At 70.9% G+C, this 53,919-nt stretch carries 69 protein-coding genes (1 of these 69 cut by a window edge); 11 read left to right on the plus strand and 58 right to left on the minus strand.

The annotated features are described in order from the left end of the window. From RWE79_RS00280 to RWE79_RS00460, 37 genes are all read right to left on the minus strand, one after another. Window positions 1-650, minus strand: partial view of a type IV secretory system conjugative DNA transfer family protein gene (locus RWE79_RS00280; protein ID WP_475937962.1) — the beginning only. It extends 1,537 nt beyond the left edge of the window; the window shows 650 of its 2,187 coding nt (coding positions 1-650); the start codon lies at window positions 648-650; its stop codon lies beyond the left edge, outside the window. Beyond that, window positions 647-1,111, minus strand: a complete 465-nt coding sequence (locus tag RWE79_RS00285) for a hypothetical protein (protein WP_475937963.1) — start codon at window positions 1,109-1,111, stop codon at window positions 647-649. The genes RWE79_RS00280 and RWE79_RS00285 overlap by 4 nt, the downstream gene beginning before the upstream one ends. A 190-nt stretch (window positions 1,112-1,301) precedes the next feature. Continuing rightward, window positions 1,302-2,411, minus strand: a complete 1,110-nt coding sequence (locus RWE79_RS00290; RefSeq protein ID WP_475938047.1) for a C40 family peptidase — start codon at window positions 2,409-2,411, stop codon at window positions 1,302-1,304. Between the two features lie 47 nt (window positions 2,412-2,458). After that, window positions 2,459-4,600, minus strand: coding sequence for a hypothetical protein (locus tag RWE79_RS00295; RefSeq protein WP_475937964.1), 2,142 nt, complete (start codon window positions 4,598-4,600; stop codon window positions 2,459-2,461). Continuing rightward, entirely contained in the window at window positions 4,597-7,140 is a 2,544-nt protein-coding gene (locus RWE79_RS00300) for an ATP-binding protein (RefSeq protein WP_475937965.1), read from the minus strand. Before RWE79_RS00300 ends, RWE79_RS00295 begins: the two co-directional genes overlap by 4 nt. Then, a complete protein-coding gene (locus RWE79_RS00305; protein WP_475937966.1) occupies window positions 7,140-7,805 on the minus strand; it encodes a hypothetical protein in 666 nt (221 codons plus the stop codon). Before RWE79_RS00305 ends, RWE79_RS00300 begins: the two co-directional genes overlap by 1 nt. Next, window positions 7,802-8,089: a hypothetical protein gene (locus RWE79_RS00310; RefSeq protein ID WP_475937967.1), complete on the minus strand. Its 288-nt coding sequence runs from the start codon at window positions 8,087-8,089 to the stop codon at window positions 7,802-7,804. The genes RWE79_RS00305 and RWE79_RS00310 overlap by 4 nt, the downstream gene beginning before the upstream one ends. Before the next feature lie 22 nt (window positions 8,090-8,111). Next, a complete protein-coding gene (locus RWE79_RS00315) occupies window positions 8,112-9,218 on the minus strand; it encodes a conjugal transfer protein (protein WP_475937968.1) in 1,107 nt (368 codons plus the stop codon). After that, window positions 9,215-9,478, minus strand: a complete 264-nt coding sequence (locus RWE79_RS00320) for a hypothetical protein (RefSeq protein ID WP_475937969.1) — start codon at window positions 9,476-9,478, stop codon at window positions 9,215-9,217. The genes RWE79_RS00315 and RWE79_RS00320 overlap by 4 nt, the downstream gene beginning before the upstream one ends. 56 nt (window positions 9,479-9,534) lie before the next feature. Further along, a complete protein-coding gene (locus RWE79_RS00325) occupies window positions 9,535-10,428 on the minus strand; it encodes a hypothetical protein (RefSeq protein ID WP_475937970.1) in 894 nt (297 codons plus the stop codon). A gap of 455 nt (window positions 10,429-10,883) precedes the next feature. Next, on the minus strand, window positions 10,884-12,473 hold the full coding sequence (locus RWE79_RS00330) for a DUF2637 domain-containing protein (RefSeq protein ID WP_475938048.1): 1,590 nt from the start codon (window positions 12,471-12,473) through the stop codon (window positions 10,884-10,886). A gap of 233 nt (window positions 12,474-12,706) precedes the next feature. After that, window positions 12,707-13,675 carry a hypothetical protein gene (locus tag RWE79_RS00335; protein WP_475937971.1) on the minus strand — a complete coding sequence of 323 codons (969 nt, stop codon included), beginning with the start codon at window positions 13,673-13,675 and terminating at the stop codon, window positions 12,707-12,709. Continuing rightward, window positions 13,672-14,310, minus strand: a complete 639-nt coding sequence (locus RWE79_RS00340) for a nucleotide-binding protein (RefSeq protein WP_475937972.1) — start codon at window positions 14,308-14,310, stop codon at window positions 13,672-13,674. The genes RWE79_RS00335 and RWE79_RS00340 overlap by 4 nt, the downstream gene beginning before the upstream one ends. Before the next feature lie 144 nt (window positions 14,311-14,454). Continuing rightward, window positions 14,455-14,985: a hypothetical protein gene (locus RWE79_RS00345; RefSeq protein ID WP_475937973.1), complete on the minus strand. Its 531-nt coding sequence runs from the start codon at window positions 14,983-14,985 to the stop codon at window positions 14,455-14,457. Further along, window positions 14,982-15,662, minus strand: coding sequence for a hypothetical protein (locus RWE79_RS00350; protein ID WP_475937974.1), 681 nt, complete (start codon window positions 15,660-15,662; stop codon window positions 14,982-14,984). The genes RWE79_RS00345 and RWE79_RS00350 overlap by 4 nt, the downstream gene beginning before the upstream one ends. Beyond that, on the minus strand, window positions 15,659-15,916 hold the full coding sequence (locus tag RWE79_RS00355; RefSeq protein ID WP_475937975.1) for a hypothetical protein: 258 nt from the start codon (window positions 15,914-15,916) through the stop codon (window positions 15,659-15,661). The genes RWE79_RS00350 and RWE79_RS00355 overlap by 4 nt, the downstream gene beginning before the upstream one ends. Continuing rightward, window positions 15,913-16,263 carry a hypothetical protein gene (locus tag RWE79_RS00360; protein ID WP_475937976.1) on the minus strand — a complete coding sequence of 117 codons (351 nt, stop codon included), beginning with the start codon at window positions 16,261-16,263 and terminating at the stop codon, window positions 15,913-15,915. Before RWE79_RS00360 ends, RWE79_RS00355 begins: the two co-directional genes overlap by 4 nt. 160 nt (window positions 16,264-16,423) lie before the next feature. Next, window positions 16,424-16,705, minus strand: coding sequence for a RapZ C-terminal domain-containing protein (locus tag RWE79_RS00365; RefSeq protein ID WP_475937977.1), 282 nt, complete (start codon window positions 16,703-16,705; stop codon window positions 16,424-16,426). 100 nt (window positions 16,706-16,805) lie between these two features. Beyond that, window positions 16,806-17,282 (minus strand): hypothetical protein, encoded by a 477-nt coding sequence (locus RWE79_RS00370; RefSeq protein ID WP_475937978.1) that lies wholly within the window; start codon window positions 17,280-17,282, stop codon window positions 16,806-16,808. After that, window positions 17,282-18,160: an Lsr2 family DNA-binding protein gene (locus RWE79_RS00375; RefSeq protein WP_475937979.1), complete on the minus strand. Its 879-nt coding sequence runs from the start codon at window positions 18,158-18,160 to the stop codon at window positions 17,282-17,284. Before RWE79_RS00375 ends, RWE79_RS00370 begins: the two co-directional genes overlap by 1 nt. Before the next feature lie 8 nt (window positions 18,161-18,168). Then, window positions 18,169-18,504, minus strand: a complete 336-nt coding sequence (locus RWE79_RS00380; RefSeq protein ID WP_475937980.1) for a hypothetical protein — start codon at window positions 18,502-18,504, stop codon at window positions 18,169-18,171. 77 nt (window positions 18,505-18,581) lie between these two features. Then, window positions 18,582-18,803 (minus strand): hypothetical protein, encoded by a 222-nt coding sequence (locus tag RWE79_RS00385; RefSeq protein WP_475937981.1) that lies wholly within the window; start codon window positions 18,801-18,803, stop codon window positions 18,582-18,584. A 5-nt stretch (window positions 18,804-18,808) separates the two neighbouring features. Then, complete coding sequence (locus RWE79_RS00390; protein ID WP_475937982.1) at window positions 18,809-19,534, minus strand: GGDEF domain-containing protein; 726 nt, start codon at window positions 19,532-19,534, stop codon at window positions 18,809-18,811. A gap of 179 nt (window positions 19,535-19,713) precedes the next feature. Continuing rightward, window positions 19,714-20,337 carry a DUF6919 domain-containing protein gene (locus RWE79_RS00395; RefSeq protein ID WP_475937983.1) on the minus strand — a complete coding sequence of 208 codons (624 nt, stop codon included), beginning with the start codon at window positions 20,335-20,337 and terminating at the stop codon, window positions 19,714-19,716. Next, window positions 20,300-20,650: a hypothetical protein gene (locus RWE79_RS00400; protein ID WP_475937984.1), complete on the minus strand. Its 351-nt coding sequence runs from the start codon at window positions 20,648-20,650 to the stop codon at window positions 20,300-20,302. The genes RWE79_RS00395 and RWE79_RS00400 overlap by 38 nt, the downstream gene beginning before the upstream one ends. Further along, the gene (locus RWE79_RS00405) at window positions 20,647-21,627 is read right to left on the minus strand and encodes an AAA family ATPase (RefSeq protein ID WP_475937985.1); all 981 of its coding nucleotides are present in this window, start codon (window positions 21,625-21,627) and stop codon (window positions 20,647-20,649) included. The genes RWE79_RS00400 and RWE79_RS00405 overlap by 4 nt, the downstream gene beginning before the upstream one ends. Before the next feature lie 94 nt (window positions 21,628-21,721). Next, the gene (locus tag RWE79_RS00410) at window positions 21,722-21,889 is read right to left on the minus strand and encodes a pRL2-8 (RefSeq protein WP_475937986.1); all 168 of its coding nucleotides are present in this window, start codon (window positions 21,887-21,889) and stop codon (window positions 21,722-21,724) included. 57 nt (window positions 21,890-21,946) lie between these two features. After that, a complete protein-coding gene (locus tag RWE79_RS00415) occupies window positions 21,947-22,414 on the minus strand; it encodes a hypothetical protein (RefSeq protein WP_475937987.1) in 468 nt (155 codons plus the stop codon). Window positions 22,415-22,416: 2 nt separating this feature from the next. Further along, window positions 22,417-22,884, minus strand: coding sequence for a hypothetical protein (locus tag RWE79_RS00420; protein ID WP_475937988.1), 468 nt, complete (start codon window positions 22,882-22,884; stop codon window positions 22,417-22,419). 36 nt (window positions 22,885-22,920) lie between these two features. After that, window positions 22,921-23,397 carry a hypothetical protein gene (locus tag RWE79_RS00425; protein WP_475937989.1) on the minus strand — a complete coding sequence of 159 codons (477 nt, stop codon included), beginning with the start codon at window positions 23,395-23,397 and terminating at the stop codon, window positions 22,921-22,923. Beyond that, on the minus strand, window positions 23,394-23,528 hold the full coding sequence (locus tag RWE79_RS00430) for a hypothetical protein (RefSeq protein WP_475937990.1): 135 nt from the start codon (window positions 23,526-23,528) through the stop codon (window positions 23,394-23,396). Before RWE79_RS00430 ends, RWE79_RS00425 begins: the two co-directional genes overlap by 4 nt. A gap of 276 nt (window positions 23,529-23,804) precedes the next feature. Then, window positions 23,805-24,134 carry a hypothetical protein gene (locus RWE79_RS00435; RefSeq protein ID WP_475937991.1) on the minus strand — a complete coding sequence of 110 codons (330 nt, stop codon included), beginning with the start codon at window positions 24,132-24,134 and terminating at the stop codon, window positions 23,805-23,807. Between the two features lie 127 nt (window positions 24,135-24,261). Further along, window positions 24,262-24,750, minus strand: a complete 489-nt coding sequence (locus tag RWE79_RS00440; protein ID WP_475937992.1) for a hypothetical protein — start codon at window positions 24,748-24,750, stop codon at window positions 24,262-24,264. Window positions 24,751-24,845: 95 nt separating this feature from the next. Continuing rightward, window positions 24,846-25,133, minus strand: coding sequence for a hypothetical protein (locus RWE79_RS00445; protein ID WP_475937993.1), 288 nt, complete (start codon window positions 25,131-25,133; stop codon window positions 24,846-24,848). 4 nt (window positions 25,134-25,137) lie between these two features. Beyond that, window positions 25,138-25,686 (minus strand): hypothetical protein, encoded by a 549-nt coding sequence (locus RWE79_RS00450; protein WP_475937994.1) that lies wholly within the window; start codon window positions 25,684-25,686, stop codon window positions 25,138-25,140. Between the two features lie 30 nt (window positions 25,687-25,716). Beyond that, window positions 25,717-26,178: an RRQRL motif-containing zinc-binding protein gene (locus tag RWE79_RS00455; protein ID WP_475937995.1), complete on the minus strand. Its 462-nt coding sequence runs from the start codon at window positions 26,176-26,178 to the stop codon at window positions 25,717-25,719. A 254-nt stretch (window positions 26,179-26,432) separates the two neighbouring features. Beyond that, a complete protein-coding gene (locus tag RWE79_RS00460) occupies window positions 26,433-27,221 on the minus strand; it encodes a hypothetical protein (RefSeq protein ID WP_475937996.1) in 789 nt (262 codons plus the stop codon). An 11-nt stretch (window positions 27,222-27,232) separates the two neighbouring features. On the opposite strand from RWE79_RS00460, the gene RWE79_RS00465 reads away from it, so the two are divergent. Then, window positions 27,233-27,532 carry a hypothetical protein gene (locus tag RWE79_RS00465; protein WP_475937997.1) on the plus strand — a complete coding sequence of 100 codons (300 nt, stop codon included), beginning with the start codon at window positions 27,233-27,235 and terminating at the stop codon, window positions 27,530-27,532. 79 nt (window positions 27,533-27,611) lie between these two features. On the opposite strand, the gene RWE79_RS00470 is transcribed toward RWE79_RS00465, so the two are convergent. The 16 genes from RWE79_RS00470 to RWE79_RS00545 form a co-directional block, all read right to left on the minus strand. Beyond that, the gene (locus tag RWE79_RS00470; RefSeq protein ID WP_475937998.1) at window positions 27,612-28,115 is read right to left on the minus strand and encodes a hypothetical protein; all 504 of its coding nucleotides are present in this window, start codon (window positions 28,113-28,115) and stop codon (window positions 27,612-27,614) included. A gap of 74 nt (window positions 28,116-28,189) precedes the next feature. Then, on the minus strand, window positions 28,190-28,393 hold the full coding sequence (locus tag RWE79_RS00475; RefSeq protein ID WP_475937999.1) for a hypothetical protein: 204 nt from the start codon (window positions 28,391-28,393) through the stop codon (window positions 28,190-28,192). Window positions 28,394-28,432: 39 nt separating this feature from the next. Then, window positions 28,433-28,621, minus strand: coding sequence for a hypothetical protein (locus tag RWE79_RS00480; RefSeq protein WP_475938000.1), 189 nt, complete (start codon window positions 28,619-28,621; stop codon window positions 28,433-28,435). Window positions 28,622-28,668: 47 nt separating this feature from the next. Further along, entirely contained in the window at window positions 28,669-30,978 is a 2,310-nt protein-coding gene (locus RWE79_RS00485) for a hypothetical protein (RefSeq protein ID WP_475938001.1), read from the minus strand. 88 nt (window positions 30,979-31,066) lie between these two features. Next, window positions 31,067-31,495 (minus strand): conjugal transfer protein TraB, encoded by a 429-nt coding sequence (locus RWE79_RS00490; protein ID WP_475938002.1) that lies wholly within the window; start codon window positions 31,493-31,495, stop codon window positions 31,067-31,069. Window positions 31,496-31,506: 11 nt separating this feature from the next. Further along, the gene (locus tag RWE79_RS00495; RefSeq protein ID WP_475938003.1) at window positions 31,507-33,855 is read right to left on the minus strand and encodes a hypothetical protein; all 2,349 of its coding nucleotides are present in this window, start codon (window positions 33,853-33,855) and stop codon (window positions 31,507-31,509) included. A 330-nt stretch (window positions 33,856-34,185) separates the two neighbouring features. After that, window positions 34,186-34,389, minus strand: a complete 204-nt coding sequence (locus RWE79_RS00500; protein WP_475938004.1) for a hypothetical protein — start codon at window positions 34,387-34,389, stop codon at window positions 34,186-34,188. Continuing rightward, window positions 34,386-34,937: a hypothetical protein gene (locus tag RWE79_RS00505; RefSeq protein ID WP_475938005.1), complete on the minus strand. Its 552-nt coding sequence runs from the start codon at window positions 34,935-34,937 to the stop codon at window positions 34,386-34,388. Before RWE79_RS00505 ends, RWE79_RS00500 begins: the two co-directional genes overlap by 4 nt. Before the next feature lie 138 nt (window positions 34,938-35,075). After that, entirely contained in the window at window positions 35,076-35,234 is a 159-nt protein-coding gene (locus RWE79_RS00510; protein WP_475938006.1) for a hypothetical protein, read from the minus strand. Between the two features lie 33 nt (window positions 35,235-35,267). Then, complete coding sequence (locus RWE79_RS00515) at window positions 35,268-36,953, minus strand: DUF2637 domain-containing protein (protein ID WP_475938007.1); 1,686 nt, start codon at window positions 36,951-36,953, stop codon at window positions 35,268-35,270. A gap of 327 nt (window positions 36,954-37,280) precedes the next feature. Further along, the gene (locus tag RWE79_RS00520) at window positions 37,281-37,511 is read right to left on the minus strand and encodes a hypothetical protein (RefSeq protein WP_475938008.1); all 231 of its coding nucleotides are present in this window, start codon (window positions 37,509-37,511) and stop codon (window positions 37,281-37,283) included. After that, complete coding sequence (locus tag RWE79_RS00525) at window positions 37,508-38,053, minus strand: hypothetical protein (RefSeq protein ID WP_475938009.1); 546 nt, start codon at window positions 38,051-38,053, stop codon at window positions 37,508-37,510. The genes RWE79_RS00520 and RWE79_RS00525 overlap by 4 nt, the downstream gene beginning before the upstream one ends. Next, window positions 38,050-38,292: a hypothetical protein gene (locus RWE79_RS00530; protein ID WP_475938010.1), complete on the minus strand. Its 243-nt coding sequence runs from the start codon at window positions 38,290-38,292 to the stop codon at window positions 38,050-38,052. Before RWE79_RS00530 ends, RWE79_RS00525 begins: the two co-directional genes overlap by 4 nt. Window positions 38,293-38,404: 112 nt before the next feature. Next, the gene (locus RWE79_RS00535; RefSeq protein ID WP_475938011.1) at window positions 38,405-38,797 is read right to left on the minus strand and encodes a hypothetical protein; all 393 of its coding nucleotides are present in this window, start codon (window positions 38,795-38,797) and stop codon (window positions 38,405-38,407) included. Window positions 38,798-38,945: 148 nt separating this feature from the next. Beyond that, window positions 38,946-39,752 (minus strand): hypothetical protein, encoded by an 807-nt coding sequence (locus RWE79_RS00540; RefSeq protein ID WP_475938012.1) that lies wholly within the window; start codon window positions 39,750-39,752, stop codon window positions 38,946-38,948. A gap of 208 nt (window positions 39,753-39,960) precedes the next feature. Then, window positions 39,961-40,212 carry a helix-turn-helix domain-containing protein gene (locus RWE79_RS00545; protein WP_475938013.1) on the minus strand — a complete coding sequence of 84 codons (252 nt, stop codon included), beginning with the start codon at window positions 40,210-40,212 and terminating at the stop codon, window positions 39,961-39,963. Between the two features lie 117 nt (window positions 40,213-40,329). Here RWE79_RS00545 and RWE79_RS00550 point away from each other — a divergent pair, with 117 nt between their 5' ends. From RWE79_RS00550 to RWE79_RS00570, 5 genes are all read left to right on the plus strand, one after another. After that, the gene (locus tag RWE79_RS00550) at window positions 40,330-40,875 is read left to right on the plus strand and encodes a UTRA domain-containing protein (RefSeq protein WP_475938014.1); all 546 of its coding nucleotides are present in this window, start codon (window positions 40,330-40,332) and stop codon (window positions 40,873-40,875) included. A gap of 3 nt (window positions 40,876-40,878) precedes the next feature. Continuing rightward, window positions 40,879-41,643 (plus strand): GntR family transcriptional regulator, encoded by a 765-nt coding sequence (locus RWE79_RS00555; protein ID WP_475938015.1) that lies wholly within the window; start codon window positions 40,879-40,881, stop codon window positions 41,641-41,643. A 156-nt stretch (window positions 41,644-41,799) separates the two neighbouring features. Then, window positions 41,800-42,330: a GIY-YIG nuclease family protein gene (locus tag RWE79_RS00560; protein ID WP_475938016.1), complete on the plus strand. Its 531-nt coding sequence runs from the start codon at window positions 41,800-41,802 to the stop codon at window positions 42,328-42,330. A gap of 329 nt (window positions 42,331-42,659) precedes the next feature. Beyond that, entirely contained in the window at window positions 42,660-43,694 is a 1,035-nt protein-coding gene (locus RWE79_RS00565; protein WP_475938017.1) for an AAA family ATPase, read from the plus strand. Further along, complete coding sequence (locus RWE79_RS00570) at window positions 43,691-44,260, plus strand: phosphotransferase-like protein (RefSeq protein WP_475938018.1); 570 nt, start codon at window positions 43,691-43,693, stop codon at window positions 44,258-44,260. The genes RWE79_RS00565 and RWE79_RS00570 overlap by 4 nt, the downstream gene beginning before the upstream one ends. Window positions 44,261-44,267: 7 nt before the next feature. Here RWE79_RS00570 and RWE79_RS00575 read toward each other — a convergent pair whose 3' ends face one another. Both RWE79_RS00575 and RWE79_RS00580 read right to left on the minus strand, forming a co-directional pair. Further along, the gene (locus RWE79_RS00575; protein WP_475938019.1) at window positions 44,268-45,110 is read right to left on the minus strand and encodes an NAD(P)-dependent oxidoreductase; all 843 of its coding nucleotides are present in this window, start codon (window positions 45,108-45,110) and stop codon (window positions 44,268-44,270) included. Between the two features lie 4 nt (window positions 45,111-45,114). Next, entirely contained in the window at window positions 45,115-45,759 is a 645-nt protein-coding gene (locus RWE79_RS00580; protein WP_475938020.1) for an HAD family hydrolase, read from the minus strand. A gap of 93 nt (window positions 45,760-45,852) precedes the next feature. Here RWE79_RS00580 and RWE79_RS00585 point away from each other — a divergent pair, with 93 nt between their 5' ends. From RWE79_RS00585 to RWE79_RS00600, 4 genes are all read left to right on the plus strand, one after another. After that, window positions 45,853-46,152 (plus strand): helix-turn-helix transcriptional regulator, encoded by a 300-nt coding sequence (locus RWE79_RS00585; protein WP_475938021.1) that lies wholly within the window; start codon window positions 45,853-45,855, stop codon window positions 46,150-46,152. Between the two features lie 856 nt (window positions 46,153-47,008). After that, window positions 47,009-49,108: a hypothetical protein gene (locus RWE79_RS00590; protein WP_475938022.1), complete on the plus strand. Its 2,100-nt coding sequence runs from the start codon at window positions 47,009-47,011 to the stop codon at window positions 49,106-49,108. Continuing rightward, window positions 49,105-49,914 carry a DciA family protein gene (locus RWE79_RS00595; RefSeq protein WP_475938023.1) on the plus strand — a complete coding sequence of 270 codons (810 nt, stop codon included), beginning with the start codon at window positions 49,105-49,107 and terminating at the stop codon, window positions 49,912-49,914. Before RWE79_RS00590 ends, RWE79_RS00595 begins: the two co-directional genes overlap by 4 nt. A gap of 393 nt (window positions 49,915-50,307) precedes the next feature. Continuing rightward, a complete protein-coding gene (locus RWE79_RS00600) occupies window positions 50,308-51,063 on the plus strand; it encodes a DUF5131 family protein (RefSeq protein WP_475938024.1) in 756 nt (251 codons plus the stop codon). On the opposite strand, the gene RWE79_RS00605 is transcribed toward RWE79_RS00600, so the two are convergent. The 3 genes from RWE79_RS00605 to RWE79_RS00615 all read right to left on the minus strand — a co-directional run bounded on the left by RWE79_RS00605 (window position 51,050) and on the right by RWE79_RS00615 (window position 53,384). After that, on the minus strand, window positions 51,050-52,153 hold the full coding sequence (locus tag RWE79_RS00605; RefSeq protein WP_475938025.1) for a three-Cys-motif partner protein TcmP: 1,104 nt from the start codon (window positions 52,151-52,153) through the stop codon (window positions 51,050-51,052). The two genes, RWE79_RS00600 and RWE79_RS00605, sit on opposite strands and share 14 nt — an antisense overlap. Before the next feature lie 154 nt (window positions 52,154-52,307). Beyond that, entirely contained in the window at window positions 52,308-53,213 is a 906-nt protein-coding gene (locus RWE79_RS00610) for an SLATT domain-containing protein (RefSeq protein ID WP_475938026.1), read from the minus strand. 33 nt (window positions 53,214-53,246) lie between these two features. Beyond that, window positions 53,247-53,384, minus strand: a complete 138-nt coding sequence (locus RWE79_RS00615) for a hypothetical protein (protein WP_475938027.1) — start codon at window positions 53,382-53,384, stop codon at window positions 53,247-53,249. A 196-nt stretch (window positions 53,385-53,580) separates the two neighbouring features. On the opposite strand from RWE79_RS00615, the gene RWE79_RS00620 reads away from it, so the two are divergent. Then, the gene (locus RWE79_RS00620; RefSeq protein WP_475938028.1) at window positions 53,581-53,766 is read left to right on the plus strand and encodes a hypothetical protein; all 186 of its coding nucleotides are present in this window, start codon (window positions 53,581-53,583) and stop codon (window positions 53,764-53,766) included. Window positions 53,767-53,919 lie beyond the last annotated feature (153 nt).

Genomic DNA, 53,919 nt, shown 5'->3' on the forward strand with positions numbered 1-53,919 from the left:
GCGAACTCGCCGGTGGTGAAGCGCCGGTCGAAGGCAGCGACGGCGTGCCGGGTGCGCGGCCGGCGGGGCTTGAGGTAGTTCTCGCCGGAGGTGACCGCGAAAACCGCGAGCAGCTGGTGCATGCGGGCGAGCGCTGCCTGCGGGTGGGCGGCGGCGGTACGCAGCAGGAGCTGCACCGCGAAGACGGCACCGCCGCCGGGCTCGAACTTGCCGACCGCGTCGCGGAGGTCGGTCATCCGCGGCAGCCTCTGCTGTGCGCGCGAGCTGGGGGTCTTGGCGCCGCCGGTCCAGGCCGCGGTGACGGAATCCGCCAGCCCGCCCCAGCCCAGGCCGGTGAGCTTCTCCCCGTACGCGGACGGGCCGCGCCGGCGGGAGGCGGCCAGCAGTCGGCGCCGGCGCCGGGTGAGCTGGCGTTCGCTGACCGGGACCAGGTCCAGGACGACGTCGGCCCGCTCCCCCGCCTCGGTGCGCACGGTGGACAGTGCGGCCGCCAGCTGCTGCAGCGGGTCCGGGTTCAGGCCCAGCGAGGCCAGCGGCTTGTGGTCGGGCATCGCGAGGACGAGTTCGGCGCGCTGCACGTACCGGGGGCTGGAGGTAGAGGGCCGGGGGTGGTCTCCGGCGGGCTTGGCGAGGTCGACGGGCGCGGTCACTGCTTCCCCTCGCGCGGCGTGGGGAAGCGGACGGGCCGGATGGTCTGCTCGGCGCGGGCGGCGCGGACTTCGACCTCGGCGAAGCCGGGCATGGCCAGCACGGCGGAGGCCGTGGCCGGCCCTTCGAGGTAGCAGTGCATCGTGCCGTCTTCGACGCTGTAGCGCAGTCGGGCGGCGGCCCCACGACGGGGCGTTGCGGCGGCGGCGTAGCGGACCCGGCTCAGCTGGTGGGCCCAGCGGCCGATCTCGCCCTCGCCCGGATCGAAGGTGGATGTCGGCACGACCTCCACGGTCACCCGGCCGGCCAGTGCTTCGTTCACCCGACGGGCTCGCCGCACCGCGACCCCGGCGTAGACGATGCCGCCGGCCAGGACCAGCAGGGCGAGGTACGGGGCGGACCAGGCGATCCAGTGCGCGACGTCGAAGAACCGCTGCACGTTGCCCGGGAGTTCGGTCCTCATGCGGGTGTCCGGGCGGTCGTGGCGGGCGAGGGGGTGCGGTTCACGGTGGCCTCCTGGTCGGTGGGGATTGCTCCCTTCACCCGGACCAAGTCGAGCCGTTGGCCTGGTTCAGACACCGACCGCGAGACTTTGCCTTTCCTTTACGAAGTGAGGTCTGCGGATGCCGCGGCTGTACCGCCTGGCGGCGTGCTCAGTTCGCCACGCGCCGGGCCACCACGATGGTGCCGTTCGTGGCGATCTTGGCCACTTCCACCGTCCGGCCTGGGCGGGGAGCCTGCACGATCAGGCCGTCGCCGATGACCATGGCCACGTGTGTGGGCCGGGCTGCGGTGCCGCCGGTGAACACCAGGTCGCCGGGCTGCAGTGCGTTGACGGGCACGGAGCGGCCGTCATGGATCTGGGTGTAGGTGGTGCGGGAGATCTGAATGCCGGCGACGCCGTACGCGCGCTGCACCAGTGACGAGCAGTCGCAGCGGTCGCGGGCGAGAGTCCCGTGGGGGTTGGTGCAGCTGCCGCCCCACTGGTACGGGGTGCCGAGCTGGCCGAGCGCCCACCGGATGGCGTTGCGGACGGTCAGCGGCGCGCTGATGGGGATCTGGTAGCCGTCCGGCAGCGCGCCCGCCGGGATGCTGTCGTCGTCGCTGCTGCTCTGGCTGGTGCAGGCGGTGGACCCGTACGTGCCGGTGAGCCCTGCCGGGTCGTAGGCCGTGGCGCCCAGCGTCGGCGCGATGGCCTGCTGCAGGGCGGTGGCGAGCGGTTCGTGCTGGGCGTACGCGCCGGGGCGTCCCGATTTCTGCACCTTCTGGGCGGCCACGGTGACGTCCATCTGCTCCCAGCCGTCCACGGACTTGAGCGCCTTGTAGAACTTGGTGCTCGCGTAGACCGGATCAAGGATCTGCGCGCGGCTGCCCCAGCCCTGGGAGGGCCGCTGCTGGAACAGGCCGATCGAGTCACGGTCGCCGTACGTGAGATTGCGCAGCCCGGATTCCTGCAGAGCCGTGGCGAGGGCGATGACCTGTCCGCGGGCCGGGATCTTCATCTCCACGCCGGTCGCCACGATCACCTTCGCGTTGGGGATCTGCTCATCGGGCTGGGACAGGCCGGACACCGTGATGTCCGTCGTGCTGCCGGCGAGGACGGCCCGGACCTGCTGGGCCACCTGCGTGGTGTCCGTCTGTGTGCCGGACCCGCCGGTCGTGCAGCGCGACGCCCGGGTCCGGGCGGCGGCTTCGGCCTGGTCCTGGGCGATGGCCGTGACATGGGCGGCGACCGCCGACAGCAGCACGATGGCCAGCACCAGCACACCGCAACTGCCCAGCAGCCACCTCTTGGTCTGGCTCTGCTCGGTCATGACCTGCTCCGGGGCGGGGTACGGCGGGTACCGCGGTCCAGGCGCTGGCGCAGCCGCTGCTGCTGCGCCGACGCCGGGGGTTGCGTGGGCACCGGGTGACGCGGGGTGTGCCGCCGGGCGGCCGGGGGACGGGTGTTGGCGGGAGGCTGCGTGGGTGGCTGGGTTGGCCGCGGTGGGTTGGCCGGCCGGGGCGGCGGTGCGGGTTGCTGGCCCTGCGGCCGTGGCCTGGGCCTGGGCCCGGGGCGTCCGGCGGGCCGGGCGGGCGGGCGTCGGCGGCCGCGGCCGCCGGAGTTGATGCGGGACATCAGCGCGGTGGCGCCGATGGTCTGGGGCATGGCGTAGCCGATGGCTGCGAGCGGGTTTCCTTGGGCGAGCGAGGTGGTGACCATCGCTGCCCGGACCAGGCCGCGGGCGGTGGCGCGCGCGATCCGCGGCCTGGGGGTGACCGTGTTGGAGGCGGGCGGGCTGAAGATGCTGCCGTTCGTGCCGCCGATCCGGCCGCCGGACATCTTGGCCCGGAAGTTGCTGGCGATCTGCTTGGACCGCGAGCTGATCTTCTTGCGTTTCTTCAGGGCCGCGATGCAGACGATGTCCACGACCATGAACCGCAGGGTCAGTTCGCGCCCCCAGTCCTGCTGTACGGGATCCAGGACGGCCTGGACCACGACGATGAAGATGGCCAGCGCGATGACGGACCAGAGCATCTCGCCGACCGAGCGCAGCACGGAGGCGGACCAGTCCCACAGGAAGGCGCGGCCGAAGCCCGGGATGGTGCCGGCGATGAGGGCGGGCTCGCCGCGGATGGAGTCCCAGGCGATGCGGCATTGCGCGACCAGGAAGGACCCGGCGAGGCGGGAGATGAGGACCGTGACGATGACCGCGGCGATGAGCAGGAAGAGGCCGCCGCCGACCTTGTCCAGCGAGGCCTTCTTCGCGGCGTCGATGTCGCCGCGTACACACTTGTCTTCGAAGGCGTCCATGGGCAGGTTGCCGAAGTGGTCGACGGCCCAGGTCCCGGCCATGTCGATCTGCAGGTCATACCAGGAGGACAGGGTGTCGTCGGGGGTGACGTAGTCGACCAGGCCGACGACCTTCTTGAGCTTGGCCAGGCGGGCGGAGATCTGCCGGTCGTAGGCGAGCTGGCGGAGCTTGGTGTCGGAGTAGGAGGTCGCGCATCGGCCTTCGAAGACGCGGCCGTACTGCAGGAGCATCGCGGGCTTGACGATGAAGGCGTCGGTGAGCGCGTCGGTCAGTGGCCGCGACAGGGTGGTCGAGGTGGCGGGGGTGGTCACGCCGTTGTTGGCGCCGGGGGTGGCGGGGTTGGCGTCCAGGATGACGTCGGCGACTTCCAGGGACAGGCCGCGGGCCATGGCGATCGCGCCGTCCTGCTCCCCCATCAGCGTCTGGGGGGTGGAGGCGAGCAGCGTGGTGGTGAGGGCGGCCAGGACGAGGGAGAGCGCCAGGTCTCCCCAGCCTTTGGCCTTGTCGCCGAAGAAGATCCGGCTGACGCAGATGATCACGCAGACGGACAGGAACAGGCTGGGCAGGCCCATCTCCACGATGACGCGGGTGTGCAGGGAGTCGGCGACCGACAGCACCGGGGCGAGCATCAGCTTGGCCAGGCCGAAGCTCAGCGCCCAGGCGATGAGCCAGCAGCAGAACGCGATCAGCCACTTGGTGACCATGAAGCAGAGTTCGGTGAGGAAGTTCTGGATGCCCAGGTCCCAGTCGAGCAGGTTGCCGGTGTCGGACTTCACGGTGTAGGCGGAGATCGGCATGCCGTTGGCGTCGGTGACGTTGAAGACGCCCAGCACGCCGCCTTCGTCCGGCAGGAGCCTGCGCAGCCGCTTGGTCTCCTGGTCGATCATCTTGGCCTGGGCGGCCTTGGAGAGCTGCTCGCTCTGTTCTTTGAGGACCTGCTCGATGGCTGCGAGTTCGTCCGGTGTCGGGGTGCGCTGCTGGCTGGTCACCGCCGGGGTCGGTGACGCGGTCGGGGTGGGTGTGGGGGCGGCGTGCGCGGGCAGCGAGGTCAGCAGGGTGAGGGTGGTGGCCGCGACGACGGCGCCCAGCAGTGCCAGGCGCAGCCGGGCGCCGCCCAGCAGCCGCAGTCTCATCCACCAGCGCTGTGCCGCGTTCATGCTGCGGTCCGGTAGTCGCTGGGGGTGGTGTGGATGGAGCGCATGACGACGGGGTCGGAGGGGATGAGGACCTTCATCAGCCCGATGCGGCCGGCCAGGTCTCGGTAGAGGCACTCGCCGGCGCGGGCGAGTTTTTCCTCGTCGGCCAGGTCGATCGGGGACAGGCCGGCGGTGACCAGGTCCAGCAGGTCGGCGTCGGTGGCGTCGACGCCGACGAACTCCAGGCCGCGTGCGGCCAGCGTCCGGGTGGTCTGGCGGAACAGCAGCCGGTGCGGGATCAGGCCGCGGATGATGGCGCCCTTCTCGGAGTCTGCCGGCCCGATGTCGTCCGGGTCGTGGCTGCCGACGTAGGCGGCTGCGTTGTGCTTGCGGCCGTCGCGCATCAGCTCCAGGAGCAGCTCCAGGCCTTCTTCGGAGCTGGTGAGGTACCAGCATTCGTCGAAGACGGCGACGCCGAACTCTTCCTTGGACTTCATGACGGTCTCGCGTGCGACGGCGGCGATCAGGTACATCAGCGCCCGCCCGAGGACCTTCTCGAACTCCAGGCGCTCGATGCGGTGCTCGGAGTTGAGTTCGCTCTTCTTGGGCAGTTGCAGGCTGTTGACGGAGAAGACGACGGAGTCCGCGCGAGCGGTGTCGACGACCGGCAGCGTCTCGTCGAAGACCACGCGGGAGAGGTCTTTTCGGGCGACGGCCTTGAGTTTGCGGGCCAGGGTGCGGGCCGCGGTGTCGTCGGCGCCGCGGGCGGTGAGCTCGTCGACCAGGGCGCGCATCGAGGGCTGCGGGTGCTCCAGGACGGCCTCGACCGCCTCGGACAGCGCGACGCCCTCGAGGTCCATCGGCTTCACACCGAGCAGCAGCGTCAGGAACGACTCGCAGAAGCGGGCCGCCACCTTGGGGCTGTCCTGGACGAACAGTCGCAGCGGGTCCAGGGAGACTTCGGCGTCCTGGCCGATGGTGATGATCTGCGTGGTGCCGGGGCAGGACTTCGCGAAGCGCACCCACTCCCTCTCCTTGGTGCGGTCCACGATGACGGCGCGGCCGCGGGACGCCGGGCGGCCGGGCTGGTGGCCGCGGGCCAGCACGTTGTAGACCGCGGACTTCATCCCCACCGACTTGCCCGCGCCCAGCTCGCCGATGAACGCCATGGAGGCGCTGGAGTTCTCGCGCGGGCCGCGGGCGGGGTCGACCAGCACGGGCCGGGCCCCGCCGGAGGCCAGCTGCAGGCCGAACAGGCCGCCTCGCTCGTCCCCGAGCTGGGAGCCGCACCAGGGCATCGCCATCGCGAAGTCGTGGGCGAGCAGGTACTGGGCATAGCCGGCCATCACCCGGGGGGTGCGGCAGCCGGGCAGCATCGCGTGCCACAGCGCGGTCTGCTCCCCCACCGGCCGGGCGAAGGTGTAGTCGGTGGAGCCGAAGTCACTGGCGAGGGCGGCGGCGCGGTCCTGGGCTTCGTCGGGGGTGGCGCCCCAGACTGCGAGGGTGACCATGGCGCGGATTTCCACCTCGCGGGCGGAGGAGGTGAGCCGGTCGCGGTATTCGTCGTTGTCGGCCTCGTTCTTGGCGATCGAGGCGGGCGGGCCGGCCGGGTCGCCCTCGTACTCGGCGGCCTGGGCCTTCAAGTGCCTCGCCCGCTTGCGGGTCTTGGCCTCGGCCTTGGTGCCCGGCGTGATGACCAGGCGGGCCGCCCAGTCGACCGGATAGGCAAGGTCATCGAGCTGCTGCAGGTACGCGGCCCCCGGTAGGGCGAAGGCCTCGGGCATCTCGGACAGGGCGAGCATCGCCTGGTAGGAGTTGCCCCATTCGCTGGTGATCTGCAGATAGCGGCGCTCGAAGGGGTTGCCCGGCACGGTGCGGCGGGTGTCGAAGTCGGTGCCGCCTTCGGCGAGCAGCGCCTCCCCCAGCGCGGCCACCGTGCGGCCGCGGCCGCGTACTCCCGGCTCGCTGCCGTCGGGAAGGAAGGGTTCGGCGAGGCCGCGCCGGGCGCTGTGCCCGTAGATCCACAGGATTTCCGCCTCGGTGGCGGGCCGCATCGACACCCCGGACGGCCACTGCGCGTGCATGCGCACCGCCTGCTCGGTGCGGCGGGCGACGTCGCCGGCGGTGATCGGGGCGGGCATCAGGCCGAGCTGCAGTGCGAGGTCCGCCTTGGCGGCGGACAGCGATGACAGCAGGGCGTCCTTGTGGGAGAGCGCCGGCAGCGGGACCGCGAGCCAGTCGGTGCGGCCGGTCAGCTCCATTTCCTCGAGCTGGTCCAGGACGGCGTGGCCGAGCTGCTCGTAGCGCGGGCTCCGCTTGAGGTCGACGTCGGCGACCATCTGCCGGACCACGGCGATCGGGTCGACCTGCGGGCACAGGCTGAGGAGCATCGGCTCCCCGGTGAGCGACTTGAACAGCGCTTCGAGGGCCTTGAGCCGGCGCTTCTTCGCGGTGGCCGGCGCGTGGCTGTAGTTGGCGGCAGCTACCCGCCACACCGCCCAGCAGGTGCCGTGCGTGGTGAAGATGATGTTGTTGGCGACGTGCCGGACCGGCAGGCGCATCAGTCCTCCAAAGCGGTACGGGCCGCAGCGCGGCGGGCGAGCAGGGCTTGCACCCCGGAGGCCACCGGCACCTCGGCAGTGGCAGCCGGGGGCGTGGCGGCCGGGCCTGGGGCGGCGGGGTCGGGGCGGGGCGCCTGGGCTGCGGGGGTCGCTGTACGGGCAGGCCGGGCTGCCCGGATCAGCCGGGGAGTTCCAGCGGCCTCGATGGCCGGTGCCGGCGGTGGGGTGTCGTGGTGCGGCGGGCCGCTGGACTCGACGGTGGCCACGGTGTCGTGGTGGCGGGCGCGGGCCTGCCGGTAGGGCCGGCCGTGCAGACGCCCGTAGCGCGGGCCGGCCAGCATCACCGCGACGCTGGCGGCCGCGGCGGCCGGGTTCCGGCCGTCGATGTGCAGATGCCGCAGCAGGAACGCGGCGCCGAAGGGTGCACCGACCAGCACCAGGACGTCGCCCAGGCCGTGCCCGCCCCAGACGGGTCGGGTCACGATGAGCAGCACGACGGTGGCGACGATCACCGCGAGTTGGGTGATCGTGTAGGGGCCGAGCGGCAGGCGCAGGCTGCGGCCGTTGCCGCCCGGCACGGCGCCGACGACCAGCGGGGTGCGGCGGGCCTTGGTGTAGCAGCGGCCGATCAGCTCGCCGTCCGGCTCGTCCACGGCGGCGCTCACTGGTCGCCCTGGTTGACGGTGCCGTTGTCGTAGTGGGTGATGTCCACGGGGGCCTTGTCCTTGAGGGTGTCCATGTCCGCGGACAGGCCCCACACGCACGCGGCGAAGATGACCGCCATGAGCGTCGGTCCGGGTGCCTTGGTCTTCCAGCCGACGACCAGGACGAACAGGCCGCACAGCAACGGGATGCCGACGTTGAAGATCAGGTCTTTGAGGTCGTTGCCGATGCCGGTGCCGGTGGTGATCCATCCGGTGACGGCGAGGGTGACGGCGGGGTCGGGCATGGTGGCGCTCCTTGAGGACGGGTCAGGGGGTGGGGCTGGCGGAGGATGTCGGGGTGGCCGACCGCACGGAGGCCGGGGTGGGGGCGCCGTCCAGGGCGGCGATCTCCCAGCGCCCGGCGCGGGCCGACAGGGTCAGGGCGTAGGTGAGCGGGACGCGCACCTGGTCGGTGCCGGTGGCGCGCAGCGCGACCAGCAGCCGCAGCTTCGTGCCGTCACCGGGGACAGCGGTGACCGCTTCGGAGGCTTGCTCGCCCTCGATGGCCAGCTGGTCGACGGCGATGCCGGTGTAGGGGGGCGGGGTGACGGCGGTGAGGGTCGTGCCGGGGGCGAGGTAGCGGTCGAGGTCGCCGGCCCCGGTGAGGTAGGCGGTGAGGAACTCGGTGACGGCCTGGGTGCGCGGATCGCTCGGCAGTGCGGCCCGCATCGGCCCGTAGATCAGCTCCGGGGTCTGGATGCGTTCGGGGGCGGCGACTTCGGCCGGCATCGCGAGCGCCACGTAGCCGGTCGCGCCGCCGGTGACGGAGCCGGTGGCGACGGGGACCTGGAAATACCGGACCGCGTCAGCCGCTTCATCCTTCTCGCTGTCGGCCTGGCCGCCGGTACGGCCGCCGGTCGGGGATGCCGTCGCGCCGGTGGTGGCTTCGGTGATGCGGGTGGCCACCGTCACCGACCACACGCTCTGGTCGGTCTGGCGCAGCCGCACCACCGTCAGCTGCTCCGGGCTGCGCCGTCCCGACGCGCCTTCCAGCCGCAGGCCGCTCGCGGCCGGGTAGTACGCGGCGAGCTTGTCCTGGTCGCCCTCCCCCGCCCCGATGTAGGCGGCGACGAAGAGCTGGGCGAAGCCGGCCGCGCCCTGGCTGCCGGTGGCGGCCGGCGCGGTGCTCGCCGCCTTCGGCGCGGTGCCAGCCGAGGCCGGGAGGGAGACGAACGCGGCCAGGCCCAGCAGCGGCCCGGCGATCAGCAGGCCCCAGGCGGCGTAGCGCAGGAGCGCCGTGGTGTTGGCGCGCGCACCGGTCGACCAGCCGCCGACAGCGGCCGGCCCTTCGTCCTCGCTCCACTCCCCCGGCTCGGTCGGCTCGGCCTCGTGTCCGGTGTCCTGGGGCGGGCGGCGGGTGAGCGGCGGCTTCATGCGACACCGCCGAGCGGGACGAGGTGGTGGCCGGCCAGTTCGTCGATGCGGGCGCGCAGCTCCGCCTCGGGGCGCTGCTGCAGCGCCTGCAGGGAGGCCAGGACGGCGTCGACGTCGTCGGTGAGGAAGGAGCGCAGCTTGTCGTGGGTCGCGGTGTCGAAGGGGCGGTGCACCAGGGCGGCACCGAGCCCGATCAGGAGACGCTGCGCTTGGGTGACACGCTCTTCGTCGGCGTCGATGCGGGCCTTCGTGGTGGGCATCAATCTCTCTCCGTTCAGTTCCGGGCGGTGAGGGAGGGGTGGAAAGCGCGGGGTGGTCAGGCCACGGACCGGGCTGCGGACTTCAGGCGGTCCACGGCGCGGCTGCGCCGTCGCTGCCACGCGGCCGCGGTGGTGCCGGCGACGACTGCGGCCTGGGCGTCCGGGACGGGGGTGGTGCGGTAGTGCCAGGCGATGGCGCGGCCGTCCGCGGTGCTCAGCGAGCCGTTCTCCATCGCGTCCAGGACCAGCTCGAGAAGCTCCAGGCGGGCCGTGCTCGCCTCCGCCTCGTGCGGGGCTGCGGCCGGCTCGAGTCCGGCGGCGGCAGCGGCGGCACGGACCGCCCGGGCGTGGGCGTGGCGGGCGGGTCCGGGCGCGGTGTCGGCGAGGTACTCGGCGACGGCCAGGTCCTCGCCGTGCTCTTCGCGTTCGGCGGCGAGCTCACGGCAGACGCGGCCCAGCGCGTCCAGCGCGAGGTTCGCGGCGGGCCGGCCGGGACGGTGGTGGATGCGGCCGGAGCGGGCGGTCTCGAAGAGCGCGGCGATGACCATGTGGCCGATGTCGTCGAAGGACCGGCCACCGAAGGGCCGGACCTGGCCGCGGGTCATGCGCACCGCAGCCGGGATCATCGCCTGCACCACGATGCGCGCGGCCAGCGTGGCCGATCGGTCACGGCCGGCCGCGCGCTGCAACAGGGCGCGCAGCACGGCATCGGCCAGGGCATCGGACAGGGCGCCGTTGCGCAGGCGCAGGGTGGCGAGCAGCTGCTCGGGGCCGAGCGTGCGGACCCAGGAATCGGTCACGGCCGCGATGTCATCGGCCAGGCAATCGGCCATCAGCCAATCGGCCACCGCGGCCCGTACGGAGGAGTCCGCGCACAGCACCGCCCACTCGGCGTCCAGGCGGCCAAAGATCCCACCGGCGTGGGCGGGGCACGTCACAGAGTTGAGCACGGCACAGCTCCTTTCGGATCTCGTGCCGTGAACTCTCCTCAGCGGGGCGTGCCCAAAGGCTTGCCCAATCCCCGAAAAGACCAGGTGAGGGGCTTGCCCATGTCAGAAGTGGGCGGGCATGCGCGGTGCGGGCAAGCCTTTGGATATGCCGGGCAAGCCCTGGGGATCAGGGCGCAGCAGCCGGGCAAGCCCCCTCGGATTCCGTGGGCAAGCCGGGCCGCGGACGGGGTCAGATGGCCGGCCGGGGCGTCTGATCGGCCACGGCCGAGCTGTGGCCGATGGGAGCGGATCGGTCATGGCCGGTGGCCGATCGCACCGGATCGGCCACCGGCCACACCCACCGGATCGGCCAGATCGGCCACCGGCCACGCGCCCGGGAATCGGCCATGACCGGTCCGTGCAACTAGCAGTGGCCGACGACCGGATCGGTCATCGGCCACCAGAAGCGAGATGGGTCAGGAGCGGTTGCTGACCGACCGCAGGTGTCCACGGCCCTGCTGCTTGAGCTGGTCGTCCCGGTAGTCCTTCGCCCGGTTCAAGGTGCGCTGGCCGGTGCGCGGGGACACGGCCAGGCGGCGGGCGACCTCCGCGCCGGACAGCTTCTTACCGGCATCCTCGGCCTCGGCCAGCCACCCGGCGACCGTCCGGATCAACTGCTCCTCTGTGTCGGTCTCGGCCTCCTGGGACTGTGGCTCCGGTACGCGCGCGGTGGCCGCGCCGGTGTCGGTCACCGTCGCCTCCCCGCGCCGCTCCCCCGCCATGACGCCGGCCGACACGGCCGTACGTGTGGCCGTTCCGCCGGACACCGTGTCCCCTGCCGGACTCGGTGCGGCCGTACCGCCTGCCGCACGGTCATCGCCCAGCACGGCCTGCGCCAGCGCCGGCTCAGGGGCGCGCGGCTGCGGCGCGGGCCGCGGTTCGACGATCGCGGCCCGGTGTTGCGTGTTGCGGAGATCGAGGCGCTGCTGCTGAAACGACTGCTGCGGCAACGCGGCCGCCGGCTGCCCCGCCGGCTCCGGGCGGGCTTGAGCGGGAGCCTCGCCCAGCATGTGCAACCGGAGCTCGAACACGGCGAGGTCGACCGGCGCGGCTTCGTCCGGCACCTCGATTCCGTACCAATCGGAGATCGCGGCCACCAGCGGAATCCACGACGGGACGTGTCCGTACTCGGCGACATACCGGCGGAAGGCCTCGAAGTACTGCTCCTGCGTCATCAGCTCCGGCTCAGACGGGGGCGCCTGTTCCAGGGCGTGCTGTTCGGGTGCGGGCTCGACCTGGGCGACATCTTCGGTGGGCGTCTCGGGTGAAGGCGCCGGCACCCGCTCCGCCTGAAACAGCGGCGGCACGTCGCGGCCGATCGACTCCAGCGCCGTCGGCACGGTCTCCCTCAGCAGCTTCCCGAACTTGGCCAGCCGCAGCGGCATCAGAGCCTCGACCGGCGCCTGCTTCTTCCAGCCCTTGCCGAATTCCGCTTCGAGCCATGTGCGGTAGACGAGCCGGTCCTGCTCCAGGCCGATGGCAATCTCGTAGCTGCGGATCTCCCACAGCTTCATCCTGCGCCACAGCCGGAACGTCGGCCAGGGCGCCAGGAGCCAGCGTGCGATGCGTACCGACTCCATGTGCCGGTCGGCGGTGATGTCCGCGACCCGCCCGACCGCGTGCCGCGCCGCCTCGACGCTGACCACGAACAGGATCGGGATGATCGCGTGCATGCCGACCCCGAGGGGGTCCGGCCAGGCGGCGGCGCCGTTGAAGGCGATGGTCGCGGCGGTCAGCAGCCAGGCCGTCTGGCGCAGCAGCGGGAACGGGATCCGCAGCCAGGTCAGCAGCAGGTCGAGCGCCAGCAACACCACGATGCCCGCGTCGACGCCGATCGGGAACACGTTCGCGAACCAGCCGAAGCCCTTGGCCAACGCGAGTTCGCGCACGGCGGCGTACGAGCCCGCGAAGCCGATCGCGGCGATCACCACCGCCCCGGTCACGACCACACCGACCAAGATCCGGTGCGTCCGGCTGAGCGTCACCGGCGTCCTCTCTTGCCCCACCGTCACGTGCCGCCCCTCCTCATCAACGCCGATCGGCATTCACACTCTCACGGCGTGTTACGCACGGGGTTGGTTCAGGCGTCCTCTGCGCGGGATCGTCCCGAAAAGTGATCAGGAGGAGGCAGGCGCGCACTCGGCCCGGGCTGAGCTGAAGCGCTGTGCCAGCCCGTGAACACGACATGGCGGAGGGCCGGTGCCCCACGTTGGGGCGCCGACCCTCTGTCTGCGCTTGCTCAGTTCCCGGTTGGTCGGGGGAGGAAGGAGTCGGCCCTGGCAGCGGACTTCTCCGCAGTGGTCTTGGCTGAGGCCAGGATCTTGGCGGTTTCGTCCGGGTCCTCTTCGAGGGCTCTCTTGACGCTGGCCGGGGCCAGAGCGCGGTGCGCGGCTTCCAGCTGCGTCACAGCGTTGCGAAGGACGTCCAGCGCGGGAGTTTGGATACCCTCGCGTGCTTGCTCTGGTTGCCCTTCGTGGCCGGTCCAGGGCGCTGCGGCCGCGAGCTCGCGGGCTAGGGCCGTCAGCTCGTCCTGCGTCAGCTCCTTCTCCTCCTTGCGGGGGAGCTGCTGCACGATGGCGTTTATCGCCTTGACGGTCACCGTCTTGCCGGTGGCGTCCTTGATCGTCTCGTGGACAGCAATCGACGTCTCGGCACCGTAGTCCTTGGTGATCGGGTTGAAGGCGCCTGCGGCCTTCTTGCCGATGCTTGGGATGTCTGCACGTGCAGACACTCCGTTCGAATTCTCTTCGAACGCTTTGTCTGCACGTGCAGACAGAAGCTCCCCGATCGCGTACGACGTGATCTCTTCGTACGCGAGAGGGCGGGACTTGTTGAAGACGTCCCTGGCGAAGTCGGCGAAGGTCGCGTGTGTCTTGCGGTACAGGCGACGGTTGTTGACGTTGGCCATGGCTTTGCCCATGACCCACCAGGCGTCCTCGAACTGCTTGATGCCTCGCATGCAGAGCGCGAGGATCTGCTCCTCTTCATCGCTGAGGTCGCCCGTCGCATCCGGTGTCTCTACCGGATCCGGGAGGTCGGCGAACGTCAGCATCTTCTCCGGCCGACCCTGCGCGAAGGGGACGGCGGCCTGTACGGGGCCGCCTGCGTCAGTGGGCACGGCAGTAAGGGTTCCCTGCTGGCCGGGGACCGCCACTGTGCCAGCAGCCTTGCGTGCCTGTCGGTCCTTGAAAGGGTTGGGTTTGCTCACGGCAGCAGTCCCCGCTGTTCCATCTCGGTGACCAGTTCGTCGTACACGGACCCCTTGGCCTGGATCTCGCTGCCCTCATGGGTGCGCATGTACTTCACGATGGCCGGCACCACCGTGGTGAACACGTTGTAGCCCTCGTCTTCCAGGTACTCCCGGACCTGCTTGATCTCGCTCACCCCGGTCGGTGCCTTGCACAGCAGGATCCAGGCGGCCGGAGGCTTGCTGTCCGCCCGCAGGGGCGCAAGCCCCTCAATGAACTCCTTCGTGGGGAGTTCCTCCATGCGCTCGACATCGTTCATCGACGGCGGGAGGTTGATGATGGCCAGATCAGCGAGGCGCAGGACGGACGCCCCCACGGCTCTGTGGTCTTCGAGGTGGCCGACATCCACGACTCCGATGCCGTTCTCGAACCCGGCCGGGATCATCTGCGGGGTGTTGACGTGGAAGGCGGGGGTTGCCGCCTGCTGGACGACGAACGGGTAGGAGCCAGCCGCCTGCCAGCGGCTGAACTGCCGGGAGTCGTCCGCGTCGAAGCCGATCACCTTACGTCCGCGCTCATGTAGTGCGTGGCACATCCACGCGGAATTCGTGGTCTTGCCCGTACTGCGAGGGCTGACATTGGCGATGTAGAACATGGCGTGAGCGTACCGACCCGACCGCCCACTCAAGCACCCCACACCGGTACGGATTACGCCGGAGAACGCCTGAAAACACAAAAGGCCCGTACCCCCTGCCTGTTGGCGGGGAGTACGGGCCTTTTCCGTGTTCGGTCGTGCCTGTCAGCGCGCCCAGATGGCGGGCGCGCCGTGGTCGGGGTTGGGGATGCCGGCTGCGGTAGCCGTGGCGGCGGGGTGCCGCATGGCGGTGATCGGGATCGCACCGGGCTCGGTGGCCGGCACCCAGACCATGCGCCAGGTGTCGTCCCACTCGCACCCACAGCCGTGGTCCGGGTGCGGGTGACGTAAGAAGACGCCGTACGTGAGGACGGCGCGCGGTATGCGGGGGATGAGCTCCGATGGGTCGTCGCCCGGGTAGTGGTGAAGGTTGCGCCAGCCGTGGACGCGGTCCATGTACGCGGCGGCACCCTCGATGATGTCGGACCAGCGCTGGTGTCCGAGGACGACGAACCCGGCCGGGTAGAGACAGTCGTCGTTGGGGTCGCCGATGCCAGAGACAAGCAGCGTGCCGTAGACGACGAATCCGTTGTCCGCCGCGTCCTCAGCGCCGGGAGTCCAGATCTGTTCGGCGGGGTGGGTGGTGCCGTCGTCAGACTCTCTGGTCTCGATCTCGTACAGGGTCGTGGCGGTCACGCGGCACTCACTCCTTCGATGGCGGCCGCCAGGAGCACGGCGGCGTCGGCCTCGTACGGGTCGCTGTAGGCGGCGTGGTCGCTGACGTCGAACGGTGCGCCCTTCGCGGTGAGCGTGAACCCAGGCACGACGGTGTCCGCCGTCGTCGCCAACTGGGCGTTGAGGCGGTCGGCGTCGTGGTCGGCGTGGCGGCCCTGGTTGTACGGACCGAGGCGGAGCAGGGTGTAGCCGGTGCTGTCGGGCTTGCGGGCTTCGACGTGGACGCCGTAGTGCGCCGGGGCCATGCCGACGTCGGCGGGGAGGTCCAGGCCCGCCGCGGCGTGGGTGAGCATCCGGTAGGCCGGGGTCCAGGTACCGAGGATGGTCGCGGTCTCGCAGCGCAGCCAGCCTTTGCTGGTGTAGCGGTTGGTGTAGGCCGTGGCGTGCGGGGTGTCGGGGTGGACCAGGGCAACGGCGATGAGGTCGGGCCCGTGGTCGTCGCCGGGCCGGGGGTGGGCGCGCTCGATGAACGGGCCGACCCTGAGCGCGATGTCATGGCCGCTGCCCGGAGTCCAGGGCTGCGGGTTCTTGCGGGCGGCGAGCATCGAGCGGAACGCGTCGACGACGGCCTGGTCCTCGGAGCTGAGGATGCCGGGGCCGTGGTTGCAGCGCTTCCAACGCGGGATGCGGGGCTTCATGGTGTGGTTCCTCCTACGGGCTGGGCAGTGCGTGCCGGATTTGGTGCCGGGATGCCTAACTGCTGGGCGAGGGCCCGGCGGGCGGTCAGATCGTGGGTGGAGTGGTGGATGAAGTCGGTGACCTGGCGCAGCTGGCGGCGCAGGGTCTGCAGCTCGTTCTCCGCGCTGCGAAGGTCGCGGGACAGCTGGTGCAGGCCCCGCCGGTGGTCCTCGGTGGCCGTGGCGGCGGTGACTGTGTCCGGGGGCCGGGTCATGGCGTAGTGGCCTGTTCGATCGCGGCGGCCTCTCGTGCGGCAACCTGGTGGGCGGTCGCCAGCGCCTCATCGAGGGTGTACCGGTGGGCGGCGGCGAGTCCGACGTCGGAGGCCAGCTGCCAGCCGTCGTCGACCCAGACCTTCCGGTCGTGGTTCGCGCCGTCGGTGATCTCCCACTGGTCGTGGGCGAGGGTGAAGCGCCGGACGACGACCTCCGCGTATCCGACGGTGATCGGCAGGGGCACCCGGAACTCGTAGGCCAGGGTGCGCAGCAGCTTGCTCTCCTGCTGGATCCGCGCGGCCTCTACATCACGCAGGGAGTCGTCTATGTCGCCGGCCGCACGCATGCGGGCTTCCAAAACTCGCGGGCTTTCATGAGTCTCCGTTCCGGGCGGGGTGGATCAGCGGGTGTGCGATCGCGCTCGGTGTGGGGCTGGAGGGCGGGGGCGCCGGGGCGGCCGGACGTCGGGGTCGACGGCCGCCCCGGGCCGATCAGAGGTGGTGCGGTCAGCGCTGGACGACGTCCTGTCCGATGTCGCGGTGGGTCGTGCGGGCGGTGATGCCCTGGGCTGCCAGGCGGGACTGGAGGGTCATGGCGACGGTGGCGGCTCGGTGCCGGCCGCCTGCGCATCCGACGGCCACGGTGACTGGCCTCGCGCTGGGGCCGGAGCGGTAGGCAGTCACCGCGGCGGCGGTCGCGTCGATGAGGTTGCGAATGCCGTCGGTGTCGAGGACGGCACGACGGACCGGTTCGTCGTAGGCGGTCAGCTCGCGCAGGGCGGGGTCCACGTGCGGATCCCGGAATGCGATCGAAGATCAAGGGTGAGGTGCGCGGTTGGGGGCGGGCCGTGCAAGTAGCCGAAGGAGACGATCTCCACAGCGAGGTCCATCACTGCGCGCCTCCCGTCTCGCCGGCGGCCGCGTCGCGCTCGAAGGCATCGATCACGTCACTGATGAGGTCGGGGTCCTTGGCCGCGCCGACCCAGATGCCGGTCGCGGTGAACACCGGCACCGTCTCGGTGTCGAACACCACGACATACGGGCCGTAGCGGTCAAGGACCATGTCGCCCCGCATCGGCGAGCCGGAGAGGACTTCCAGAGCGTCGACGTGCAGTCGGATGATGCCGTCGCTGCTGCCCGGAACACTCAGGGTTCCGGAGACGCGCAGCAGGTCGCCGGGCTGGATCTCCGTGAGCAGCGCGTGGGCGATACGGGAGTCGCCGGTGGTGCAGGGCAGGATCGCCTCGTCAGAGACGTCCTCGGTGGGGGAGACCGTCAGCCGGAACCCGGCGGTGGTGCCCTCGGTGGTGCCGGGCACGGCGACGGTGTCGAGGTAGCCATCGAGGACCAGAGGTATGGCGTCCATCAGCTTGCCTCCGCCAGGTTGGTGGTGCGGTGGGCAGCGTCGTAGGCGTCCAGCACGGCCTGGGCGGGCAGTCCGCGGTCGGCGACCTGGTGACCGTTGTTGCGGGCCCACGTCCGGATCGCGGCGAGTTCCTCACTGGTCCGCCGCCTGGCGATCGGGGCCGGCGCGGCCGGAGCCGGGACGGCGGCCTTGCCGTTCCTCGCGTGCCGCAGTGCCTCCCGGGCGCGGGCGAGCTCGCTCTCCAGCTTGTCGACCCTGGCTTCGGCGTCGGCGACAGCGTGTTCGGTGTCGCGGCGCTGGGCGAGTTCGACCAGCACCGCGCGGCCCCGGGCGGCGAGCACCTGATTGCCCTTGGTGTCGTGCTGCTCCCCCCAGGTGAGCAGCGCCTCGATGGCGGAGTCGGCCACGGGGACGTTGACTTCGGCGGGGACGGTCTGGCTGGCGGGCTCGGGGCCGCCCGCCTGCGAGGCGTCCGTGTCGGCGCTGTCTGTGTCGGCGGCCGGGGCGGCAACGGGCAGGTCGACGTGCTGAAGGGCGTCGGCGAGTTCGTCCTCGGAGAGTCCGAGCGTGGTGCGGACGTGCTCGGGGCTGTCGCCGTCCTTGAGCATCGAGGCGGCAACGGCGGTGAAGGCGTTGGGGGCGGGGGCCTGGGTGGTCATCGTGTCTCCGGTCGTGGCGGTGTCGGGCAGGAGGGGGAGCAGGGCGGTGAAGGTGTCTTCGTCGGTGGGCACCCCGAGGGCGCCCAGGAGCTCGGTGAGGTCGTCCTTGTCGCGGGCGTGACGCGCGGCAGTGCGCGCGGCGGCGGCGAGTTCCTCTTCCGGGCTGGGGTCGAGCGGGAGCGATTCGGCTTCGAGGGCCTGGTGCCAGTCGTTGAACACGGCACCCCCTACGCCGTGCCGACGGCGGGGCGCCGGTGGCGGAGGGTGTGGGCGGGTACGGCCTTGCGCTGTGCGGCCAGCGCGCGGGCCCGGGCGCGGCCGTCGGCGGTCGTGCAGCCCGGGCAGGGGTCCTCGAGGCGGGCCTGGTGGCAGCCAGCCCCTTCGACGGTGCCGCACGGGGCGGTGACGTCGTGCAGGGCGGCGAGGTCGTACAGCTCGCGCGGGGTGATGTCGGTGCGCTCGTGGATGCTGCCGGCGGTGTGGCCGTGGCTCAGCAGGGCCAGGGCGACGGCCTGGCTGGCGGTGAGGGCCGGCGGCTGGCCGGAGTTGGCGGGGGTCGCCATGGGCTGGTGGTCCTTCCGGGAAACAGCGAACGGCAGGGCCCGTCCGGGGCCCTGCCGGGAAGCGTTTGGGGTGGTGGTCAGGCGTGGACGTTCTTGGTCCGGCGCGGCTGGGCGTCGGAGACGAAGCGGCCCTTGCCGAGTTCGCGGGGGTTGGCTTGGTTCCACGCCTCCGCACAGACCTTGTGCACCGGCTCCTTCTTGTGGGAGCGCAGCGGGGCCGGACGGCCGCACAGCACGCACGGCAGGTCGCCCCAGTGGTCGAAGTGGCAGCTGTCGCGCCAGACGAGAAGAGCCGTCACCACGGTCACGCGGCGGCCGGGGCGGCCAGGTGGGTGCCCGGGCGTCCGGGTCGGCGGCCGTTGACCGGCTCGGTGGCCGCGTCGGCCTGCGTGGCGAGGTACGGGAAGGCGGCCTCGCCGCGCTTGACGCGGTACATGGCCACGTCCGCCGCGTGCAGGACCGTGCTCCAGGAGTGGCCGGGCAGGTCGGCGACGTAGGCGGCGCCGATGGAGACGGCCAGGGACAGCTGAAGGCTCTCGTAGGGGACGGGGCCGTCCATGTGCTCGCGCAGCGCGGCCAGTTCCTGGGCGGCGTCGGCGCGGGGGAGGTGGACGATCGCGGCGAACTCGTCTCCGCCCAGCCGCGCGACCAGGCCGTCGCGGGCGGTGCACCACTGGCGCAGCCGGTGGGCGAGGGCGATGACGACCGTGTCGCCGGCGGCGTGGCCGAAGTCGTCGTTGACCTTCTTGAAGCCGACGCCGTCGATGACCAGGACCACGGTGTCGTCCGGGCAGCCTCGGGCGAGCAACTGCTCGCCGTGGGTGTAGAGGGCGCGGCGGCGGTGCAGGCCGGTGAGCTCATCGCGCCGTGCGGCCTCGAGTTCGCGGCCGACGGTCTCCAGGTCGCGGTCGGCGACCTCCAGCCGACGGCGTACGCGGGCGCCGTCGACGACGGCGGCCAGGGCGAGCGGCACGGCGGCGGCGATCAGGAGTGTGCGGGGATGCTGCCGTAACCGGGTGATGGCAGGCATGATGGAGACTCCGATCTCGCCCCGAAGGGGGCGGAATCACGAAGAGGCGCACCCCGGGCTGTCCAGGCATGGGGGTGCGCCTCTTGCTGTGTGGTGGGCCGGTCGGACTGTCCGGCTCTCCTCACCACCCGTACGTCGACGGGTGGATCGGGCAGCGCGTCAGGCCACGCGGGGTGGGATCAGGATGTGACGGGGATGCGGCCGGTGACGGCGTCCAGGACGTCCCACAGGCGCGCTCCGGCGTCGGCGCCGTACTCGCGGGCGGCGAGGGTGACCCGCAGCGCCCGGCAGACGTCGTAGAAGGCGCCGCCGCCGATGCCGTCCCACATGAGGCGCAGGTTCGGGTAGTCCAGGTAGCCGCCGAAGCTGGTGTACGGCTTGCCGTCCCAGGTGGTGACGGTGATGCCGTCCTGGCCGGCGTCGAGGTCGTCGCTGATGACGAGCTCCAGGTCCGCGTCGTCGGCGGCGTCGACCAGCCGCCGCAGCAGGTCATAGTCGGTGACGAAGCCTTCGACGGCGGCGCGCTGAGCCCAGATCAGGCCGTCGTAGCCGGGTCCCGGGTCGATGCCGGGCTGGCTGGCGACGGTGACGTACCCGGCCAGGTTGCAGGCGGCGAGCACGGGGACCAGGCCGGCCTCCGTGGTCTCCTCATCCGGGCCCCAGTTCGCCGCGTAGCCGGGCCAGGAGGCGATGTCGCCCTCCAACCAGCGGGCCATCAGCGTGCCGAGGTCGGTGAAGGTTTCGGCCGACCGCCACTGGCGGCGGTCAGAGCGGCTCATCCACGGCAGACGGAACTTCTTCATCACGGTCTCCTTGATTGTCGTGAGTCGTGGCGTTCGAGTACGCCGTGGCTGTGAGGTGCTTCTGGCGGTCGGCGAGTGCCAGGAATGCTGTGCCGAGCTCCGGCGCGGCCAGGATCACGCGCAGGATCGAGGCGAAGCCGTCCCGCTCGATGGGGTTCAAGCGGTCCCACAGCGCGTGCGCGTCGTGATGCACGCCGACGGCCTGGAGGTAGGCGGCCTCGGTGGTGACGGTGTGTTCGGCACCACACCGGCCGCACCGGAAGGTGGCCTGGCCCCAGCCGGAAGCCGCACTGGTCGCGGGCTCGGTGGTCATCCGCGGATCGCCTCCAGGCCTTGCGCGTCCAGGTCGGCGCGGCCCTCGGGGTCGTCGCCCCAGGCGTGGTCGTCGGCCTCCTGGTCGACGTCGTCGAACCCGCCGTGGACGGTGCAGACGAGGTCCTCGCTGTTGTCCAGCTCCCCGGTGAGCGCGCGGTGGAGGCAGCTGATGCTGTAGGCCGGTGCCCACGCGGAGCCGCTGCACTCCGACTCGAACGGGCACGGCACCTGCACGTCGAAGCCGACATCGCCTTCGCCGTCGACGTCGTTGCGCAGGGCGAGGGTGAGGTATTGCTGACCGAGGCGGATCTCCGCGACCCGGTCACCGCCCGCGACGTTCGAGCCGTCCTTCCACTGCCACATGGGCAGGATCTCCGGGCCGAAGATGCGGCGGGGCAGGAGCAGGTCGCCCAGGCCGTCGCCGCCGTCGAGTCCGAGGTCGGCGTTGCGGGCCTCGCTCAGGCGCCGCAGGAACGGCTCCAGCCGATAGAGGCTGTCGGCGAACACGACCTGGGTGAAGCCCTCTCCCTCGAGGTTCGGGTGGGAGTAGACCATCGCCTTGTGCTGGGCGAGGACGGTGTCGTCGGGCACCGTCCGGGTGTCCGGGCGCGGGCCCTGCCGGTCGACGCACACCGAGGCCGGCGTCGCGACGACGATTGCGACGGCGGGCATGTCGTGTCGCTTGGCGGCGGCGACCAGCGGTTCCCTGGCCGCCCAGGACACGTTCGTCGCGTCGACGATCGTGTTCAGCCGCCGGGCCATCCTGCGGTCCACGAGCAGGTGCAGGACGTCGACCGCGTCGCCGGTCGCCTCCTGGCACCCCGGGTCATCGCTGACCGCGCCGCGCAGAGCGTCCAGGGAGAGGACCTGGGTGTCGGGCCAGGTGCCGGCCAGCGTTGACTTACCGGCCCCGGATGCGCCCATCAACATGATGAGCGCGTTCTCCGGCAGTTCGGGAAAGGTCAGCGGCGTCATGCGGGATCTCCTTGCGGGTGAGGGTGCCGGGCAGCCCGGATGAGGCGCTGCCCGGCGTTGTCGGTGAGCAGGGCGGCGGCTTCGCGCAGCGCCGTCAGCGGACGATCATGTGGTCGGGGTGGCCGTTGGCCATGTGGTCCACGCACTGGGGGCAGTCCTGACGCGGGCGGAGCCCGGCGTGCGCCTCGCGGCTGGCGTACGCGTGGTACCAGCACTGCGTGCACTGCCCTCGGGGCGGGTTCGTCGCCTTCGCGTTCGCCATGTCAGATGTCTCCTTGCGGGTGGCGGACGCGCTCCAGGCGCGTACGGGACCGGGCAGTCACCGGCTGGTCGCCTTCGTGGTGGCGATGAGGGCGGCGACGGTCTCCCAGCCGTGGTGCCAGGAGTTGTCGAGGTGGAAGGCGCCGTTCATGCCGAAGTCGGCCAGGCGGTAGAAGCCGGTCTTGCCGGTCTTGTCGGCGAGCTTCTCCAGGACGCCGTGGCCCGGCACCCTGCGGTCCGCGATGTAGTGCGTGACGCCGGAGACGGCGAGTGCGGCCGCGGCCCCACCGGGGTGGACCCGGATGCCCAGCGCGCGGGCCCCGAGTCCGGCGACGATCGCCTGCGTGGCCGTGTAGGTGAGGCAATGGTGCAGGCACGCCTTACGGCCGTCGGCCGTGCCGTGGGTGGTCTTCTCGTTGGTCTGCGGGTCCTCGTAGGTGACCGGGGCGTCGTCGGAGGCGCCCTTCACTCGGGCGCAGAAGTCGTTCTGGACCCAGATTGTCGCTGCTTTCTTGGCGTGTCTCACTTTCAGCCCCCGTCTCCATCGACGGGCATCGCGCGGCACAGCTCAGCATGGCCTTGGGCCCACGCGCGGGCGGACGGCTCACCGTCACCGTCATCGCCCTGGCCGCAGCCAGCGCAGCGGGACTCATGTCGGTTGGTCACCGTCACGACAGCCCCGCCGGCCGTCAGGTAGCGGGCGATCGTCCGGAGCCGCTCGGGGCATTCCTCGGGGTGTTCGCGGGCCCACTTGCCCCACCCGGTACTCGCGAAGTTCGGGCTGGCCGACACCAGTTCCCAACTGTCGCGCCACAGGGTGGCACTGTCGCGGCACTCGGCCTGTCCGCAGTCCCGGCACCACGAGGTGAAGACCACATCCACGGTCGGGATCGTGCGGCCCAGCACGGTGTCGGGCGAGCCGTCGGTGACGGCCGCCATCAAGTCAACGGCCCCGGTCGTCGTGATCAGAGTCAAGTCTCGTCCGGCGGTGTTCATGCCGTTAGTTCCTTCCATTCTTGTCAGAACTCCAGGTCACAGAAGGGTGATCAGGAGAGCGGAGACGAGAAGTGCCGTCTGGTGCAGGGCTTGATCGGTCAAGTACATGCCGTTCATCCCCGCGGCCTTCAGCTCCGCGAAGCCCTTCGACCCGATGTGCTCCAGGAGCCAGCGGACCGGCCACCGGCGATCGAAGAACGCGTGCGTCACCGCTGAGAGGACGAGCCCGGCCGTCAGGCCGGTCCAGGACATCTGGAGCGGAAGGACGGCCCAGACCAGGGCCAGCAGCACGGCCATCACCAGGTGGTACTGGGCGACGTGCCCCAAGCACGCACCCCAGCCCTGCCGCGGACTCACACCGTCGGCAACCTCCGTCGCGGACGGCGCCGCCTTGTTCCCGGCCTGGTGGTCGGTCTGCCCGATCACGTGATCCGCAAGGTTGTGGCTGACGGAGAGCACCGCCCACACCGCGCCGAACGTTGCAAGCGTCGTGGCCTGGTCGATGCTCGTCATCGGGCCACCTCCACTCGCGAGACACGGGACACGGCGGACACGGCGGGTGCCGCGATAACCCAGAAGTCGCCGATCGCGCTGGCGGCGCGGGTCAGTCCGAGCAGGGCCGCGAAGGTGGCAGGACGGTGCATGCTGGAGTTCTCCTGATCTCGCAGAGGGTGAAGGGGAGTTGGGGCGGCTGGCGCGGTTCGAGCGCGCCAGCCGCCTTTTCGTGCTGTCACGGCCGGGCGTCGCCCCCAGGCGCGGACGCGACGGATGCCGATGTAGTCGGGCCGGTCGCTGTCGTACGGCAGCGACCGCCGTTGCCCACGGATGGAGAGCCAGCCGGAACCGGCTGGCTCTCCCCCGCCGTACCTGAAGCGGAAAGCCGGTAGGGGAAGACCTGGGGCTCTTCTGCGGGCTGATCGTCAGTCGTCGTCCTCGTCGCCGTCTCCGACCATGTCGCGGTACTCCTGGGTCATGTCCCAGACGATGGGGTGGAGGAGTTTGTCGGCCTTGCGGAGGAACACGGTGCGCTCGAGGCCGTCGGTCGAGTGGTGGGCCTCGGCGAGGAAGGTCGAAGCGGTCTCGAGGTCCTCGTGACCGTGGATGCCGGCCATCGAGAAGTTGCGGGCCGCGGTGTCCAGCTGATCGGAGAGGGCGCCGATGTCGGTGGCCTTGTCCTGCTCGGCTGCGTAGGCGATGTCGTCGGCGTAGCGGCGGATGATGTCGTCGGCGTTGATCGTGGCGGTGGTCATGTGGGTTCTCCTGCTGATTGGGCGGGACCGTCGTGTTGGACGGCCTGAATGGGGGCGGAGGCCTTGAGGCCGAAGGGAGTTGGGGCGGCTGGCGCGGTTCGAGCGCGCCAGCCGCCCTTTCGTGCTGTCACGGCTGGGCGTCGCCCCAGGCACGCAGGCGGGGGAGGGAGGCGCAGTCGGGCCGGTCGTTGTCGTGGGGGAAGCGGCCGCCGGTGGTGCGCAGATCGGTGAGGATCTGCAGTAGGTCCCACTCGCCGTCCAGCACGCGGTCGACGTAGCCGCGGCCGCAGGTGCAGGGCGCGAGCAGGGTGAGGACGTCGCGCTCCTGGTCGACGTCGGTGGTGTGGTGCAGCCACCAGCCGCCGTCCAGGTAGGCGATCGCGCTCGGCTCCAGTCCGACCAGGGCGGGCCGGCCGCTCCAGTCGTCTTCGTCCAGCGCCTTGCCGAGGGTGTCGGGGTAGACGTTCCACACGTAGTGCAGCGCGGCCGTTTCAGCGTCGTCGCGCTGTTCGTCCTCGGTCGGTACCCCGATGGCTCGGGCGATGTCGAACAGGATCGCCAGCGGCGAGTCCGCCCCAGCAGCAACGGCGGCGGGCGGGGTGAGGGTCTCGGTCACGTGGGCTCCTTCAGGCGTGATGGGTACCGGGTTGCCCGGTCCTGCGCACCGCTCCGGCCAGCACATATGGCTGGTCGGGGCGGCACGCAGATCCGTCAAAACGGCGGTTCTTCGGGGACCGCGGGCAGCGGCCAGAGCCGAATGCGCAGCTCGCGCCGGTCGGACCAGCAGCCGCACGCCTCCATCTCCGGGTCCGGGCCGCCGATCCACCAGCCGCCGTCGCCATGACAGCGCCGGCAGTCGCGGCGGGCGGTGGGGGAGAGCTCGAGGCGGTGCCGGTCGACGTACAGCTGCCAGTGGCCGACCTTCAGCGCGGCGGCAGCCGCGGTGACCGTGACCGGTACGGCGGCGGCCGCCAGCAGCAGGGCGGTTCGGGCGCGCACCGGATCAGGTCCGGGGCGGGTGCGGCTGGACCAGGAAGCGGGTGCCGGTGCCGCTGGAGTCGGGCTCGGAGGTGATGAAGTCGGGCTCGTTCTGCACCAGCTGGAGCATCGTCTGCTTGATGAAGTCGGCCGGGCGCTGGAGGTCGACGCGGTCGGCGTGGAAGTCGCTCAGGCTGACGTAGTGAGTGCGCGTGGTGCCGTACTCGCGCAGGCCCCACAGCCGGGAGCGCACGATCGTCGCGGCCTGGCCGTCGTCGGGCGCGGCCGGAACGCCGCGGTTCATCGCGCGGCAGCTGGCAGCGTGGGTGTTGGCGAGGTCGGCGGCGTCGGTCTCGGGCAACCGCACGGAGCCGTGGCTGTTGCGGGTGGCGCGGAAGGTGCAGCCGAGACAGGCTGCGGCGAAATACGAGGTGCCGCGGTCCCCGTCGGCGATGTAGACGAGGACGACCGCGCCGCCCAAGCCGCGGTAGCGCTGGACGACGGTCGTGCCTGGCGGCGTCCAGGTCGCCGGGTCCTGGACGTCGGTGTGGCGGGTGAACAGGCTCAGTGCCATGGGTGACTTCTCCTTCGGGAGTGTCGTTGGTCAGGCAGCCAGCAGGTGCTTGGCCGGGGGAGCGATGTAGTTGCTCGGGTCGGCGGGGGTGCCGTCAAAGCACTCCAGGCAGGAACCGAATTTCTTGAGCGGCAGGCAGAACGCGTAGCGACGCCGGCACTTCGGGCACGTCTCTCGAGCGGCCATCGCCCGGTCCAGGGCCTCCTCCTGAGCAAGCGTCGGCACGCGCTTGGGCGCGGCCAGATCGACGCGGAGCAGGAAGCCCCGGGTGGGATGGATGCACGACCACTGCGGCCGGTAGGAGCACCACTTGCAGCGCAGGATCGCGACCGGGCCTTCGTTGTCTCCCGGGCTGAGGCCCATGTCTCTCAGCTGGCGCCTGGTGACCAGGCCTTCCGGGACAGCGCTGCGGTCATATTCCGGCAGGAGCGCGTCGCTGCGCGGCACCCGCTTCACCTCGCGGGGACGGCGCCTCTTCCTGGGGCGGGGCATCACCTGGTCCAGGCGCCGGGCAGCCGGGCGGGGCGGTGCGGGTAGCGGGGGCCGGGACGCTGCGGGCGGGGCCGGCCGGTCCGGCGGCGCGGACGGGGGATGAGCACGGGCGTGTCCTCCAGACGTCGATGGGCAAGCACCGCGCCCCGCCGACGTCGGTTCGTCAGCGGGGCGCGGGCCGGGGCGGCCGGTCGGCCTGTCCGGTCCTCGCCCACCCGGGCGGGTGGGCGAGGACCAGGCGGAGCGACCGGAGGTCAGCGGAGCTGGTCGCCGCTGTCGACGTCGTCGTCGAAGTCGCCGTCGGCCGGGGCGGCCTGCGGCGGGACGTGGGGCGCGGGACGGACGGCGGCCCGGGCGGGGCGCGCGTGGTAGGCGACGCGGCGGCGCAGGGTCATGCCGCGCAGCGCGAATGCGCTGAGCAGCGTCCAGGCCAGGACCGCGAGTGCGGCGGCGACGGTGCGGCTGGCGTGCGGTGTGGTTGTCCAGACCATCCACACGGTCGCCGCGCCGTGCGTCGCCCAGGTGAGCCGCACCCCGTTGTTCCGGGAGAGGAAGCCCAGGACCAGGGCGACGATGGCGGTGAGTTGCCACAGCGTGTAGACGGTGGAGCCGCTGATGGCGAGGCCGGCGGAGTGCTGCGCGATGTACGTGCGTACCGGCTGGTCGATGACGGCCCACACGCCGGAGGAGGTGTCGGTGGCGACCTCGACCTTGGGCGCGGCGGTGAGTAGCTGGTGCAGCGAGTCCAGGACGACGGTGGCGGCGGTCTTGGCCGCGAGCACGGCGATCGACAGGCCGGTCACGGTGAGCAGGGTCTTGAGCCAGTTGGCCATGCCGTGCCAGCCGTCGATGCGCGCCCAGCGGATGTCGTCCCACAGTGCGTGCAGGACGCCGCCGACGTTCCAGGCGTCGTTCCACCACTGCCGCACCGTGGCGCGGGTCTTGGCGAAGCGGACCTTCTTCGGCTGCTGCGGAACGTGGACGGGCAGGAAGTCGAGCACCTGGCCGTTGTGGCCGGCGGAGGTGTGGTCGTAGGACTGCACGGGGCAACTCCTTGTTGTCGATGCATGGTCGCGGAGCGTTCGAATGGGCCAGGCTGGAAGCCCACAGGCCCGGAGAGGGGGCGGCTGCGATGGGGTGGTTCACCCGCGATGAGCCGGAAGAGATCGTTTTCGAGCAGGTCATCGACACGGACGGGACGATCTGGCCCGCGTTCACCGATGACGACGGCGTGCTGTGGATCGACGTGGACTACGACGTCGAAGTGACCGTCAACCGGGCGATCGTCGACGGACAGATCCGCGAAGCCGAGGTCGATGACCACGGCCGCATCTGGATCGACTACGACGACTGACCGCCGGTGCCGGACGGCCTGTCCCGCATCCGGCTCCCGCGCGTGGCGGGCGTCGGATACGAGGCAGGGCGCCCGGAGTTCAGCGGACCTCGTTGCGGGTGCGGGCGAAGAACATCCCGCGCGTGGTGCTGGTGTTGTTGATCTGGGTGTGGTGGGTGACCGGGCCCTGGAAGATGTTCTTGGTCACGGCGGAGCGGGCGCGGGAGATTGCCGATCCGATGGCGGTCACGGCCATGGCGACGCCGGCGAACGGCATGGTGACCATGAGGACGCTGGTCAGCGTGACCGAGGCGAGGCCCTGCAGGACCAGCCAGGCGCCGCAGCCGATGCCGGTGACTCCGGCGCCGACGCCGATGGAGGCGACGGCGATTCCGGCCGCCCAGGCGGGCACGATCCGGCGGTCTTCCTGCGGGACGGGCGGGGCGGTGCCATAGGCGGGCAGCGGGGAGTCGTCCCGGAACGAGGTGGGGAACTGCGGCTCGGGCCGGAAGTTCTCTTCGATGATCCGCCTGGCTTCGGCGGCGGCCTCGGACTCCGTCATCGGGCGGCCGGTGGTGGGGTGGAAGTCCACAGGGTTCTCCATTCAGGGGCTGGGACGGGTGCGTCCTCCCCGCCGTGGTGGCGGGGAGGGCGCAGGGGGCGGGGGAGTGGGGCGGGCTACTGCTGGTCGGCGGCGGCCTCGAGCGCCTCGGGCGTCGGGTACTGCCAGTGCGGCAGCGGCCGACCGCCCTCGGAGCGGACCACCAGGCCGTTGCGGCGGCCGGTGCACAGCAGCTCGTTGACGAGCGCGCGGGCTTCGGGGCTGGCCGCCAGGACGTCGGCAGCGTCGTCGACCAGGAGCACCAGGGGGCGGTTCATCATCGTGTTCTCCTTCTTGCTTCGGCGGGGTCGGGCCGGGGGTCAGAAGCTGCTGATCCATCCGGTGACGGAGGAGACTGCGCTGGTGATCGTGGGGGCGATGCCGGTGCTGGCGAGGAAGAAGCCGAACAGGCAGGTGGCGATCCCGGGCCAGATCCGCTGGTAGCCGGTGCGCACGAGCAGGACGACGACGATGCCGAAGAGCAGGACAAGGGAGATCGACAGGGCCACGGTGATCGGATTCCTTCGTGAGCTGGGATGAGTGAATGGGCGCGGGGTCAGCTGTCGGCGCGCTGCCAGGTGCCCCGCTTGAGCGGCTTGGCCAGGCCCTTTGCCTTGAGCTGGCTGCAGGCGTTGCTGATGCTGGAGGGCTGGAATTCCGGCAGGGCCTCGCGCAGTTCCTTGAGGCTCTTGGGGCCGTCGGCGAGCAGGTCCAGGAGCCTGTCCTGCAGGCCGGGCTCCTCCCCGATGTCCGGACCCTCGCCGAACGGCGCGCCGAAGGGCGCGCCGAACATCGCGGGCGCCGCGCCCCCGCCGTCCCCGTCTTCGTCGCCGGTGTCGGCCGACGCGGTCTCCATGCCGGGGACGCTGCTGCCCGGCGCCCCGGAGAACGCCTGGGCGAGGGTGTCGCAGTCGGCGTACGGGTTGGAGTGCCGGGCGGTGTAGATGTCGGCCGCGGCTGCTGCCGCCCGGGCCTCACCCTCGGTCAGTCCGACCGCCGGCTCCTCCCCGTACAGCGCGATCAGGTCGGGGTAGACGCCGTCGACCTTCTCCGCGAAGAAGGTCCGCATGAACTTCGCGCGCCCGTCCAGGAACATGTACGCCATGCCCGCGGTGGATTCGCCGTCCTCGTCGTCCGCGCCGCTGAACAGCGCCTCGATCTGCCCGTTCTCGTAGATCCGGGCGGGGATGTTCTCCATCTGGAAGCCCGTGGGCGCGATGCCGTCCAGGCCCATCTCGCGGGTGGAGGAGGAGGCGGTGCGCATGAGGAACAGGGCGCCGACCTTGCCCTGCTGGCGGATCGCGTCGTCGTCGCCCAGGTCTTTGAGGTGCAGGGACTGGACGGCGAGCCGGATGCCGATGCCGACCTTGCGGCCCGTCTTCTGGATGTCGGCGATCAGGTAGGAGGCCGCCTTGCGCATCTCCTCATCCGGGTGCGACAGCAGCCGGTTGATCTCATCCAGCGTGATGTTGATGAGCGGCCACGGCCTGCCCAGGGCGAAGTCGCCGCGCCCCATCTCGTTGGACAGGCGCTCGCGGTACTTCATGACCGCGTGCGCGACGGTGAGCATGAGGAGCGTTTCCACCGGGCCCTTGGCGAACCAGTCGACCCTGCCCTCCGCCTCCGGCAGGCTCATGCCGCCCTGGACGTCGCCGACCCAGGAGACGACGCCGGAGCGCTTCTCCGCGGCGAGGATCAGGTTCTGCAGCACGGACTTGCCCGCGCCGGTGACGCCGGCGGTGATGCCGCGCAGCGCGCCCTGGGAGGGATCCCACAGCCGCATCCGGGCGGGCTTGCCGTCGTGGCAGATGCCGATGGTGATGCGGCCCTTGTCGTCCATCGTCAGGTCTTCGACGGTGGCCTTGCGGACCTTCATCAGCGGGTTGGTCTTGTAGACGGAGACGACGCCCTGGCGGATGCCGTCCGTCTCGATCACGAGGCGGGAGGGGTCGTCGATGCCGAGGGCGGAGCAGATCGCGGTGTGCGGCAGGCGGATCTCCTTGCCCGCCGGGGAGGCCACCAGGAGCACGATCCGGTGGGGCTCGGCCCGGAAGTCGACCAGGTCGACGCCGGGGGCGGCGCCGCCGGGCTTGGAGACTGCGGTCTGCCACAAACTGCGCAGGTCGGCGGCTGCGGCCTCGGTGTCCTCGGTGGTGGGGCGGGCGACCAGCCGCATGCGGCCGGGCCCGGAGCCGGGGACGGGGCGCAGGGTGACGGTGCCCGGGGGGAAGTCGAACGTGGCGGCGAGCTGCGTCTCGGTGTAGGTCGGTACGGCCTTCCCTACCTGGGCGACGACGACGGCCTCGAAGTCCGGCCGGTCGGCGTGGAACTGCTTGATGGCGACCAGGCGGGTGTCCTCTCCGGTGGCCCGCGCCCACTTCGCGGCGAGGAACTCTTCGTACGTCACCGGCTCGCTCGGGCCGCCGCCCGTCTGCTGCTCCTGGTGGTGCTCGGTGAGCTCCAGGATCAGGCCCGCGCTGCGGGTGAGCGGGGCCATCCATCCCATCAGGCCCGCCCAGGCGGCCGGGGCGAGGACCTCCCACCAGTTGAACCCGGGGGTGATCAGGTTCGCCAGGTAGGTGCCGGCGGCGGTCAGGAACGGGATCGAGTGCTGCGCGCGGGTGAGGAGGTCCGGGCTCTGGTCGGGGTCCTTGGTCTTCGCGTACAGCCAGGCGATGGTGCCGGCCGCGAGCCCGCCGCTGGCGAGGTAGGACAGCACGGAGTCGTCCAGCTGGGGGCCGACGGCGATGCCGGCCGCCGCGAGGGCGTAGGAGGTGCGTTCGGCCAGGACGCGCCGGTAGATGACGTGGCCCGGGACGCTTCTGGTGGTGTCGGCGGCCGGCGCCGCCTGGTCGATGGTGCTCAACACTGCCTCCATTCAAAGGGGCGGAACGCCGATGGGCCGCGCTCGCAGCTGCGGGCGCGGCCCCTGGGCGGGGTGGGTGGTGGGGTGGTCAGCGGCGGCCGGTGCGCCGGTAGAAGCCGGGCTTGGCCTGCTGCACGCCGGAGCCGTTGGAGGCCTCGTACCCGGGGCGGTACTCCCGGTCGTGGGCGGAGTTGAAGCCGCGGGCGTCGGTGTCGACGGAGTCGGCGGCGTTCGCCATCTCCCCGGATGCCTCAGCGACCGCGGTGAGGGAGGTGGAGGCATCCTCGATCATCGAGGTGAAATGCGGCTCGACTTCGGCTGCGCCGCACATCTCCGACAGCCGCATGGCCGCGTTGGCGTTGGCCCGCATGTGGACTCTGAGCAGGTGCATGCCTTCCTTGAGGAACAGAGCCGCGGACGCGAGGGCGGCGGTCCGGCCGGACAGGGCGAGGAAGCCGTTGCCGCTGCTGGCGCCGCCGCCGCTCATGCCCGGGAGGGCGGGGAGGTTGTCGCTCACGTGATCTCCTCTCAGTTCTCGTTGTGGATGCGGGCGGCGGGCACGGCCAGGCCGGAGTCCTCGGTCGCCTGCTGCAGAGGCCGGTAGGCGTCGAACATTGCGTTCTCCGCCATCTCGGAGAGCTCCGCCGCGTGAAGCGACTTCACCGACATCTCGTCTGCCTTGCGGGCCAGGAGCTCCATGGACTCCGCGAGCCTGGCCATCGCCGCGCCGGTCAGGCGTCCGATGACGTTGTGCTTGGAGCGCAGGTCAGCGGCGAGTTCGTCCAGCTTGTACCGGATCTCCCTCGCCCTGGTGGCGAGCTTCTTGCACGTCTCGTGCGCGGCGAACGACTGCTTCGTCAGCTCCTCCAGGACGTCGAGGGTGTCGTCGAGGGTGACCTCGGTTTGGTGCTCCGCGGCCATCCCCGCGATGCCGCCGTCTCCCCACATGCCCAGCCAGCTGTCGCGTGTCAGGTCCGGGACAGTGCTCACGCTGTTCTCCTTCGTGCTCGTGCCGGCGGGCAGGCCCACGCTCGGTGCCGCCGGGGCGGCAGCGGGCCGGACCTGCTCAACCGTGATCGGACCAGCCGGAGCGGGCACCGCCGTGGCCATGCCCATCGCCTCGAACGGCGACAGGCGCGGCTCGCCGGTGCCCGGCACCGTGCCCGTTTCCGGTGCCGCCGCCGGTGCCCCGGCTGCTCCGGCAGCCACGGCGGCCGGAGCAGTCGGGGCACCGGGAACGGGCGTGATGACTGTGGGCTTGGTCAGGACCGTCGGTCCCGGCGATGTCCCGGTGGTGGCCGGGCCGGGCCCGGGCACCAGTACGGGGCGGGTCCGCATCCGGGCGCGCTTGCGGGCACGGGCCCGGGCGCTGGACCAACGGCCGCCGCTGGCCGGTGTCTTCGCGGCCGGTCCGGTGGGCCCGGGCGCGGTGGGCCCGGGGGGCTTGGTGCTCCCGGCCGGGGCCGTGGTCTTCGGGCCGGACTTCTTCTTCGGCTTCTTGACCGTGACCTTGGTCCTCGTCATGACCGGCGACAGCTTCTTACGACGGCGCCTGAGGCGTTTGTCCGCGGTCTCGTGGATCGCCTCGCCGAGCGTGGTGCGGCCGCGCGCCGCCGACTTCATGGCCGCGATGACCTTCCGGTTGTACTCGCGCTTGAATCGGCGGCACTTGCGGCAGCCGCAGCCGTACTTGTCCGTCGCCGCGAACGTGCCGTGCGCGATACCCGGCGTGAGCGTGATCTTCTTGCCCTTGCGGGACTTCCCGCCCGGCGCCTTGTGCACCGGGCCCGGTCCGGAGCCCTTGCCGGGCTTCGTCCTGCCCTTCCTGCCGCTCTTGCCGGACGTCGTCGTGCCGGGGCCTGTCGTGCCCGCGCCCTTCTTCGACTTCGGGCCGGTGCCGGGCGTGGTCGTGCCGGGCTTCTTGCGCAGGATGCCCGTCGGGCCGGTCGTGCCGCGCGGCGACTTCTTCGTCCCGCCCTTGCCGGTGCCCTTCGGGCCGGCCGCGCCGGTCCCGGCCCCGGTGCCCGAGCCCTTGCCGGGGCTCTTGCTGCCGGGGCCGGTCGTGCCGGTGCCCGGCCCGGGAACTCCGGGGCCGCGCTTCCTGCCGCCGGCGGAACCGCCGGAGCCGGTGCCGCCCGGGCCGCGCTTGCGGTTCGTGCTCGGACCCCCGCCGGAGGAACCGGACCCCGTGCCGCCGGGGCCGCGGTTCTTCCCTGGGCCGCCGTTCGGGCCCGTGCCTGCGCCCGTGCCTCCCGAGCCCCCGGAGCCGGGGGGACCGCCACCGCGGCCGTTCTTCTTCAGGTTCGGGCCGCCGCCCTGCGAGCCGCGCAGCGGCGAGTGGATCCCGGGGCCCTTGCCAGGCGATTTCTTCCCGCCTGAGCCGCCGCGCCCACCACCCGAGCCGCCGCCGGAGCCGCTGGGCGACTTCGTCGTCGGCCCGCCCCGCCCGCCTCCGCCCGGGCCGCCCAGCGACCTGCTGCCCCCCCGCCCGAACCCTCCCGAACCCGAGCCGCCGGAGCGGCCCGGCGCGCCGCCGGGGCCGCGCTGGAGGGACTTGCGGCCCCATTCGTGGCCGGGCTGCAGCTGCTTCTTCGAACCGCCGCCGGACGGGCTGTCCTTGGACGTGCTCGCGGTCTTCGCGACCGCCTCACGCTGCTCCCGGCTGGCCCGGCGCCCGGCGATGGCGGTGTGAATGCCGCGCATCGCGGCCACGGAGACCGCGAGGATCGCGGCCAGGGACAGCGCGCCCAGGCGCGGCGCGACCGGCTGACCGGCATCGGGCCGGAAGGTCGCCGGGACCATCGGCCCGCCCTGAGCGGGTGCCGGATCCGGCGCGGAGCCCGCGGCGAACGGGGTGCCCAGGCCGGGTTCGTGCATGGCCGCGATCGTGTCCAGAGGAGAGGGCCGGGTCGCGGGTGCAAACGTGTCGGAGAGGTCCTCGGAGACGTCTGCGGGGGCCGCGAACGGCACGTCGGCCGGCGCCGGACCGGGCGTCTGCGCGGGGGGTTCGGTAGGGGCTGCGTATCCCACACGGGGGAAGTGGATCAAGTTGTTCGGGGGGTTCGGGCCGTCGTCGTCGGCCATGACGTTTCCCTCTCGGAGTTGACAGACGGTCACCGCCCGGGTCACCCTCGCGCGCGCACGACACGCGCGCACATTGGGGGCCGCCGGGCGGCGAAGAGGAGGCGGTGAAGAAGAAGAACTTCGTCACCCTCCGTTGCGCTTGTAGAAGTCGTGCAGCGTGGCGGTGAGAGCGCGCCACAGGTCCGGCTGGCCGTCGCGTTCGGCCTGGCGCGCCAGGGTCCGGCACGCGTCGTACCAGACCCCGGCCCGCTCGGTCTCGGTCGTGGCCTCCGCGATCCGCGCGTTCCAGTGCTTGGCGCGGTTGTGCGTCTGCCGAGGCGTCGTCAACGCCCGTCACCTCCCTTCGGGAAGTAGTCGTTGATCGTGCTGGTCGGCCGCTCACCACCGGCCGCCATCGGCCACTGGTTCCAGGGATTGTCCGGGGCCACGAACTCCGCCGGCCTCGCCTGCGGGACGACGCCCGGAGCCTGCTCGGGCGGGGCACCCAGTGAGGTCACCGTCTTGTTCAGCGAGCTCGCGACGGCCGCGCCGACGGCGGCCTGGCGGCCCTGCTTGCGCTCCAGCTTCTTGGCCTCCACGACCGCCCGGCGCTGCGGGAGCTCCAGGACCTCGTTGACGTAGGTCGCGTACAGGGCCTCGGCCTTGCTCGCGGCCTCGCCGGACGCCTTCTGCATGGCCCTGAGCTGCCGCGCCACCTTCCAGGCGCGGAGCCGCTTGGCCATCCAGCGGTCGCCCTCGATCGGCGTCTGCTCCAGGCGCCGGCGCACGATGTCGGCGATCTGCCCGTACTGCTGGGCATCGCGAACGTGCTGGTCGCGGACGGTGGCGGTGAAGGCCCGCAGGCCCTCATCCGTGAACAGTGCGTTGATATCCATGAGGTGGGGATCTCCTTCTCAGGGCGGGGGCGATCTGGGAGGCTTTGTCGTGGCGTTTCGGCGCCTTCACCGCGCTCCCGAGGCGCTGACTTCGTCTCGGGGGCCGGTGGAACCGTCGAAGCGGGTCATTCGTGCAGGTCAGCGCCTAATACGCGGCATCCGCGGGTGGCAGAACCAGCAGCCCGGACCGTGGTCGTGCTCGGTCCGGCTGTGGGCCAGGAAAGCCAAGGTCGCGGGGATCGCCAGGACGATGAACATGACGGTCAGCGCGCTGACCACGTACAGCAGAGCGTTCACGGTGAGCTCCTCACTCGATGGCGAACGTGCGGGTCAGGCGGCCGGGTTGTAGCCGCCAGCGATCAGCTCGGCTGCCTCCTGGCGGTACTCGGAGGCGGTGCCGGGGGAGGAGACCGCGAGCTCGCGCTGGATGTCGGCGAGCGGCAGCCGGTCGGTTTCGCCGCCGGCGGTCGCGAGGATCATCCGGGCGACCTTGCGCACCGCGCGCTGGCGCGGGCTGAGCTTCGCGATGTCCTCGATTTCGACCGCGCGCCGCTCGATTTCGGCAGCGGCGAGCCGCGTTTCGGCGGCGCGCAGCTCGGCTTCGGCAGCGGCCTCACGGGCTGCCAGCTTCTCCGCGAGAGCCCTCTCGCGCCGGGTGTCCTCCTCCACTGTCCGGAGGGTGATTTCGGCAGTGGCGCGCCGCGTTTCGGCAGCGCCCCTCTCCGTTTCGGCAGCGGCCCGGTCCGCTTCGGCGGCACGCTGGCGGGCTTCGGCGATCACTGCCGTTTCGACCGCCTGCGACTCCGCCGCGGCGACCCGGTCGGCCTCCGCTGCGAGCTTCCGCTTCTCGGCTGCCTGGCGCTCCAGTTCGGCCGCCTGGAGGTCGGCGGCGGCCTGCGCCTCGCGCTCCTGGGCTTCCTTGCGCTCCGCCTCGGCCTCGCGGGCGCGGGCTTCGGCGATGACGGCCGTCTCCAGCGCCTTCTCCTCCAGCTCAGCGGCCCGTTCTGCGGCGCTGACCTGGGCTCGGGCGTGCGCGCGGGCCTGGCCCGTCTCGCCTTCCACCCGGGCGCGGACGGCGTCGAGTCGCCCCTCCGCCTCCAGCCGGTCGGCCTCCGCCTGCTTGCGCGCGAGCTCCTGGCGCGTCTCCGCGTCCAGGCGCCGGCGCTCGGCCTCCTCCATCCGCGTCTCTGCCTGGCGTTCCTGCTGGTCAGGCATCGCCAGGGCCTGCGCGACGGTGTAGCCGTAGGCCGCCATCTTCATCGGCAGCTTCTCGTCCTCGCTCGCCTTGCTCAGGTCGCCGTTGTGCTTGCGCTTGAGCCACTGCTCGTAGGCGATGAGGTCCTGCTGACGCCGGATCATCTCCGGGTAGCTGGCGACCCCGTACAGCCGCATCCGGCGGTAGAACCGCGGGGTGGCGACGGGCGAGAGGATCCAGCGGTGCAGCGGGATCCGGTCGGTGACCGTACCCGCTTCGAGCTGCGCCTTCTGGATGAACAGGCGCCGGGCGGCCTCCACTCCGATCACGAAGATGATCGGCATGACGCCGTGGCTGGCGGCCTTGACCGCGTCGGTGGCGATGTCGCCCTGGGCGCTGGCGTTGAACCAGATGGTGGCGCCGGTCATCCCGTGCGCGGCCATGCGCAGCACCGGCCACGGGATGCCCTTGAGGATCAGCCAGAGGTCCAGCGCCAGGAACGCCAGGATCGACGCGTCCACGCCGATCGGGAACCAGCGCGACAGATCCTCGCCGAAGCCCCAGCTCAGGGCCACCTTGGCGAGCGTGTGGTAGGACGTCGCGAAGCCGATGGCACCGACCAGCGTGCCGAAGATCGCGGCGAAGTACGGCAGGGCGGCTGTGAAGCGGTCACGCTTGGGCTTGTCGGGGTTCCGCTTCCGTGTCCGCGAAACGGTGGGGGCCGCTCCCGAAAACGTCTCGGGCGCTCCCGAAACGGTGGTCGTCGGGCGCGAAGCTGGGGTGTCGGTGGCCGCGCTCTGCGGCACTTCGGTGATCGTCACTCGGGCCTCCGGAGGGGCGGTTGAGGGTGTGCGCGAAACGGCGGCCGGTGCTCCCGAAATGGCGGCCGGTGCTCCCGAAACGCGATCTCGCGTTCCCGAAACGGCGGCCGGTGAGGTCGAATCCGGGTGACTCTTCCCGCGCCGGACAGCCGGAAAGGTCGGCCGTCCGGCGTGCGGGCGGTCGACCCTGGAAGGTGCTGAGAGGCGGGCGCGAAATTCACTTCCGCTCCCGGCGGGCGGGAGAGGCTGGTGGGTCCGGGCTGTCCGGCTCCCCTCTGCCCCGTCCGTACGAGACGGGCGGGGGAGGCAACCGACAGGCGGTGTGGATCAGTTGGCGGGGCGGCGCTTGAGCTCCGCCCCGGGCCAGGCGATGTGCGCGCTCCGGCGGGCGGTGCGCAGTGCCCCGCGCACGGCGCGTCGGAACGGGCGGCCGGCGCGGGCCTGGGTGACACGGACAGCCGGGGCGGTGACGCCCAACGTGGCGAGCACCTCGTAGCTGTCGTAGTCGGCGGCGGTCCAAGCCCGGGTCCGGACGCGGTGACGGCGGATGATGCTCACGCGACCTCACCCCAACCAGCGTTGGCGCGGCGGACTGCTCGGAGCTGGGCCAGTTCGTCGGCAGCGGCGCGGACCAGCTGGTTGTTGCTGTCCATGTGGCGGCTGTCGGGCCAGTTCTGCACGCAGGTCTTGAGTTTCTTCGCCGCCCTGTACACGGCCCGGCGCTCGCGGCTCGCCCGGTCGTCCTCCCTACGAGCAGCCTCGAGCCGGTCGGACTCCGCCACCAGGCGCTCGCGCAGCTCGATGTTGGTGAGCCCGGCGCGGACCATGTGGCTCTGATTGCCCGTCCCGCCGCCGTCCCTCTCCCGCAGGGCGAGCTCCCGGCAGGCGTGCAGCGCCGGGCAGCCCAGGCACACGGCCCGCAACTGCTCCGTGCGGGCCCGCCACGAGCTCACGTCCTCTCCGTCGAAGCGGAACCAGTCAAGGCCGGCGGCCTTCGGCGCCGCACAGGCCGCGCGGGTGGTAACGATCCGGTCCAGCTCGGGGCGCCGCAGCTCCTTCGCCATCCGCGCCGTCGTCCGCAGTGTCAGGTGTGAGTTCATAGGTTCGGTTCCTCTCTCGTGGGCCTACCGGACTGCCGCACACCACCAGGGCTGCGCGGCCATTCGGCTTCCAGGGGCGGGTGAGTGTCGGTGACGCGGTGGCCGGCCTCCCACGCCGCCGCGGCCGCCAGAGCGGCGGCCATCAGCAGGGCGCGGGTGACCGGGTGGGTGAGGCCACGCGTGGCGATGGCCCGTACCGCACGGTGCTGCGCGGTACGGGCCAGACGTATCGGATGCACGGCTATCGCTTGCCGCCGCACGTGCACGGCTCATGCCGCACCGACTGGTACGGCTTGCCGTCCGAGCCGGTGTGGTTGACCGTGACGAGCTTCGGCGGGTGTCCGCAGGCGCTCACCGGACTGCCGCCAACTCCCGCGCATCAGCGGCGAAACCGCGGCAGCGGCACCTGAAGTACTCGCAGAGCGGGCACACGTCGGCCGCCGCCCTGACGAGCCGGTCGGACGTCGTCCATACGGAGCCGACCGCGAAGGGCTCGCCGTCCGCGCGGAGCACGTCCTTCACGATCACGGCCCACTGGGCGGAGCGGCGGTTGAGCAGTCCGCGCGCGAGCTTCGGGTCGCGGACCACGGATAGCACCTCGAAGGCGCCGTCGATGTTCTGGTAGAGCGCGCCCGGGCGGCGCGGGCCGATCTGGTCGTCGACGACCCTCCGCAGAGCTTCGAGGATCACCGGGTCCGGTTCGGCCGCAGGCGCGGGAATGGGCTGTGCGATGCTGACAGTCATCTGGGCCTCCTGTTAGGTCCAGTTGTGTGAGATCAGCCCCCGGGGAGGGCAATCCCCGGGGGCTGCTGACTGCGTACGAGCAGCCACGGCCGCCCGCCACCCCAGAGTCGGGGTGGCGGGCGGCCGTGGTCGTTCGTCGTGGAGCGTGCTACTGCGCCAGGGCGATCTCGTAGACCGGGATCCGGAGCGGCAGTTCAGGGCCCCGGAACTCCGAGATCGAGCCCTTCGCACGGAGTTTGCACTGGTTGTTCCGCTCTTCGACGTCCGTGCCGCTCCGCTTGGCCAGCCGGTCCTTCTTGACGAGCCTGTTGGTCTGCTTGGTCCACTCAGCCGCCCGACCCTCCGCCGCCAGCGCGGCGTAGCTGCGGTCGAACCGCGCCCGCTCCCGGGCGAAGGCATCGCGGACCTGCTTGCGACGCGGCTCCTGGCGCTCGAGGCGGGCGTAGATCTCCGCCAGGCGCTGGCCATCCGTGCAGCGAGTCCGGCCCTTGCAGGTCGTGCACCGCTGGAGGTGGCCGCGGTAGGCCTTGCGGGCCGCCTCCGCGCTGAGCGGGACCGGGGTGATCTGGCTGGCAGCCGGGGCCGGCGGCGCCTTCGGCTTGCGCAGCACGATGGTGGCGCGCCGGGAGGCAGTGTCCGCGATGGCGTCGCCCAGGCGGTGCCGCCACTCGGGGATCGTCAGGTCCAGGTGCACCCGACGGTAGCTGCCGATGCACCGGCGCGCCTGGGGAGTGCCGGCGCGGTTGGTGTGGTGGGGAACGAGCTTGGGCGTGCGGCCCTGGTGTCCGGTGATGGGGCACCAGGTCTCGCAGTTCGGGCAGACCAGGCTCTCCGTGCCGGGGAGCAGGTCGATGTGGTTGGGGAGCAGCTTCGAAACGGCGAGTGCGGGGAGGCTGCTGACGTGCTTCGTGCGGGTCTTCTTCAGCCGCTTCTGGGCCATGGGCACCGTGGTCATCAAGATCTCCTTGCTACGGAGCGGGCGGGACGCGTCGCGGTGCTCTCTCCGCCCGCCAGGCCGCACGGGAGACCCGGCGTCCTGGAGGACGGACAGCGCATCTGCGCTGCGACGTGCATGGCAGGTGATCGCGGACCGGAGGATTTGGTGGAGCATCGACCCCGGCCGCCCCGAAGGACGGCGACTTCCTGCTGACTTGCGGTGGTGGCTAAGCCACCTGAGCGCTAACGACCTGCTTGGAACGCAGAGCGTTTTCGTAAGCCTTGAAGTCGTCGTGATGCACTCGCAACGTCTTCTTCGACCCTTGGCCGATAGCGATGGCGGGGAGCGCTCCTGACTCGATGAGGTCATAGATCGTCGACAACCCCACGTCGAAGTACTGCGCGATCCACCGGACTCGGACGTACGGGCCGCGCTGCGGCTCACTCTCCGAGGCTTCCGTGGTGTCCGTAGCTTCCATATGGAGAACCTTAAGGCCTATCCACTTAAGGCCGCAAGTCATTACGGTGCGCCATACTGATAGAAGTGACACAGCAGTAGGGTTTCGACCAGGCGAACCGCGACGAGAGGACGGACCGTGACCAGCGACGATGCATGGATGGGCGACGCACAGCCCTATCTCGCGCCGCGCCCAGCAGGGGCTCACGACGCCTGGAGCACCGAGGCTGCGGCGCGTGGCCGGAGAGGAGGTCAGCGCCTCCTCTCCGTCGAGGAAGTAGAACCCCCAGAGGCGGTGAGACTCTTCTTCGGCATCGACCCCACCGAGAAGGTCGTGGTCCGACGCAGACTGGTCTTGCTGGACGACCACCCCGTTGAACTGGCGGATTCGTACTACCCAGCGCACGTCGCCCGTGGAACCCGCCTTGCCGAGAGAGGCAAGATCCCTGGTGGTGCGGTGACGCTGCTCGCCGCACTGGGTTTCACCCCCGAGGACGACCCCCTTGAGGACGTCGCGGCGGTTACGGCAACGGCGGCCCAGTGCGAGGCACTGGGCCTGCCTACTAACACGGCCGTGCTCGTCCTGACCCGATTCACCACATCCACCACTGGAGAACCGATAGAGGTCGCCATCATGACCATGACGCGGCACCTCGAGTACCGGCAGAGGAAGCAGGCCAGCTGAGCCATGGCGAGAGCATTCGAGGACAAGCGGTCGGCGCATCAGAAGATCGCCGCTGGGCTGCGACGCCAGATCACGCGGGGGGACCTTGCCCCCAGCACGCAGCTGCCGTCGACTCCCGCCTTGATGGAGCAATACGGCGTCGCTGGGACGACGGTGCAAAAGGCTCTGCTCATGCTGAAGGAGGAAGATCTCCTGGTCGGACAGCCCGGCAAGGGCGTGTTCGTCAAGGGGAGCACCCAGCAAGCCATCTCGCCGGCGGTATACATGCCGCCCGCCACTGCTGGTGAGCCGTACCACTGGATCAGCGAGGCCGAGAAGCGTTCGCAACGCGGCTCGTCGAAGTTGCTTGAGGTCGCAGTCGTCACACCGCCGCACGAAGTGGCGCAGGCGCTCGAGTTGGAAGAGGACGGACAAGCCCTGCTGCGTAAGCAAGTGCTGTTCCTGGATGAGGAACCTACCGAGCTGACCCGGTCCTACTACCCGCTTGCCCTGGCCGAGGGCACAGCCATGATGGAGCGCCGGAAAATTCGAGGGGGGACGCCCACCCTCCTCAGTGAGCTTGGTTACCCGCCACGAGAGTTCGTGGATGAGGTTTCCTCGGAGATCCCCACAGAGGATGAGGTCGTAGCCCTCGAGCTCCCCAAGGACATGCCCGTGATGCTGACCTTTCGGGTCGTCTACTCGGATGACGAGCGCCCTATCGAGGTGTCGCTGCTCGCGAAGGCTGCGCACCGATACCGGATGCGCTACAGACTGACGGTGTCCTGATCGCGCACGCCAAGTGCCTCCAACGGGGCTCCGACGGCATCTGGACGAGAGCATCCCCTTAAGGCACAAGCACTTAAGGTGGTACGTTGCTCCAGCGAGGCGCAGCACCACCTGCCTACCCTCCGCCACGGAGAGCATCGCAGCCATGGAGAACACATGTATGTGTACGTGATCGGGGTGCCGCGGAGTCTCACGGTGAAGATCGGAGTGACGGGTGATATACGTCGCCGCCTGCGTGAGATCCAGAACATGTCCCCCGTCGAACTTGAGGTTCTGTGGAGCTGTCCCGGTGGTCCTGCGCTTGAACAGGCCCTCCACGCCCACTTCGCCGAAATCCGTTCGCACGGTGAATGGTTCGTTTTTGAGGCCGATCCGGTATCCACCATCCGCCGTGCGGTTGAGAGCGGCTTGGTCACGGAAGCGGACGAACCATCGTTCTCCGTCGCAAGGAAGCCCTTCAAGCAGCCCCCACCGCTCGCTCTCGAACGAACGGCACACGGGTTGATCTGGGAGGCATACGCCACCGCCCAGTTCACCGTCGCCGAGGCAGCAGAACGGCTGGGGTACACCCTGCCCACGTTCCTCGGTCATCTCGATGCCCTGGTTGAGCAAGGACTTGCGCGCCAACGGTCCCCAGTTCGATCGGATCGACCACGGCAGATTTTCACCGTCCGTCGCCCGGTATGAAAGGCCTCCGATGCAGCCATCGCGCCAGAAGCCGTCCAGATACACCAGGCTGCTCGTGCAGCCATCCGCGAGCTGGTGCTGGTCGCTGGCGCGAACGCATCGCGGGACCTGCTGGAACTCGCCGAACGGGCTGATGCCCTTGACTAGCCTGGCGCTGTGCACTGATCTCCGCCCCCTTCGACCGCTTCGCTTTGTGGTGCCAATCACAGTGGAGGGGATGCGGAATCAACATCACGACCGCTTGTCGAAGCTCATGCGCATCGCTGTTCACGGGTTTTCAACATCCGCGTACACACAGGATTTCGGGGTCCGGTCTTAGGCTCCCGATCATGACGACGGAGGCTCATAGGGTGGGGAAGAACCACGTGGGGTGGAGGCCTGACAAGCTGCGCGAGCAGCGCGAGGCCCACGGCCTGACGCTGGAAAAGGCCGGTGAACGCCTTCGTGACGTGGCTGAACGGGCCAAGCTCAAGGGCGTGCCGGCTGCGAATCCACAGACGCTGTGGCAGCACGAACAGGGCGAGATCTATCCCGGCCCCCATTACCGGCGTGCGTACTGCCTGCTGTACCGAGCGACCGAGCCGGAGCTCGGCTTCCGAAGCCCGCTGCCTGGCGAAGAGACCCAGTTCAAGCTCACGCCGCTGGATGACAAGAGCAACGGCGCGCACGTCCTGGCCGTGGAGCGAGCGATCAACCGCATCGCTCCCGGCACGGAGGCGGCCGACCACATGGCGCTCCAGCAGCGGATCATCGACGCGTGGAAGCGTCGGCACACCGGCGGGGACCCCCACCGGCCCACGCTCGTGCTGGTCGGCGGTTTCGCAGGCAGCGGGAAAACCGAACTCGCGCGCTTCTTTGTGCAGTTGACCGGCTGGCCGCTGTTGGACAAGGATCCGCTGACCCGTCCCCTGGTGGAACGGCTACTGAAGGCGCTGGGTGGCGACCCGAACGACCGGCATACCGATCTCTACAGGGATCAGGTCCGGCCGGTGGAGTATGACTGCTTGATGCAGTCGGCCATGGCGAACGTGCGCTGCGGGATCTCGACCGTGCTGACCGCGCCGTTCATCGCGGAGCTGACCGACGCAGACTGGATGGCGCGGCTGACGCATCGGTGCAGCTCGATGGGCGTGGATGTCGCGCCTGTATGGGTGCAGTGTGACGCGGAATCCATGCGCGAGTACATCTCGTTCCGGTCGGCGGCCCGCGACGCGTGGAAGCTGGAGCGGTGGGACGCGTACCTGGACGTCATCGATCTGAGTCTGCGGCCGGCCGTCCCGCACATGGTCGTCGACAACCGTCTCGGGGCGGCTGTGTCCCTGGCTGACCAGGCCCGGCAGGCGATCGGTGCGGTGTACGCATGAGCCAGCGGCAGGGCGTCATCCTGTACGGCCCGCCAGCCTCGGGGAAGGACTCCGTCACCACGGCGCTGGCTGCGCTCGACTCTCGGTTTCAGCAGTTCGCCCGGTTGAAGGTCGGCTCGGGCAAGAGCGCTGGCTACCGCATGGGTACGGCGGCGCAGCTGCGTGAGCTGGAGGCCGCAGGCGATGTCCTCTACACCAACGCCCGCTACGGCAATACGTACGCGATCGACCGGCCCGGCCTGGACGACGCGTTCGCCACTGGCATGCCGGTGGTGCACCTTGGCCAGATCGACGGCATCCACGTCTTGGTCGACGGTTACCCAGCTGACTGGGTGCGGGTGCTGTTGTGGTGTCCGCAGGCGGTGACGGCCGCGCGGTCCGAGCAGCGCGGCGACGTCGACACCGCTGCGCGGCTCGCGGCGTGGGAGGCGACCCGCGAGGACCTGGACGCGCACCCGGAGATGGTCTGGGACCTGACGGTGGAGACCGTGACGATGAAGCCGGGGCAGTCGGCGCGGCTCATCGACCAGCTGCTGAAAGCGCGGGCGGGAGCGGCGACGGCATGAGTGCGGGCTACGGCTGGGTGAGCTGGTTGAGGGCGTCATCGAGCGTGAGCTCGCCGTCGTCCTTGGCGTCGTCCCACCGTGTCAGCGTGGATGCGGCCGCGCGCAGCATCTCCGGCGGGAGGCCGGCGGCGTCCAGCATGTCAGCGGCCTCCTCCAGTTCCGGCCCCCATCGCCAGGCCCGGGCGGCGGTTTTGGCGACGTACTCGGGTTCGGCGAGGTACGAGTCGGTGCGCTTGGCTGCGATGTCGATGAGCTCCTGGTCGACGCCGTGCTCGCGGGCCAAGGCGATCGATAGCGCCACGAGCACCCGCGAGGATTTTTGGAACGAGGCGTACGCGAGCTTGAGCGCGGATGCCTGCCCGATCTCGGTGCCGAGCACCTGGGTCCGTACGGCGGTACCCGCGAAGAGCGCTTCGACGCCGTTGGTCGCGGCGGCCGGGCCGGACAGGTACAGCGTGGGCGTCTTCCCGCCGGTCGGCGGTGAGCCGATGATGCCGGCGTCGACGACTGCCCGGGTGTGCGGCAGCAGTGCGGCGATGCGCCGGGCGCGTTCGGCGTTGATGGCATTCGCTTCCACGTACACGCCGTCGGCGAAGCCGTGCGCGGCGACCTGGCGCGCGAGGTCTTCTGCAGCTGCAGGCGGGCACAGGCTGATCACGGTGTCGGCTCGATCCAGCAGCTCGTGCAGTGTGGCAACCGGCTCCAGGCCGTGCCGCCGCGCGCGGGCGATGCTCGCCGGGCTCCGTCCTGCCGTGCACCACAGCACTGCGGCCGCCGTGGTCGCGGCGCACGCGGCGACGGCCGCGCCCATGCTGCCGGGGTGGAGGATGCCGACGGTGAGCTGGTCCACGGTGCTACTCCGGGATCTCGTTGAGCAGGAAGGCGATGGCTTCGGTGGCGTCGTCGACGACGTGGTGGGCGGCGGCGAGAGCATGAGGCCAGGGTCGTCCGCGCAGCCAGATGGTGCGCAGGCCAGCCTGCTGGGCGCCGCCGATGTCTCCGGCGGGGTTGTCGCCGATCATCCAGCCGCCGCCCGAGAGGTTCCGGCCGCAGCGTGCCGCAGCGAGAGCGAAGAGCCGCCGGTCGGGCTTGCGCACCTCCACATCGCCGGAGACCGCGACGCCGTCGACCAGGTCCGCGATGCCGGTCGCGGCGAGCTTGGCGCGCTGGATGTCGGAGGCCCCGTTGGTGGCGATGCCGATCGTCCACTCTGCTGCGCGGAGTCGAGCCAGGCCCTCGAGGACGGCCGGGCGGCACGTGACGGAGGCCGCCATCAGGTCGATGTAGTCCTGCCAGAGTTCTGCGGCTGGCTCGTCCAGGTCGAAGACAGCGCGGAGCCGGGCGAAGTCGGCGGCGTTCGCGCGATCAGCCAGTTCAGCGAGCAGCCACTGTTCGACATCCTGGCCGAAGTCGTGCGTATGGCAGAGGTTGGTGACGGCGTCGCTGAATGCCGACTGCCGGTCGACCAGCGTGCCGTCCAGGTCGAAGAGGGCCAGCATGCGCACGACCCTATCGGCGCATCGTTCGGTGTAGGCAAAGATCACTCTCTTCCTGTATCTTTCAAGAGATCATCGATCTTGAGAGGTTGGGCCATGGCCGACGCGAACCCCTTGGAGCGGGTGGACGCACTACTCGATGACGTCCTGCCGCCGCCGCGCGTGCGGGCGCAGCTGCGCCTCGCCGCGGGCCTCACCCAGCAGGAAGTCGCGGACGCCGTGGGCGTGAAGCGCCTCGCCGTGGCCCGATGGGAGCTGGGCCAGACCCACCCCCGGCGGCCGCATCGCGCGGTCTACATGCACCTGCTCAAGAGGCTCGCAGAGCGCTACCCCGAGGCTGCGGAAGCGAATGCGGGCATGCCGACGCCGGCCTCGGAATCAAGGGGGTCGGGATGACCTAACGGCCATCGGCCGCGCGCACCAATAGGCGGACTTACCACCCGCTGGCCTCGCGCGGCCCGTCTACCGACCGGATTTACCACCCGCGTCGGCCGCTCAGGTCCCGGTTTCCCCCGGTCCTGAGCTTCGGCTCCTAGAGCCAATTCATCACCTAGCACTACAGCACCACCCGGCCACTAACCACGGCCACCACAGCCGCAGCAGCTGCGCGCACGCGTCACCGCGGGGCCCCCACCACAGGGGCTTCGCGATTCAGCACCACCGAGACGAGAGGAGAAATCTCCCCCAGCCGTCGGGTGGCTGCCCGCTCCTCACGGAGGGGGCTGTCCCACCACCCACATGGAAGGAAGGTTCCGGTCCCGCGAAAGCGGGCTCGGCTCCATCGCTTATATGGAAGGTCGGTCGTTCTCATAGTGCACGAGAGTGGTGTCCCCTGTCAGCTTGAGCTTGTCCGTTTCACCCCGGTTCGGGGGCGGCGGGCTTCTCGCGTGCCGAGAATCTCACGCGGCATTTACGAAGTTCACACCTTTAGTTCCGAAGATCCCCGGGGCTCGCGTCTCGCACGCGGGGCAGTGTCCTTCCCCGAATCGTCCGGTCGCCCGATCAGTGCTCGCGAGGACGTCGTCCCGTCTGGCGGGCCGGGTTTCAAGATTCTTGCTCGCCTGGCGGGAGCTCCGGGGGTGATCGGGGCTGAGCCGGCTCTGTCCACAGGCGAACTGGTCCAGGGTCGCCTGATGATCTGTTTTGCGATGACGGTCCGGGTGGACCGGTGAGTGCCGTGGCGGCGTCGGCCGCTGCCATGCCGCGGCCCCGGGGCCGCGGGCTGCGGGCTGTTGCGGTGGAGGCCTGCCCGGTGGTGGAGCTGGAGCTGGGCAACCCGCTCCGGCTGTCGAAGACCATGCGGGCGAGGCTGCTGGGCGCGGTCCGGTCGCTGGTGTCGGATGCGGCGCTGGCTGGGGTGTCCGACGGGGCGCGTCTGGCGTCGGTGGTGCTGACGGCGAAGGCCGATGTGCGCCACGGGTACCGGACGGACATCCGGACCAAGGAGCTCGGCCGGTGGCTGGGGGTGTCCGCGTCGACCGTGGCGCACACGGTGCTGCCCGAGCTGCGCGGCCGCGAAATGCTCGGATCGAAGGTCACGACGAACGAGGTCGGGCACGCCACGGGCCTGGGGTGCTGGGTCATCCCGATGTACCGGGCGCAGCGGGCCGGGGACCGGCGGCACGCGCTGGCGCTGACCCGGCCGGAGCTGGCGGTGCTGCTGCGGCTGATCGAGGTGCTGTTCGCGCCGGGCTGGACGCATGAGGACGGGTCGGTGACCCCGGCCGGGCTGCTCGCGGACCGTACGGGGCGCGGGGCGGCGACGGACCGGCTCGGGCTGCTGCTGATGGTGCTGGCGTCGAACTCCAAGGGCTGGCTGCGGCTGTGCTCCGGCGCGGTCGATGCGGGGCGTGGGCGTCCGGCGGCGACGGTTGGGCGGCTGTTGGGCTGCTCGCCGGCGGCCGGTGCGAAGGTTCTCCAGCGGCTCCAGAAGCGGGGTGCGCTGGCGGTGGAGAGGCGTGAGACCGCGTCCGGTCTGAACGCCCGCAGCCGGGTGCGGCTGCTCCCGGTCGCCCAGGCCCACGGCCGGCTCGTCCCGGAGGCCCGCGAGGCCGCCGATACGGTGTTTTCAGACCTCGCCGCTGCTGCACGCAGCGATCATGAGACGGCTGGGGACGCGGTGACCCGTGTGGTTACTGGGATTGAGGGCGCCGGGGAGGGCGAGCGGGCGGGTTTTTCAGACCTCGCCGCTGCTGCAGACCTTCACGCCTCTCACGCTTGTGTGGTTACTGAGGTCTCTTCCCTCTCGCTCTCTGGTGGCTTTTCCGGCGAAGGCCGTGGTGGGTACGGTGATCGGCCGAAGCGCGCGAGCGTGCGCGAGGACCAGGCCACGAAGGCTGCTGTCGCTGACCGGCTGAGGCTGGTCGACTGCGAGGGCGGCCCGCTGCGCGGGGAACAGCCGAAGAAGTCCCCCGTCGTCGAAGGCGGGAAGGCCGGCCAGTGGCCGGGGATGGCCGTGGCCGGGCGCGCCGGGGACGGTGCGGGCCCAAGCAGCCAGCCGCGGGGGAGGGTGCCCCTGCCCTCGGAGGATCTGCGGGCAATTCTCGCCCCGGTCCAACTCCTGTGGGCGCGCCTGGAGCGCCCAGCCGCCCGCCGCCTGGTCGAAGGCGCGGTGCGCACCGCGCTGGTCACGGTGGAGGGCCACGCCGGGCGGACCGATGCCCCCAAGGTCCTCGCCGACCGGCTGACCCGGCGCCTGGACGAACAGAACCGGCTGGGCTCGCCGATCTCAGACCCGGTGGGCTGGCTGGTCAGCCGGGGCCTTCCGCAGCGCCAGAACTGCGGTGACGTGCGGTGCGACGAGGGCCTGCGGCTGGACACCGGTGGCGTGTGCGAGACCTGCCAGGACGTGCGCGCCGACCGGCGTGACCGGCGGCACCAGGTCGCGGCCACCGTGGACGCTGCGATGCCGCACGCCTCGCCGGAGGAGCGACTTGCGGCCACCGAGCGGCAGCTGCACGAGACCGTGACCGCCCAGGCGTGGACCCGCGCAATCGAGTGGGAGCAGGTCCGGATCCGGCAGGCAGCGGCCGTGCAGGCCCGCGCCGAAGCCGCGGCCGCGCAGGTCGCCGCCGCGCCGGTCGCGCTGCCCGCCCCGCGCCCGGCTGCCACCCCGGAGCCCGACGGCGAGGACGTCGACCAGCAGCTGGTCCTCGAGGACCTGAACCCGGAGCAGGTCCGCGACTGGCGGGTACGGGCGATGAAGGACCACCAGGTCGTGTTCGACCACATCGACGTCCACGGCGAGACCTTGGCACGGCGCCTGTTCAGCAACCGCCTGGTCGACCAGGCGCAGCGCCTGGCGGGCACCCACCACCTGGTGCTGGGGCACACCACCTGGGGGCAGGCGTGAGCGGCGAAGTGTCCGGTGTCGACCTGGCCCGCGTCGCGCTGCGGGCCGCACAGGAGGCGGCGCGGAAGAACGGCGGCCGTACGACGAAGGCGAAGGCGCGGGCAACCGGGGTCGTCCGGCGTGACGGCCGCGAGCCGATGGGGCTGGGTGCCGCGATCGGCGCCCTGGTCACCGAGCGGGCCTGGGAGCTCCCGGCCGCCGGCGCCAGCCTGCGCGACCGGTGGGCGGCCATCGCCCCCGACCTCGCCGGGCACGTCGCGGCCGTCGGCTACGACGCGGATTCCGGGCGGCTGAGCCTGTGCCCGGAATCGGCGGCCTGGGCGACGAAGCTGCGCCTGGAGCAGGCCCGCGTCATCGCAGCCGCGAACACGTCGGCGGGCAAGGCGGTCGTCCGCACCCTGCGGATCCTCGCGCCCGGGGCCGTTCCCGTGACCGATCCGGCCGACGTCACGCAGCCGACCCGGACAGCGCCAGTGGGGCCGGAGAAGACGATGGAGACGGCCTGCGAGGGCTACCGCCAGGCGCTCGCCGCGCACCAGAACGCCCGCCCAGCCAGCCGAGTTGACCCGGCCATCGCGGAGGCATTCGAGCGGCAGAACCGCGCCCTGCGCGAGCTCAGCGCCCAGGCGTTCCCCGAGACACAACCGCCGTCGGCCGACCAGCCGACCACAATCGACACTGCTCGCGCTCAGCGCCGCCGTGAATCCGACGCCACCCGCGCGCTGGCCCTGCGCCGCGCCCGAGCCGAGCAGGCAGGGCTTGTCTCCCGGGAGACTTCGCAGCAGCCGTTCGGCCAGACGGCATGACCGGCGGTTCCTCGGATAGCCCGGATGGGATGGCCGTGACCACACGGCCTACTGGCGGCCCGTACGGCCGCGCTGCTGGCCGACCGGCCCGTGCCGGACCAGGCGCCGGCCGACGTGGCCCCGGCCCCGTACGCGGTGGGTGTGGCCCGTGCCCGTGCGGCTATGCGGAGTGGGCGTTGAGCCACGAGAGCGGGGCCGCACGGGGGTTGTGAGTGTTTTGCACCGTTGTGCCATCAACCATGGAAGCGTACATATGTTCTATTCGGAGGGTTCGGCGGCGGCCAGGAAGGGCCGGTGGTTGGATATCGGTGTCCGGCGGTGCGACAGCTCGTTGGGCATGCAACAGACCACGGGCGCGGGTGCGAGCGGCCGCGGTATAGGGAGGAGTGGCCGATGAGTGACCGCAGCGCGATTGAGTGGACCGAGGCCACGTGGAACCCGACGACCGGTTGTGACCGGGTCTCGGAGGGGTGCGACAACTGCTATGCTATGACGCTGGCCAAGCGGCTGAAGGCCATGGGGCAGGTGAAGTACCAGAATGACGGCGACCCGCGGACGTCCGGGCCGGGCTTCGGCCTGACGGTGCATCCGGACGCCCTACGGATTCCGTACGGGTGGCGCAGCCCCAGGACGGTTTTCGTGAACTCGATGTCGGACCTGTTCCACGCCCGGGTGCCGCTGGACTTCGTGCGGCAGGTCTTCCAGGTGATGGCTGATACCCCGCAGCACACGTACCAGGTGCTGACCAAACGGGCCCGGCGGCTGCGGCAGGTCGCCGACCGGCTGGAGTGGCCGGCGAACCTGTGGATGGGGGTGTCGGTGGAGAGTGAGAAGGAGCTCGCCCGGGTCGACGACCTGCGCCAGGTTCCATCCGCGGTGCGATTCCTGTCGTGCGAGCCCCTACTCGGTCCGCTGGACAGCCTGGATGTCACCGGCATCGACTGGGTCATCGCGGGCGGCGAGTCCGGGCCACGGTTCCGGCCGATGCAGGAGGAATGGGTGACCGGCATCCGCGACACATGCGCGGATGCCGGCGTGGCGTTCTTCTTCAAGCAGTGGGGCGGCCGCACTCCCAAGACTCTTGGACGCGAGCTGGAAGGCCGCACCTGGGATGAGATGCCGACCTGGGAGCCTGTCACCGCAGGCTGATCACGCTGGCCTTCGTGAGACGGCCGGCGGGCATGACCAACTGGCCGTCGCGGTCCAGGGCCTGGACCGCCTTCTTCGCGTCCCGGGCCCTCCACTGCGAGGTCTCCAGCAGCAGCCACTGCTCGATCTGCTCCAGGGTGGCAGGCCCCAGGCGCAGGCGCTGCTTCACCAGCGTCAGCAACTCCGGGTCAACGACTTCGCCTTCGTCGAACAGCGATGTCTGTCCCACCGATATGGCATTGCGGACCCGGGGGTCCCGGAAGCGCATGCCGTCGCTCTTGTCGACCTTCCACATGGCGTCCTTCATCACCTCCACCCCACGGGGGTGCTTGGTGCCGAAGACCAGGTACAGCGGCTGCCCGGTTTTGGGTACGACCTCGAACTGCAGGCGGAATTCGAAGCCGACGCGTTCCAGGGCCTTGCGGTAGCTGTCCAGCCAGGCCCGCCACATTTCCTCGCCGTCCCGTGCCGCTGCCACGTGTGTCCAGTACTGGCGGCCGCCGAAGACGCCGTCGACGATGTCCTCGTTGAGCTCCTTGCGGCGGCTGAACCAGTTCGGCCCGAAGGTGACGATGACCTCGCTGGACGGGTTGGCGGCGATGCGGCCCATCACGGTCAGGGGGGTGTTGACGCTGCCCCAGCTGTCGAAGACCCCGAGGATCGGCTTGCCCCAGGCATTCAGCTCGGTCAGGATCCGCTCGCTGTCCCGGCCGGCCTCGCCCTGGCGCACCTCTACCCGCACCGGCAGCCGGTCCAGCGGCCCGAAGTTCTCGTGCAGCTCGTTCACCAGGTGCTCGTAGCAGGCACGGTCCTTCTCGATGAAGATCAGCTGCACCCGCTCCCGGGACAGGTCCATCTTGTGCACCAAGTCGTGGTTGAGCAGCCGGCGCAGGTTGAACACGGGTGAGCCTTCCTCGCGGCCCTCGTACCGGCCCGGTCCGGCGAACGCGTCCAGGAACGTCACCTTCGACCAACGGTGGCCGGTTCGGCCGCTGGGCTGGAGCAGGATCGGCCACCACGCGTCGAAATAGCTCTTGTACAGCCGGTGCTTGGCTGCAGTCGCTGGCTCCAACTGCCACAGAACGCCCATTTCGGCCCCCCTTTGACAACAGAATGTCGCATGCATTGTCCGCTGAGTGACTACGTGGCACTAGACCGCGTTCTGGACGATCATCCGATCGAAGTACGCAGCAGACGTCAGACCCCCTGGCCCCGGACCCGTAGTCGCGAGACTGCGGGCCGGGTCAGGCCGCCGGCGGCTGGCTGGAGGGCGCGGCCTGGTCGGCGGGCTGGTCCAGCTGCTGCTGGCGGCGCCGCTGCTCGTTGCGGTGGTCCTCAACGCGCTGGGTGAACACTTTCAGCGCCTCCTGCTCCTGATCGGGCCCGAAGTCCTTGTAGGGACCGATGCCGAGGGCGACCGCGTTGGCCTCTTCCTCGATGGCGTCGGCGGTCTGCTGGAGGAAGTAGCTGCGCTCGCGGAACTTGTAGTAGCCGGTGAACGCTGCCGCCAAGGTGACGGTAAAGCCGATGGCGATGATCGTGATGTTCTGCCAAGTCAGCTCATTGCCGGTGTCCAGAGCAGCGACGGTGGTCGTGGTGGTGGAGCCGGCCATGATGAGGTTCTGCAGCGTGTTGTGGGTGCGCCGGTACCTGCGGCTGTCGGTCCGGTGCTGCTCGATGACCCCGGCGACGTCTTCGCGGTACAGGCTGCGCCGCTCGGTGATCGAGGGGTACCGAATCGCGCTCACGATGCGCAGCGCCTCTTGCCTCACATCGAGTTTGTCTTCCAGCTCGGCTCTGCTGTCTTCGGTGCCCCGTCGGCGTAGGTCGACCACGGCGGCCGCCGTGGAGAGCACGATCAGAACGCCGCAGATGATGTCGGGTCCGATGAACCTGGAGGGTGTTCCCCAGTTCCCTATGGTCCAGCCGAGGCCGGCCAAGAGTGAGGCGACCGCGACTGACAGGGCCGCGCCGCGAGCACGGGCGACGGATTTCGCGCGGGCAAGGTCTCGCTCCACCCTCCTGAGGTCCCTGCGGATGTCTCGGGCCTGGGCAAGTTCGTCGGCCACGTTCAGGAGCTCCGTGTTCCTGAGCTGCTCATCGGCATCGCTGATGCGGCTGGCTGCATCGTCGTCAATATCTCGGGGCATGGCCTTGTCCTCTCCCTCTTCCTTCGCGCCGGATCAGCGGTCGAAGGCTTCGGTGAGGTGCACGCGGTAGCCGTCCTTTTCCATCAGGACGACGGTGACGCCGAACGGGTCGGGGTGGTCCGACTCCATCGGGGTGAAGGCGAAGTCGACTGCGGCCTGGACGGGCGGCACCAGCTCGCCGCCGGGCTGCGGCGCGGGGGTCGGCCGCTAGTCGGGGAAGACCGACACCCAGCTCTCGGGGCTGCGGGACAAGGGCTGCTCGCTGTAGGGGAACTGGTGCAGCACATGGCCGACTTTCGTGGCGGCGACCATGTTCAGGCACGGGGCCGGGGCCGACGACGGGCAGGTTGCACGCGGTGGCGACGTCGTGGGTCTCCCAGGCGAGGACGACTTCGTCGGCGCCGGCCGACGCGGCGATGTTCGCGAGCTCCGCGATCCCGGCGAGGGCGTCCTGGCCGACCCGGAGGGGGCGGACCCAGACCAGCCCGACCAGCTCGCCGCGTACCAGCGGCATCATGACCGGGCGCGGCACGGTTCCCTCGCCCAGCCCTGAGGTGTACGCCTCCTTCATCACGCCGACCAGTGCGTTCCGCATCTCCACGGAAGCCCCCCTTTGTCTGCCGGTCCGATCACCGCACCCTGCCACGGGGGTTGAGGCCGTGTCAGCGGGATGATCAGCCAGCTCCCGACCGCGTACGCCGGGGAG

This window comes from Streptomyces sp. RLA131, from assembly GCF_056270125.1.

Coding starts and splice junctions, on each gene's coding strand:
- RWE79_RS00545 (WP_475938013.1), bottom strand. CDS start 40,212: ATGGAAGCTACGGACACCACGGAAGCCTCGGAGAGTGAGCCGCAGCGC.
- RWE79_RS00320 (WP_475937969.1), bottom strand. CDS start 9,478: ATGCCCACCACGAAGGCCCGCATCGACGCCGACGAAGAGCGTGTCACC.
- RWE79_RS00360 (WP_475937976.1), bottom strand. CDS start 16,263: ATGCGTGCGGCCGGCGACATAGACGACTCCCTGCGTGATGTAGAGGCC.
- RWE79_RS00505 (WP_475938005.1), bottom strand. CDS start 34,937: ATGGATATCAACGCACTGTTCACGGATGAGGGCCTGCGGGCCTTCACC.
- RWE79_RS00390 (WP_475937982.1), bottom strand. CDS start 19,534: ATGCCTGCCATCACCCGGTTACGGCAGCATCCCCGCACACTCCTGATC.
- RWE79_RS00560 (WP_475938016.1), top strand. CDS start 41,800: ATGTATGTGTACGTGATCGGGGTGCCGCGGAGTCTCACGGTGAAGATC.
- RWE79_RS00420 (WP_475937988.1), bottom strand. CDS start 22,884: ATGAACACCGCCGGACGAGACTTGACTCTGATCACGACGACCGGGGCC.
- RWE79_RS00610 (WP_475938026.1), bottom strand. CDS start 53,213: ATGCCCCGAGATATTGACGACGATGCAGCCAGCCGCATCAGCGATGCC.
- RWE79_RS00380 (WP_475937980.1), bottom strand. CDS start 18,504: ATGGCGACCCCCGCCAACTCCGGCCAGCCGCCGGCCCTCACCGCCAGC.
- RWE79_RS00565 (WP_475938017.1), top strand. CDS start 42,660: ATGACGACGGAGGCTCATAGGGTGGGGAAGAACCACGTGGGGTGGAGG.
- RWE79_RS00370 (WP_475937978.1), bottom strand. CDS start 17,282: ATGGACGCCATACCTCTGGTCCTCGATGGCTACCTCGACACCGTCGCC.
- RWE79_RS00285 (WP_475937963.1), bottom strand. CDS start 1,111: ATGAGGACCGAACTCCCGGGCAACGTGCAGCGGTTCTTCGACGTCGCG.
- RWE79_RS00585 (WP_475938021.1), top strand. CDS start 45,853: ATGGCCGACGCGAACCCCTTGGAGCGGGTGGACGCACTACTCGATGAC.
- RWE79_RS00535 (WP_475938011.1), bottom strand. CDS start 38,797: ATGACTGTCAGCATCGCACAGCCCATTCCCGCGCCTGCGGCCGAACCG.
- RWE79_RS00340 (WP_475937972.1), bottom strand. CDS start 14,310: ATGTTCTACATCGCCAATGTCAGCCCTCGCAGTACGGGCAAGACCACG.
- RWE79_RS00455 (WP_475937995.1), bottom strand. CDS start 26,178: ATGCCCCGCCCCAGGAAGAGGCGCCGTCCCCGCGAGGTGAAGCGGGTG.
- RWE79_RS00350 (WP_475937974.1), bottom strand. CDS start 15,662: ATGAAGCCCCGCATCCCGCGTTGGAAGCGCTGCAACCACGGCCCCGGC.
- RWE79_RS00395 (WP_475937983.1), bottom strand. CDS start 20,337: ATGAAGAAGTTCCGTCTGCCGTGGATGAGCCGCTCTGACCGCCGCCAG.
- RWE79_RS00605 (WP_475938025.1), bottom strand. CDS start 52,153: ATGGGCGTTCTGTGGCAGTTGGAGCCAGCGACTGCAGCCAAGCACCGG.
- RWE79_RS00555 (WP_475938015.1), top strand. CDS start 40,879: ATGGCGAGAGCATTCGAGGACAAGCGGTCGGCGCATCAGAAGATCGCC.
- RWE79_RS00450 (WP_475937994.1), bottom strand. CDS start 25,686: ATGGCACTGAGCCTGTTCACCCGCCACACCGACGTCCAGGACCCGGCG.
- RWE79_RS00425 (WP_475937989.1), bottom strand. CDS start 23,397: ATGACGAGCATCGACCAGGCCACGACGCTTGCAACGTTCGGCGCGGTG.
- RWE79_RS00600 (WP_475938024.1), top strand. CDS start 50,308: ATGAGTGACCGCAGCGCGATTGAGTGGACCGAGGCCACGTGGAACCCG.
- RWE79_RS00310 (WP_475937967.1), bottom strand. CDS start 8,089: ATGCCCGACCCCGCCGTCACCCTCGCCGTCACCGGATGGATCACCACC.
- RWE79_RS00410 (WP_475937986.1), bottom strand. CDS start 21,889: ATGGCGAACGCGAAGGCGACGAACCCGCCCCGAGGGCAGTGCACGCAG.
- RWE79_RS00470 (WP_475937998.1), bottom strand. CDS start 28,115: ATGGAGAACCCTGTGGACTTCCACCCCACCACCGGCCGCCCGATGACG.
- RWE79_RS00405 (WP_475937985.1), bottom strand. CDS start 21,627: ATGACGCCGCTGACCTTTCCCGAACTGCCGGAGAACGCGCTCATCATG.
- RWE79_RS00540 (WP_475938012.1), bottom strand. CDS start 39,752: ATGACCACGGTGCCCATGGCCCAGAAGCGGCTGAAGAAGACCCGCACG.
- RWE79_RS00570 (WP_475938018.1), top strand. CDS start 43,691: ATGAGCCAGCGGCAGGGCGTCATCCTGTACGGCCCGCCAGCCTCGGGG.
- RWE79_RS00355 (WP_475937975.1), bottom strand. CDS start 15,916: ATGACCCGGCCCCCGGACACAGTCACCGCCGCCACGGCCACCGAGGAC.
- RWE79_RS00525 (WP_475938009.1), bottom strand. CDS start 38,053: ATGAACTCACACCTGACACTGCGGACGACGGCGCGGATGGCGAAGGAG.
- RWE79_RS00475 (WP_475937999.1), bottom strand. CDS start 28,393: ATGATGAACCGCCCCCTGGTGCTCCTGGTCGACGACGCTGCCGACGTC.
- RWE79_RS00295 (WP_475937964.1), bottom strand. CDS start 4,600: ATGAACGCGGCACAGCGCTGGTGGATGAGACTGCGGCTGCTGGGCGGC.
- RWE79_RS00495 (WP_475938003.1), bottom strand. CDS start 33,855: ATGCACGAACCCGGCCTGGGCACCCCGTTCGCCGCGGGCTCCGCGCCG.
- RWE79_RS00580 (WP_475938020.1), bottom strand. CDS start 45,759: ATGCTGGCCCTCTTCGACCTGGACGGCACGCTGGTCGACCGGCAGTCG.
- RWE79_RS00400 (WP_475937984.1), bottom strand. CDS start 20,650: ATGACCACCGAGCCCGCGACCAGTGCGGCTTCCGGCTGGGGCCAGGCC.
- RWE79_RS00430 (WP_475937990.1), bottom strand. CDS start 23,528: ATGCACCGTCCTGCCACCTTCGCGGCCCTGCTCGGACTGACCCGCGCC.
- RWE79_RS00315 (WP_475937968.1), bottom strand. CDS start 9,218: ATGAAGCCGCCGCTCACCCGCCGCCCGCCCCAGGACACCGGACACGAG.
- RWE79_RS00300 (WP_475937965.1), bottom strand. CDS start 7,140: ATGCGCCTGCCGGTCCGGCACGTCGCCAACAACATCATCTTCACCACG.
- RWE79_RS00435 (WP_475937991.1), bottom strand. CDS start 24,134: ATGACCACCGCCACGATCAACGCCGACGACATCATCCGCCGCTACGCC.